The sequence below is a fragment of the Streptomyces sp. NPDC001617 genome, assembly GCF_053596855.1.
On the sequence record NZ_JBSFHA010000030.1, the window covers coordinates 57,672 to 104,103 of the forward strand.

41 protein-coding genes and 1 tRNA gene (1 of these 42 running past the window's edge) are annotated in these 46,432 nt (G+C 69.7%); 11 read left to right on the forward strand and 31 right to left on the reverse strand.

The genetic code is table 11. The features are described from left to right. A protein-coding gene (locus ACWC09_RS23235) for a replication-associated recombination protein A (RefSeq protein WP_450852482.1) crosses the window boundary here: on the reverse strand, nt 1-1,050 show its 5' portion. It extends 306 nt beyond the left edge of the window; the window shows 1,050 of its 1,356 coding nt (coding positions 1-1,050); the start codon lies at nt 1,048-1,050; its stop codon lies off the left edge, out of view. 43 nt (nt 1,051-1,093) lie between these two features. Beyond that, nucleotides 1,094-1,750 carry a vitamin K epoxide reductase family protein gene (locus ACWC09_RS23240; protein WP_450852483.1) on the reverse strand — a complete coding sequence of 219 codons (657 nt, stop codon included), beginning with the start codon at nt 1,748-1,750 and terminating at the stop codon, nt 1,094-1,096. Between the two features lie 146 nt (nt 1,751-1,896). Here ACWC09_RS23240 and ACWC09_RS23245 point away from each other — a divergent pair, with 146 nt between their 5' ends. From ACWC09_RS23245 to ACWC09_RS23260, 4 genes are read left to right on the forward strand one after another with little or no spacing between them, the layout of a single operon-like run. Then, nucleotides 1,897-2,763, forward strand: a complete 867-nt coding sequence (locus tag ACWC09_RS23245; RefSeq protein WP_450852484.1) for an ABC transporter ATP-binding protein — start codon at nt 1,897-1,899, stop codon at nt 2,761-2,763. Then, the gene (locus tag ACWC09_RS23250) at nt 2,760-3,605 is read left to right on the forward strand and encodes an ABC transporter permease (RefSeq protein WP_450852485.1); all 846 of its coding nucleotides are present in this window, start codon (nt 2,760-2,762) and stop codon (nt 3,603-3,605) included. Before ACWC09_RS23245 ends, ACWC09_RS23250 begins: the two co-directional genes overlap by 4 nt. Next, on the forward strand, nt 3,602-4,846 hold the full coding sequence (locus ACWC09_RS23255; protein WP_450852519.1) for a sensor histidine kinase: 1,245 nt from the start codon (nt 3,602-3,604) through the stop codon (nt 4,844-4,846). Before ACWC09_RS23250 ends, ACWC09_RS23255 begins: the two co-directional genes overlap by 4 nt. Next, nucleotides 4,843-5,469, forward strand: a complete 627-nt coding sequence (locus ACWC09_RS23260; RefSeq protein WP_450852486.1) for a response regulator — start codon at nt 4,843-4,845, stop codon at nt 5,467-5,469. The genes ACWC09_RS23255 and ACWC09_RS23260 overlap by 4 nt, the downstream gene beginning before the upstream one ends. Nucleotides 5,470-5,503: 34 nt before the next feature. On the opposite strand, the gene hisS is transcribed toward ACWC09_RS23260, so the two are convergent. Beyond that, on the reverse strand, nt 5,504-6,766 hold the full coding sequence (gene hisS, locus ACWC09_RS23265) for a histidine--tRNA ligase (protein ID WP_450852487.1): 1,263 nt from the start codon (nt 6,764-6,766) through the stop codon (nt 5,504-5,506). Nucleotides 6,767-6,777: 11 nt separating this feature from the next. Then, complete coding sequence (locus tag ACWC09_RS23270; protein WP_450852488.1) at nt 6,778-7,488, reverse strand: MBL fold metallo-hydrolase; 711 nt, start codon at nt 7,486-7,488, stop codon at nt 6,778-6,780. A 179-nt stretch (nt 7,489-7,667) separates the two neighbouring features. Here ACWC09_RS23270 and ACWC09_RS23275 point away from each other — a divergent pair, with 179 nt between their 5' ends. Beyond that, nucleotides 7,668-8,486: a peptidylprolyl isomerase gene (locus ACWC09_RS23275; protein ID WP_450852489.1), complete on the forward strand. Its 819-nt coding sequence runs from the start codon at nt 7,668-7,670 to the stop codon at nt 8,484-8,486. A 157-nt stretch (nt 8,487-8,643) separates the two neighbouring features. Further along, entirely contained in the window at nt 8,644-9,873 is a 1,230-nt protein-coding gene (locus tag ACWC09_RS23280; protein ID WP_450852490.1) for a DUF349 domain-containing protein, read from the forward strand. Nucleotides 9,874-9,938: 65 nt separating this feature from the next. Here the strand turns inward: ACWC09_RS23280 and ACWC09_RS23285 are convergent, their stop codons facing one another. From ACWC09_RS23285 to pgsA, 15 genes are all read right to left on the reverse strand, one after another. After that, nucleotides 9,939-12,509, reverse strand: a complete 2,571-nt coding sequence (locus ACWC09_RS23285) for a RelA/SpoT family protein (protein WP_450852491.1) — start codon at nt 12,507-12,509, stop codon at nt 9,939-9,941. A 389-nt stretch (nt 12,510-12,898) separates the two neighbouring features. Then, a complete protein-coding gene (locus ACWC09_RS23290) occupies nt 12,899-13,438 on the reverse strand; it encodes an adenine phosphoribosyltransferase (protein WP_450852492.1) in 540 nt (179 codons plus the stop codon). Beyond that, complete coding sequence (gene secF, locus ACWC09_RS23295; RefSeq protein WP_450852493.1) at nt 13,435-14,553, reverse strand: protein translocase subunit SecF; 1,119 nt, start codon at nt 14,551-14,553, stop codon at nt 13,435-13,437. Before secF ends, ACWC09_RS23290 begins: the two co-directional genes overlap by 4 nt. Nucleotide 14,554: 1 nt before the next feature. After that, nucleotides 14,555-16,324: a protein translocase subunit SecD gene (secD, locus tag ACWC09_RS23300; RefSeq protein ID WP_450852494.1), complete on the reverse strand. Its 1,770-nt coding sequence runs from the start codon at nt 16,322-16,324 to the stop codon at nt 14,555-14,557. 134 nt (nt 16,325-16,458) lie between these two features. After that, nucleotides 16,459-16,950, reverse strand: coding sequence for a preprotein translocase subunit YajC (gene yajC / locus ACWC09_RS23305; protein WP_450852520.1), 492 nt, complete (start codon nt 16,948-16,950; stop codon nt 16,459-16,461). Between the two features lie 186 nt (nt 16,951-17,136). Further along, nucleotides 17,137-18,207, reverse strand: coding sequence for a Holliday junction branch migration DNA helicase RuvB (gene ruvB / locus ACWC09_RS23310; RefSeq protein ID WP_450852495.1), 1,071 nt, complete (start codon nt 18,205-18,207; stop codon nt 17,137-17,139). A gap of 10 nt (nt 18,208-18,217) precedes the next feature. Next, nucleotides 18,218-18,823, reverse strand: coding sequence for a Holliday junction branch migration protein RuvA (gene ruvA, locus ACWC09_RS23315; RefSeq protein ID WP_450852496.1), 606 nt, complete (start codon nt 18,821-18,823; stop codon nt 18,218-18,220). After that, nucleotides 18,820-19,368, reverse strand: a complete 549-nt coding sequence (gene ruvC, locus ACWC09_RS23320; RefSeq protein ID WP_450852521.1) for a crossover junction endodeoxyribonuclease RuvC — start codon at nt 19,366-19,368, stop codon at nt 18,820-18,822. The genes ruvA and ruvC overlap by 4 nt, the downstream gene beginning before the upstream one ends. 133 nt (nt 19,369-19,501) lie before the next feature. Then, entirely contained in the window at nt 19,502-20,254 is a 753-nt protein-coding gene (locus ACWC09_RS23325; protein WP_450852497.1) for a YebC/PmpR family DNA-binding transcriptional regulator, read from the reverse strand. A 48-nt stretch (nt 20,255-20,302) separates the two neighbouring features. Further along, nucleotides 20,303-20,914, reverse strand: coding sequence for a pyridoxal 5'-phosphate synthase glutaminase subunit PdxT (pdxT, locus tag ACWC09_RS23330; protein WP_450852498.1), 612 nt, complete (start codon nt 20,912-20,914; stop codon nt 20,303-20,305). An 8-nt stretch (nt 20,915-20,922) separates the two neighbouring features. Beyond that, entirely contained in the window at nt 20,923-21,834 is a 912-nt protein-coding gene (gene pdxS, locus ACWC09_RS23335) for a pyridoxal 5'-phosphate synthase lyase subunit PdxS (protein WP_450852499.1), read from the reverse strand. Nucleotides 21,835-21,960: 126 nt separating this feature from the next. Then, nucleotides 21,961-22,503, reverse strand: a complete 543-nt coding sequence (locus tag ACWC09_RS23340; protein ID WP_450852500.1) for a hypothetical protein — start codon at nt 22,501-22,503, stop codon at nt 21,961-21,963. Between the two features lie 40 nt (nt 22,504-22,543). Continuing rightward, nucleotides 22,544-23,713 carry a glycosyltransferase family 4 protein gene (locus ACWC09_RS23345; protein WP_450852501.1) on the reverse strand — a complete coding sequence of 390 codons (1,170 nt, stop codon included), beginning with the start codon at nt 23,711-23,713 and terminating at the stop codon, nt 22,544-22,546. Further along, nucleotides 23,710-24,618, reverse strand: a complete 909-nt coding sequence (locus ACWC09_RS23350; protein ID WP_450852502.1) for a phosphatidylinositol mannoside acyltransferase — start codon at nt 24,616-24,618, stop codon at nt 23,710-23,712. Before ACWC09_RS23350 ends, ACWC09_RS23345 begins: the two co-directional genes overlap by 4 nt. Continuing rightward, a complete protein-coding gene (gene pgsA, locus ACWC09_RS23355) occupies nt 24,615-25,358 on the reverse strand; it encodes a phosphatidylinositol phosphate synthase (RefSeq protein ID WP_450852522.1) in 744 nt (247 codons plus the stop codon). Before pgsA ends, ACWC09_RS23350 begins: the two co-directional genes overlap by 4 nt. A 217-nt stretch (nt 25,359-25,575) precedes the next feature. Here pgsA and ACWC09_RS23360 point away from each other — a divergent pair, with 217 nt between their 5' ends. Continuing rightward, the gene (locus ACWC09_RS23360; RefSeq protein ID WP_450852503.1) at nt 25,576-27,774 is read left to right on the forward strand and encodes an elongation factor G-like protein EF-G2; all 2,199 of its coding nucleotides are present in this window, start codon (nt 25,576-25,578) and stop codon (nt 27,772-27,774) included. A gap of 241 nt (nt 27,775-28,015) precedes the next feature. Beyond that, nucleotides 28,016-29,707 carry a hypothetical protein gene (locus ACWC09_RS23365; RefSeq protein WP_450852504.1) on the forward strand — a complete coding sequence of 564 codons (1,692 nt, stop codon included), beginning with the start codon at nt 28,016-28,018 and terminating at the stop codon, nt 29,705-29,707. Nucleotides 29,708-29,751: 44 nt separating this feature from the next. Here ACWC09_RS23365 and ACWC09_RS23370 read toward each other — a convergent pair whose 3' ends face one another. Then, nucleotides 29,752-30,312 (reverse strand): HIT family protein, encoded by a 561-nt coding sequence (locus tag ACWC09_RS23370; RefSeq protein WP_450852505.1) that lies wholly within the window; start codon nt 30,310-30,312, stop codon nt 29,752-29,754. 67 nt (nt 30,313-30,379) lie between these two features. On the opposite strand from ACWC09_RS23370, the gene ACWC09_RS23375 reads away from it, so the two are divergent. Next, the gene (locus ACWC09_RS23375) at nt 30,380-31,039 is read left to right on the forward strand and encodes a potassium channel family protein (RefSeq protein ID WP_450852506.1); all 660 of its coding nucleotides are present in this window, start codon (nt 30,380-30,382) and stop codon (nt 31,037-31,039) included. A 28-nt stretch (nt 31,040-31,067) separates the two neighbouring features. Here ACWC09_RS23375 and thrS read toward each other — a convergent pair whose 3' ends face one another. From thrS to ACWC09_RS23390, 3 genes are all read right to left on the reverse strand, one after another. After that, a complete protein-coding gene (thrS, locus tag ACWC09_RS23380) occupies nt 31,068-33,044 on the reverse strand; it encodes a threonine--tRNA ligase (protein ID WP_450852507.1) in 1,977 nt (658 codons plus the stop codon). 120 nt (nt 33,045-33,164) lie between these two features. Further along, entirely contained in the window at nt 33,165-34,400 is a 1,236-nt protein-coding gene (locus ACWC09_RS23385) for a hypothetical protein (protein WP_450852508.1), read from the reverse strand. Beyond that, nucleotides 34,397-34,963 (reverse strand): DUF4365 domain-containing protein, encoded by a 567-nt coding sequence (locus tag ACWC09_RS23390; protein WP_356354048.1) that lies wholly within the window; start codon nt 34,961-34,963, stop codon nt 34,397-34,399. Before ACWC09_RS23390 ends, ACWC09_RS23385 begins: the two co-directional genes overlap by 4 nt. Nucleotides 34,964-35,132: 169 nt before the next feature. Between ACWC09_RS23390 and ACWC09_RS23395 the strand changes: the two genes are divergently transcribed. Further along, nucleotides 35,133-35,858 (forward strand): exonuclease domain-containing protein, encoded by a 726-nt coding sequence (locus ACWC09_RS23395; RefSeq protein WP_450852509.1) that lies wholly within the window; start codon nt 35,133-35,135, stop codon nt 35,856-35,858. Between the two features lie 26 nt (nt 35,859-35,884). Here the strand turns inward: ACWC09_RS23395 and ACWC09_RS23400 are convergent, their stop codons facing one another. The 3 genes from ACWC09_RS23400 to ACWC09_RS23410 all read right to left on the reverse strand — a co-directional run bounded on the left by ACWC09_RS23400 (nt 35,885) and on the right by ACWC09_RS23410 (nt 36,702). Beyond that, entirely contained in the window at nt 35,885-36,079 is a 195-nt protein-coding gene (locus ACWC09_RS23400) for a hypothetical protein (RefSeq protein WP_450852510.1), read from the reverse strand. Between the two features lie 104 nt (nt 36,080-36,183). Beyond that, nucleotides 36,184-36,255: transfer RNA gene (locus ACWC09_RS23405), tRNA-Val, on the reverse strand. Nucleotides 36,256-36,294: 39 nt separating this feature from the next. Continuing rightward, the gene (locus tag ACWC09_RS23410) at nt 36,295-36,702 is read right to left on the reverse strand and encodes an SRPBCC family protein (RefSeq protein ID WP_450852523.1); all 408 of its coding nucleotides are present in this window, start codon (nt 36,700-36,702) and stop codon (nt 36,295-36,297) included. Nucleotides 36,703-36,843: 141 nt separating this feature from the next. Here ACWC09_RS23410 and ACWC09_RS23415 point away from each other — a divergent pair, with 141 nt between their 5' ends. Continuing rightward, nucleotides 36,844-39,291 (forward strand): SCO7613 C-terminal domain-containing membrane protein, encoded by a 2,448-nt coding sequence (locus ACWC09_RS23415; RefSeq protein ID WP_450852511.1) that lies wholly within the window; start codon nt 36,844-36,846, stop codon nt 39,289-39,291. 79 nt (nt 39,292-39,370) lie between these two features. Here the strand turns inward: ACWC09_RS23415 and ACWC09_RS23420 are convergent, their stop codons facing one another. The 5 genes from ACWC09_RS23420 to ACWC09_RS23440 form a co-directional block, all read right to left on the reverse strand. Beyond that, on the reverse strand, nt 39,371-42,106 hold the full coding sequence (locus ACWC09_RS23420) for an exo-rhamnogalacturonan lyase family protein (RefSeq protein WP_450852512.1): 2,736 nt from the start codon (nt 42,104-42,106) through the stop codon (nt 39,371-39,373). Between the two features lie 130 nt (nt 42,107-42,236). Next, nucleotides 42,237-42,830, reverse strand: coding sequence for a hypothetical protein (locus tag ACWC09_RS23425; protein WP_450852513.1), 594 nt, complete (start codon nt 42,828-42,830; stop codon nt 42,237-42,239). A gap of 10 nt (nt 42,831-42,840) precedes the next feature. Further along, nucleotides 42,841-43,713 (reverse strand): carbohydrate ABC transporter permease, encoded by an 873-nt coding sequence (locus ACWC09_RS23430; protein ID WP_450852514.1) that lies wholly within the window; start codon nt 43,711-43,713, stop codon nt 42,841-42,843. Then, nucleotides 43,710-44,666: a carbohydrate ABC transporter permease gene (locus tag ACWC09_RS23435; protein ID WP_450852515.1), complete on the reverse strand. Its 957-nt coding sequence runs from the start codon at nt 44,664-44,666 to the stop codon at nt 43,710-43,712. Before ACWC09_RS23435 ends, ACWC09_RS23430 begins: the two co-directional genes overlap by 4 nt. Before the next feature lie 32 nt (nt 44,667-44,698). Next, entirely contained in the window at nt 44,699-45,988 is a 1,290-nt protein-coding gene (locus ACWC09_RS23440; RefSeq protein WP_450852516.1) for an ABC transporter substrate-binding protein, read from the reverse strand. Nucleotides 45,989-46,432: the final 444 nt, after the last annotated feature.

The window sequence follows — 46,432 nt, forward strand, 5'->3', positions numbered from 1 at the left end:
CGCGAGGGCGATGGTGGCGTGGCTGAGGGTGAGGGCGGCCTCGGGGAAGCCGATCATGGCGACGGCCTGGGCTGCGGCCACGGCGATCGGCAGCGCGTTCGGGTCGGCCAGGCCGATGTCCTCGCTCGCGGAGATCATCAGGCGGCGGGCGATGAAGCGGGGGTCCTCGCCGGCCTCGATCATGCGGGCCAGGTAGTGCAGGGCGGCGTCGACGTCCGAGCCCCTGATGGACTTGATCAGGGCACTGGCGACGTCGTAGTGCTGGTCGCCGTCGCGGTCGTACTTCACCGCCGCCCGGTCGACGACCTCCTCCAGGGTGGTGAGGGAGATCTCCGTCTCGCCCTTGTCGAGGGCGGCCCCGGCGGCTGCCTCCAGCGCGGTCAGCGCACGACGCGCGTCGCCGCCGGCGATGCGCAGGAAGTGGTCCTCGGTGTCCTCGGGGAGGGTGACGGCGTCCTTGAGGCCGCGCTCGTCGCTGAGGGCGCGTCGGAGCAGTCCGCGGACGTCGTCGTCGGTGAGGGGTTCGAGGGTGAGGAGGAGGGAACGGGACAGGAGCGGGGAGATCACCGAGAAGTACGGGTTCTCGGTGGTCGCCGCGATCAGAGTCACCCAGCGGTTCTCGACCGCGGGGAGCAGGGAGTCCTGCTGTGCCTTGCTGAAGCGGTGGATCTCGTCCAGGAAGAGGACGGTCTCCTTGCCGTATCCCCCGGTGGCGCGGCGGGCGCCGTCGATGACCGCGCGAACCTCCTTGACGCCCGCGGTGATGGCCGAGAGCTCGACGAAGCGCTTGTTGGTGGCCTTGGAGACGACATAGGCCAGCGTCGTCTTGCCGGTGCCGGGTGGGCCCCAGAGGATCACCGAGGACGGACCGGCGGGTCCGCCGGCGCCCTCGCCGACCAGTCGGCGCAGGGGCGAGCCGGGCTTCAGCAGGTGCTGCTGGCCCACCACCTCGTCGAGGGTGCGCGGGCGCATCCGGACCGCCAGGGGACTCCCCGCGGGGTCCTTCTCCTGGCGTTCTTCTGCGGCTGCGGTGAAAAGGTCGGGCTCCACGCTGAAACCCTAAATGACCGCACTGACAACGGGGCCGGCGGTGTCAGCTGGTCCAGAAGTCCCACCAGCGCGTGAGGATCAGCATGCCGATGATGCCGATGTGCAGGACCGGTACCACCCAGGTGAACTCGCCGAAGAAGCTCTTCAGCCAGCGCGGGGTCGGCAGGAAGTCGTTGCGGATGTTGAAGGACGTCACGTACCAGAACATCGTGATCGTCGCGACCCAGGCCAGCGAGCACCACAGGCACAGCGCGTTGATCCGGTACAGGGACTGGAACTGCAGCCAGGTGCAGAAGCCCACGCCGAAGAGCGTGCCGAAGTTGAAGGTCAGCCAGTACCAGCGCGGGAAACGGGCGCGGGCCAGCAGGCTCATGCCGACGCAGATGACGATGCCGTAGGCGACCAGGCCCAGCATCGGGTTCGGGAAGCCGAAGGCGGCGGCCTGCTTGGACTCCATGACGCTGCCGCAGGAGACGACCGGGTTGAGGCTGCAGCCGGGGGTGAAGGTCTTGCCCTCGACCTTGGCCTCGAGAAGCTTGAACTTGTCGATCGTGATGACCCACGCGGCGAGCAGACCGGCCGCACCGGTGATGATCAGCAACAGGGCGAAGGCACGACTGCCGCCCACCGTGCGCGTCTCGGCGGCCGCGCTGCTCGGCTCGGGCTCGGTGGAGACGTCTTTGACTGTCGTCTTGCTCATCACGCCGATTCCGTCTGCTGGAGAGTTGGACCTTCTTCGGGCATGGCCCATTCTGCCGCACCAGGGGCCCTGTCCACCGTTCGGTGGACATAAGGAAGTACGCATGGTCGTCCCCGAGCGTTCGGTTCCGGACGATGCTCGACGGCATGACAGCACACGCGAACGAACTCGCGGTGGACGTACGGGGGCTGCGCAAGCAGTACGGGGACGTGACCGCGGTGGACGGCATCGACCTGGGCATCCGGCGCGGTGAGGTGTTCGGCCTGCTCGGACCCAATGGCGCGGGCAAGAGCACCACGGTGGAGATCCTCCAGGGCAACCGCTCGCGGGACGCGGGCGAGGTGTCGGTGCTCGGGGCGGATCCGGCGCACGGCACACGTGCGTGGAGGTCACGTGTCGGAATCGTCTGGCAGGACGAATCGGCCCCCGCCGAGTTGACGGTCCGGGAGACCGTACGGCACTTCGCGCGCTACTACCCGAGGCCGCGCGACTCCGAGGAGGTCATCGGCCTGGTGGGCCTGGACGCGAAGGCCGGTAGCCGCATCAAGGCTCTGTCCGGCGGTCAGCGGCGCCGCCTCGACGTCGCCCTGGGGGTGATCGGCGGACCCGAGCTGCTGCTCCTGGACGAGCCGACGACCGGCTTCGACCCGGCGGCCAGGCGCCAGTTCTGGGATCTGATCCGGCTGCTCGCCGAGGAGGGCACGACGATCCTGCTGACCACGCACTATCTGGAGGAGGCGGAGGCGCTCGCCGACCGGCTCGCGGTCATCGCAAAGGGCCAGGTCGTCGCCGAGGGAGAGCCGTCCGCGCTGCGGGAGCGGTACGGCACGGAGGCCACCGTCGCGTGGACCGAGCCGGACGGTGGCACGCGCGCGGAGCGCACGGAAACGCCCACCCGGACGGTCGCCGAGCTCATGCACCGCTTCGACGGCGAGATCCCGGGACTGCTGGTGACCCGCCCCACCCTGGAGGACGTCTACCTCCGGCTGACCGGACAGGAGGACGCGCGATGACCACCACCGCCGTACGGACCGGGAGCGAGACGCGCGCGGATCGGCTCCCCGGCGCCTGGGGCCTTGGCCTCCAGCGGGGCGCGCTGGAGATCAAGCAGTTCTTCCGCCAGCGCGACCAGGTCGTCTTCACCTTCTCCTTCCCGGTCGTCTTTCTCTTCCTCTTCGCGTCGATCTTCCACGACGACGTCCGCGGCTCGGGCGTCACCGCCTCCCAGCTGTACGTCCCCGCGATGATGGCCTCGGGCATCATGTCGACCAGCTTCCAGTCGCTGGGCATCTCGATCGCCGTCGAACGGGACGAGAAGGTGCTGCGCCGGCTGCGCGGCACACCGATGCCGCCGGCCGCGTACTTCCTGGGCAAGATCTGGCTGGTTCTGTTCACCGGTGTCGTGGAGACGGCGATCCTCCTGTTCGTGGGCACCGCCTTCTACGGCGTCGATCTGCCGTCGGACGGCACCCGCTGGTTCGACTTCGCGTGGATCTTCGTGCTCGGGCTGACCGGGTGTTCGCTGCTCGGCATCGCGATCAGCTCGGTGCCCAAGTCGGCGAAGAGCGCGAGCTCCGTGGTCGTACTCCCCTTCCTGGTCCTGCAGTTCATCTCCGGGGTCTACATCTCCATCGACACCATTCCGGACTGGATGCTGAACATCGGTGCCCTGTTCCCGCTGAAGTGGCTGTGCCAGGGGCTGCGGGGCGTGTTCCTGCCGGACTCGGCGCGCGTGCTGGAGCAGGCGGGGAGCTGGGAGTTCGGGCGGACCGCGCTGGTGCTGGTGGCGTGGTGCGTCGGAGGATTGGTGCTGTGTCTGCTGACCTTCCGCTGGAAGAACCGGCGCGACGGATGACCGGCCCGGGCGCGGCCCGCGCGGAACACGCCTGGGACCGGACGATCCGGCTCTGGGACGTGTACTTCGCGGTCGCCTGGGCGGCCACCCTCGCCTTCGTGCTCGCCGCGCCCCACCCGGGACTCCTGGTCCGTGCGGTCGCGGCGGCCCTGCTCGTCCCGCTGGTGCCCTGGTACGTGCTGGTGGGCCGCCCGCTGCTCCAGGCGGACCCGCCGGAGCAGGGGCCGGCGGTGCGCTATCTCGCCGGGGCGATCGCCATGTTCCTGCCCTCGGCGGTCCTGGTGGGCGAGACGCGGCTGATGGCGTTCGCGCTGATCCCGCAGTGCTTCATGACCCTGCACATGCGGTGGTCGCTGGTGGCCGTCACCGTGATCAACCTGGTGCCGGTCGCGGGCTGGGCACTGCTGTGGCGGCCCAGCGGCGGAGACCTGTTCTCGAACGCCCTGTTCTCCGTGGTCACCCTCGTCTTCTCGCTGGCGGTCGGCGGGTGGATCATCCGGATCATCGAGCAGAGCCTGGAGCGGGCCGACCTGATCGCCGAGTTGGACGCCAGCCGCCACGAGGTCTCCCGTCTGTCCGCAGCCCATGGCGCCCTCACCGAACGCGAACGCATGGCCCGCGAGATCCACGACACGCTCGCGCAGGGCTTCACCAGCCTGCTGATGCTGATTCAGGCGGTGGAGGCGGAACTGGACGACGACCTCCCGCAGGCCCGCCGCCACCTCGCCCTGATGGACGAGACGGCCCGGCAGAACCTCGCCGAGGCCCGCGCGCTGGTCGCCGGTGCCAGGCCCGCCGACCTCGACGGCGCCTCTCTGCCGGACGCGTTGCGCCGCCTCGCCGCGCGGCACGAGGCGACGCTCGACGTGACCGGTCCGGTGCGCCCCCTCCCCGCCGGCCCCGAGGTCGTCGCCCTGCGCTCCTGCCAGGAGGCGCTGGCCAACGCCCGCAAGCACGCGGGGAGTTCAGCGACGGTCGGTATCGCGCTGACGTACGCCGAGGACACGCTCACCATGTCGGTGCGGGACGACGGCTGCGGATTCGACACCGGGGCACCCTGCGAGGGATACGGTCTGGCGGGGCTGCGTGCCAGGGCCGGGGAGGTGGGCGGGACGGCACGGGTGGAGAGCAGGCCGGGAGACGGTACGACGGTGACGGTCAGCCTGCCGGTGTCACCCGCGTCAGCCGCCTCACCCCTGTCACCCGTGTCGCCCCTATCGCCCGTGAGGAGCTCATCGTGATCCGTATCGTCCTCGCCGACGACCATCCCGTCGTACGCGAAGGTCTGCGGGCGATGCTCAGCGCGGAACCGGACCTCGAAGTGATCGCCGACGCGGCGAGCGGCCCGCAGGCGGAGGCGCTGGCTGCCGAACTCCGGCCCGACATCGTGCTGATGGACCTGCGGATGCCGGGCGGTGGGGGCGTCGACTCGATCGTGCGGATGAGCGAGGCGGGCCTGTCGTGCCGGGTGATCGTCCTGACGACGTACGAGACGGACCGGGACATCCTGCGGGCCGTCGAGGCCGGGGCGGCGGGCTACCTGCTCAAGGACATGCCCCGCGGTGAACTGGCCGAGGCGGTACGGTCGGCCGCCCGCGGCGAGACCGTACTGGCACCGTCGGTGGCGGCCCGACTGGTGGACCGACTACGGACGAAACCGGAGCGGCCCCGGCTGTCGGAGCGCGAGACGGCGGTACTGCGACTGGTGGCGGAAGGCTGCACGAACGCCGAGATCGGCCGTCGGCTGTTCATCGGCGAGTCCACGGTGAAGACCCATCTCCTGCGCGCCTTCGGCAAGCTGGGGGTCGACGACCGGACAGCGGCAGTCACCAGCGCCATGCGGTTCGGGCTGCTCGACCAGTGAGAAGGGCGCCGGGTCGCCAGCGCCCTTCCCTGTGCTAGCCGAGCCGTGCCTCCAGCTCCGCCACGATCTCGTTCACACCGATCGCCGACTGCTCGCCGGAATCCATGTCCTTGAGCTGTACGACACCCTCGGCGAGGTCGCGTTCGCCGGCGACGATCGTGTAGCGGGCGCCGCTGCGGTTGGCGTTCTTCATGGCACCTTTGAGGCCCTTGGCGCCGTAGGAGAAGTCCGCGGCGATGCCGACCTTGCGGAGCTCGGTGACCTTGGCGAAGAGGACGCGGCGCGCCTCCTCGCCGAGCGGGACCGCGAACACGCTGGTCGTGGAGGGGAGTTCGAGCTCGACGCCCTCCGCCTCCAGCGCCAGGACCGTGCGGTCGACGCCGAGGGCCCAGCCGACGGACGGGAGTGCCGGGCCGCCGATCATCTCCGACAGACCGTCGTAGCGGCCGCCGCCACCCACCGCGGACTGGGAGCCCAGGCCGTCGTGGACGAACTCGAAGGTCGTACGGGTGTAGTAGTCGAGGCCGCGGACCAGCTTCGGGTCGTCCTCGAACGAGACTCCCGCCGCCGTGATCAGCTCGCGGACCTCCTCGTGGTAGGTCTTGCAGGCGTCGCAGAGGTAGTCGCGGAGGAGGGGCGCATCGCCCAGCTGCTTCTGGACCGATTCCCGCTTGTCGTCCAGAACCCGCAGCGGGTTGATCTCGGAGCGGCGGAGGGTGTCCTCGTCCAGGTCCAGGCCGCGGAGGAAGTCCTGGAGCGCGGCGCGGTACACCGGGCGGCACTCCTTGTCGCCCAGGCTGTTGAGCAGGATGCGGAAGTCGCTCAGCCCCAGCGAGCGGTACGCCTGGTCGGCCAGGATGATCAGCTCGGCGTCAAGGGCCGGGTCCTCCGCCCCGATCGCCTCGGCACCGACCTGCGAGAAGTGCCGGTAACGGCCCTTCTGCGGGCGCTCGTAGCGGTAGTAGGAGCCGGAGTACCAGAGCTTGACCGGGAGGTTGCCCGACTTGTGCAGGTTGGCCTCAAGCGCCGCGCGGAGCACGGACGCCGTGCCCTCGGGGCGCAGGGCCAGCTTGTCGCCGCCCTTGGTCTCGAAGGCGTACATCTCCTTGGTCACGATGTCGGTGGACTCGCCGACACCGCGCGCGAAGAGCTCGACGTTCTCGAAACCGGGGGTCTCGACGTAGCCGTAGCCGGAGTTGCGCAACGGGGCGGCGATGGCCTCGCGGACCGCCAGGAACTTCGCGCTGTCCGGCGGGATCAGGTCGTACGTGCCCTTGGGGGCCTTGAAGGTGCTCACGGAAAGTCTCGTCACATTCCTCGTCGGGGAGCGTCGACGTCTGCTCCCGGGCCGGCGGCCACCTGCCGCAAGTACGGGTTGGTGGCGCGCTCCTGGCCGATGGTCGTCTGGGGGCCGTGGCCGGACAGCACCACGGTCGAGTCGTCGAGCGGCAGGCACACGCGGGCCAGCGAGTCGAGCATCTCGGCCATGTCACCGCCGGGCAGGTCGGTGCGTCCGATGGAGCCGGCGAAGAGCAGATCGCCCGAGAAGAACACCGAGGGGATGTCCGTCGTCTCGGGCATCTGGAACGTCACCGACCCCTTCGTATGGCCTGGCGCGTGTGCGACGGAGAACTCCAGACCCGCCAGCGCCAGCCTCGCGCCGTCGGTCAGCTCCTTGACGTCGTCGGGCTCCCCCACGGTCAGCTCGCCCATCAGCGGCATGCCGATGGAACGGCCGAGCGCCTTCTCCGGGTCCGCCATCATGTAGCGGTCCTCGGGGTGGATCCAGGCGGGCACGTCGTGCGCGCCGCACACCGGGACGACCGAGGCCACATGGTCGATGTGGCCATGGGTGAGGACGACGGCGACGGGCTTGAGCCGATGCTTCTTCAGCGCTTCCTCGACTCCTTGGGCGGCCTGATGGCCCGGGTCGATGATCACGCACTCCTCACCGGCGGCGGGGGCGACGAGATAACAGTTCGTCCCCCAGGCCCCGGCGGGGAACCCGGCAATGAGCACGATCGTCCTTCGTTGTGTCGATACGGGTGCGCCTTTCCGTGGGCGCGCCTGCCGTCAGAGCCTACCGGCGCTGCCGTTTCCTCAGCGAACCCATATACGGTACGGGGCACACGCAGGCGGTCGGCTCACAAGACGCACGCGTCCCAGTCGACGTACGAGACGCATGAGGAGAAAACCCGGTGGTCACCCAGGAACAGCGGAAGCGTCAGCTCGCGCGGGAGAAGTTCTTGCGGCAGCAGCAGCGGCGCACGGCCGCGCGGCGCAAGGCGCGCATGCGCAACTCCGTGATCGCGTCGGTGCTCGGTGTGGTCGTCATCGGCAGTGTGGCGCTGTACACGACCGGGGTCCTCAAGAACGACGACAAGGCCAACGCCAGCTCGGAGACGACGCCCAGCGCCGCGCCGACCAGCAAGGCTCCGGACCCGTGCGCGAAGGCGGCCAAGGGCTCCGTGGAGAAGCTCAGCTGGAAGAAGGAGCCGGCGGTCACCATCGACAAGTCGGCGAAGTACACGATGAAGCTCGCCACGACCTGCGGTGACATCGACATCGCGCTGAAGACGTCGGCGGCCCCGCACACCGTGAACTCGTTCGACTTCCTGGCGTCGAAGGGCTACTTCGACCACACGAAGTGCCACCGGCTCACCACCAACGGCATCTACGTGCTGCAGTGCGGCGACCCGACGGGCAGCGGCAGCGGCGGTCCCGGCTACACCATCCCGGACGAGAACCTGAAGGACAAAAGCCTGAAGGGCGGTGTCTACCCGGCGGGCACGGTGGCGATGGCGAACACCGGTCAGAAGCACACCGGCGGCAGCCAGTTCTTCCTCGTCTACCAGGACAGTCAGCTGCCGGCCAGCTACACACCGTTCGGTACCGTTTCCGCGTCGGGCATGAAGGTTCTGAAGAAGATCGCCGCCGCCGGAGAGAGCACGGGCCAGGGCGACGGGGCGCCGAACGCGACGGTCGTGATCAACAAGGCGACGGTCACCAAATCCTGATCGCTTCGGGACCGCATCCGGACCCCGAGGTGCGAAATTTCGGTCGCGCGGGATGCGGACAGGCAACCCGCCGGTCGCCTATGTTGGCCGTGACGAAACTGTGGACGATGCCCGGGGGCGGTGAGGCCCCTCGCAGGCATCATGTGGAGGAGGCGCTGTGAGCAGCGACCCGTGGGGCCGCGTCGACGAGACGGGGACCGTGTACGTGCGTACGGCCGACGGCGAGCAGGTCGTCGGTTCCTGGCAGGCCGGCACTCCTGAGGAGGCGCTGGCCTACTTCGAGCGCAAGTACGAAGGCCTGGTTGTGGAGATCGGCCTCCTCGAGAAGCGGGTGAAGACCACCGACCTGTCCGCGAAGGACGCCCAGACCGCCATCGACCACATCCGCGAGCAGGTCGACGCGCACCACGCGGTGGGCGATCTGGCGGCGCTGAAGCAGCGGCTGGACAAGCTCGTGGAGACCGTCGACGCGCGCCGTGAGGAGCGCAAGCAGCAGCGCGCCAAACAGTCCGACGAGGCGCGGCACGCCAAGGAGGAGCTGGTCACCGAAGCGGAGCAGCTGGCGCAGTCCGACCAGTGGCGGGCGGCCGGCGAGCGGCTGCGCGCGCTGGTGGACACCTGGAAGGGGCTGCCGCGGCTGGACCGCAAGTCGGACGACGAGCTGTGGCACCGCTTCTCGCACGCCCGGTCGGCGTTCTCCAAGCGCCGCAAGGCCCACTTCGCCTCGCTGGACGCCCAGCGCGAGGAGGCCCGCAAGACCAAGGAGCGGCTGGTCGCCGAGGCCGAGGCGCTCTCCGGGTCGACGGACTGGGGTCCCACGGCCGCCCGCTACCGCGAGCTGATGACGGAGTGGAAGGCCGCCGGGCGCGCCCAGCGCGAGCACGAGGACGACCTGTGGAACCGCTTCCGCGGCGCCCAGGACGTGTTCTTCGCGGCCCGCAGCTCGGTCTTCGCTGAGCGGGACGCGGAGCAGTCGGAGAACCTGAAGCTCAAGGAGGAGCTGGCCGAGGAGGCCGAGAAGATCCTCCCGGTGACGGACCTCAGGACCGCCCGTGCCGCCTTCCGCTCGGTCAACGAGCGCTGGGAGGCCATCGGGCACGTGCCGCGCGACGCCCGCCCGAAGGTCGAGGGCCGGATGCACGCCGTGGAGCGGGCCATCCAGGAGGCCGAGGAGGCCGAGTGGCGCCGGACCAACCCGGAGGCACGCGCGCGTGCCGCGGGTCTGACCGGCCAGCTCCAGGCCGCCGTGGACAAGCTCAGGTCCCAGATCGAGCAGGCGCGCGCGCAGGGCAACAGCGCCAAGGCCGACAAGCTCGAGCGTGAGCTGGAGGGCCGCCAGGCGCTCCTTGACCAGGCTCTGAAGGGTCTGCAGGAGTTCGGCGGCTGACAGCCCGGCTGACACACGAGGAGAGGGCCCCGCACATGCCGTGCGGGGCCCTCTCCTCGTCGTTTCTACGACCGCCTGGCCGAGGTCACCCGGTACACGTCGTAGACGCCCTCGACGCCCCTCACGGCCTTCAGGACGTGCCCGAGGTGCTTCGGGTCGCCCATCTCGAAGGTGAAGCGCGAGGTGGCCACCCGGTCGCGGGACGTCTGGACGGCCGCCGAGAGGATGTTGACGTGCTGGTCGGACAGGACGCGGGTGACGTCCGAGAGGAGCCGGGAGCGGTCCAGGGCCTCGACCTGGATGGCGACCAGGAAGACCGAGGACTGGGTGGGTGCCCACTCGACCTCGAGGATGCGCTCGGGCTCGCGGGACAGTGACTCCACGTTCACGCAGTCGCTGCGGTGAACCGATACTCCGCTACCGCGCGTGACGAAACCGATGATCGGGTCGCCGGGCACGGGCGTACAGCAGCGGGCCAGCTTGACCCACACGTCCTCGACGCCCTTGACGATGACGCCCGGGTCGGCGCTGGAGCGGCGCTTGCGGCTGCGGCCGCGGGTCGGCGGGACCGACTCGTCGATCTCCTCGGTGGCCGCCTCCTCGCCACCGAGCGCGGAGACGAGCTTCTGCACGACGTTCTGCGCGGAGACATGACCCTCGCCGATCGCCGCGTACAACGCGGAGATGTCCGGGTAGCGCATCTCGTGCGCGAGCGTGACGAGCGAGTCGCCGGTGAGGATGCGCTGGATCGGCAGGTTCTGCTTGCGCATCGCGCGGACGATGGCGTCCTTGCCCTGCTCGATCGCCTCGTCGCGGCGCTCCTTGGAGAACCAGGCCCGGATCTTGTTGCGGGCACGCGGCGACTTGACGAAGCCGAGCCAGTCACGGGAGGGGCCCGCGCCGGCCGCCTTGGAGGTGAAGACCTCCACCAGGTCGCCGTTGTCCAGGGTGGATTCGAGCGGTACGAGACGGCCGTTGACCCGCGCTCCGATGGTCCGGTGGCCGACCTCCGTGTGGACGGCGTACGCGAAGTCCACCGGGGTGGCACCCGCCGGGAGCGCTATGACGTCGCCCTTGGGGGTGAAGACGAAGACCTCGTTGCGGGACAGGTCGAAGCGGAGGGACTCCAGGAACTCGCCCGGGTCCTCGGTCTCCTTCTGCCAGTCGAGGAGCTGGCGCAGCCACGCCATGTCGTTGAGGTGGTCGTCCTTCTTGCCGGCCTTCGGCACGTCCGTGCGCACCTTCGAGGCTCCGGCGACGGCCTCCTGCTTGTACTTCCAGTGCGCGGCGATGCCGTACTCGGCGCGGCGGTGCATGTCGAAGGTGCGGATCTGCAGCTCGACGGGCTTGCCGTTGGGGCCGATGACCGTCGTGTGCAGCGACTGGTACATGTTGAACTTGGGCATCGCGATGTAGTCCTTGAACCGGCCGGGGACCGGGTTCCATCGCGCGTGCACGGTGCCGAGGGCGGCGTAGCAGTCTCGGACGGTGTCGACGAGGACGCGGATGCCGACCAGGTCGTAGATCTCCGCGAAGTCGCGACCGCGGACGATCATCTTCTGGTAGACGCTGTAGTAGTGCTTCGGGCGGCCGGTGACGGTCGCCTTGATGCGTGCCGCGCGCAGGTCCTGCTGGACCTCGTCGGTCACTATGGCGAGGTACTCGTCGCGCTTGGGGGCGCGCTCGGCGACGAGGCGGACGATCTCGTCGTACATCTTGGGGTAGAGGATCGCGAAGGCTAGGTCCTCCAGCTCCCACTTGATGGTGTTCATGCCCAGGCGGTGGGCGAGCGGCGCGTAGATCTCGAGGGTCTCGCGCGCCTTCTTCTCCTGCTTCTCACGCTTGAGATAGCGCATGGTGCGCATGTTGTGCAGGCGGTCGGCGAGCTTGATGACCAGGACGCGCGGGTCCTTGGCCATGGCGACGACCATCTTGCGCACGGTCTCGGCCTGCGCGGCCTCGCCGAACTTGACCTTGTCCAGCTTGGTGACGCCGTCGACCAGGAGAGCGACCGAGTCGCCGAAGTCGCGGCGGAGCTGGTCGAGGCCGTACTCGGTGTCCTCGACGGTGTCGTGCAGCAGGCCCGCCATCAGGGTGGCCGGATCCATGCCCAGCTCGGCGAGGATCGTGGTCACCGCGAGGGGATGCGTGATGTACGGGTCGCCGCTCTTGCGCTTCTGGCCGCGGTGCCAGCGCTCGGCGACCTGATAGGCGTTCTCGATCTTGCGGAGGGTGGCCGTCTCGATCTTCGGGTCGTTGCTGCGCACTATCCGCAGCAGTGGCTCCAGGACCGGGTTGTACGGGTTGGAGCGCTGTACACCGAGGCGGGCGAGGCGGGCGCGGACGCGGTTGGAGGAGCCGGAGCGGGCGGGCTGGCCGGTGTTCGGGCGGACCGCGGAGGATGGGGGTCCCCCCGCTCGAGCGGAGTCGGGAGTGGGGGAGGGCACGGGGCGCTCGGGCGGGGCCGGCTTGGGGCGCGTCTGCTCTGCGGCCTTCTCGACGGGCGCGGACTGGGCGTGCTCGACCGGCCCGGCGCTGTCGTTCGTCACGTGCGGTGTGCTCGGCGCGGGCTTGGCCGCGGCTGCCGAGGCGGACTCGGGCTTGGCGGCGGTCAGGTGCTGGGCCTCGTCTGGCAAGAGGACTCCTCGTGCGCGATCCGGGTCCCCCGGTCAGGCTCCGGAGACCCCATGGTAGCGATCCTGGGCCGCGAGATCGCCTTCAGGCCAATGTGAGGGACGTCTACCCGAGTAACGCGGGGGGCTGCCGCCGGCATTCCGGTTGGTCGCGCTGGGGTGTCCTGGGGTTGTTCTGTGGGCGTGGGCGAGGTTGCGCGGAGGGTCCGGGAGCTGAGCTTCGTTGGCGGGTGGGGCGTCGCCGGGGCTGGTCGCGCCCACGCCGCGGTAGCCGCACATCGATACAGCCCCGCGCCCCTTCAGGGTGTGGTGGCGAGGGGTGTGACATGTGCGACGGCCGTCCCCGTACTGCGGGGACGGCCGTCGCATCATGCGTGATCACGTCGTACAGGTCAGACCACGAGCAGTGCCTCCAGCGGGGCACCGCCCAGGGCCGGCTCCAGGCGGGAGCGGCCCGGCAGGAAGCCGAGTTCCATCAGGACCGCCAGGCCGGCGACCTCGGCACCTGCTCGGCGGATCAGCTGGATGGCGGCCTCGGCGGTGCCGCCGGTGGCGAGGACGTCGTCGATGATCAGTATGCGGTCCCCGGTGGACAGGTCCTCGGCGTGCACCTCGATCTCGGCCGAGCCGTACTCCAGGTCGTAGGCCTGTCCGAGGGTCGCTCCGGGGAGCTTGCCCGCCTTGCGCACGGGGATGAAGCCGAGGCCCGCGCGGACGGCGACCGGGGCGCCGAGGATGAAGCCGCGGGCCTCCAGGCCGACGACCTTGGTGGCGCCGGTGTTCTCGGCGATCTCGGCCAGCGCGTCCGTCAGCGCCGTGAACGCCGACGGGTCCGCCAGGAGCGGGGTGATGTCCTTGAACATCACGCCCGGCTCCGGGTAGTCCGCGACGTCGCGGATACGGCTGAGCAGCAGCTCCTTGATGTCGGTCATCGGCGCTTCCCGGAGGGACGGCCACGGCCGCGCCCACGGGACGCGGGCTGGTTGCGCGGCCCGACGACCGCGGGGGCGGCGTCCTCGTGCTCGTCGTCGTACGCCGCATCGGCCTCACGGACCTCCGCCTGCTCCTCCTCGCTGGCGGCCTGCGCCCGCTTGGCGAGCACCCGCTTCTTGAGGGCCTTGATCTGCGGCTCGCGCTCCTTGAGGTCGGCGACGAGCGGCGTGGCGATGAAGATCGAGGAGTACGCACCGGCCGCGAGGCCGACGAACAGCGACAGCGAGATGTCGTTGAGCATGCCGGCGCCGAGGAAGCCGCCACCGATGAACAGCAGGCCCGCGACCGGCAACAGCGCCACCACGGTCGTGTTGATGGACCGCATCAGTGTGCTGTTGATCGAACGGTTGGCGACATCGCTGTAGGTCCAGCGGGTCTGCTTGGTGAGGTCCTTCGTCTGCTCCTTGAGGCTGTCGAAGACGACGACCGTGTCGTAGAGCGAGTAACCGAGGATCGTGAGCAGACCGATCACCGTGCCCGGCGTGACCTCGAAGCCGACGAGGGCGTAGATGCCGGTGGTGATGGTGATGTCGTGGATGAGGGCGACGAGCGCGGCCACGGCCATGCGCCACTCGAAGGCGATCGCCAGGTAGATCACGACCAGGACCATGAAGATCGCCAGGCCCTCCCAGGCCTTGTTGGCGATCTGGTCACCCCAGCTGGGGCCCACGAGGTCGGCGGCGATGTTCTCGGGGTTGACCTTCAGGTCGTCGGCGAGCGTGTTCTTGATCGCGTCGGACTTGCCGGTGTCGATGCCGGCGATCTGGATGCGCAGGCTGCCGTCACCGAGCTTCTGGACGACCGCGTCGTGTCCGGAGGCCTCCCGCGCGTACGTCTCGGCCTGGGCGACCGAGGCGGTCATCTTCTTCGGCGTGGTGAAGACGGCGCCGCCCTGGAACTCGATGCCCATGTTCAGGCCGCGCACGGCCAGACCGAGGATCGCCGTAATGGTGATCAGGAGCGAGATGCCGTACCAGATCTTGCGCTTGCCGACGAAGTCGTAGCCGACCTCGCCGCGGTGCAGTCGGGCGCCGAGGCTGCCGAGTTTCGACATCTCACGCCTCCTTCGGGTCGACGGGGGCGGAACGACGGGTGCGGCGCAGCGGCGGCTTGGCTCCGAGTGCCTTCGGGTCCAGGCCGGACCACTTGTGGCCGTTCGCGAAGAACTTGCGGCGCGCGAGGATCGTCATCAGCGGCTTGGTGAACAGGAAGACGACGACCACGTCGAGCACGGTGGTCAGACCAAGCGTGAACGCGAAGCCCTGGACCTTGCCGACGGTGACGATGAACAGCACCGCGGCGGCGAGGAACGACACGAAGTCGGAGACCAGGATGGTGCGCCGGGCACGCGGCCAGGCCCGCTCGACGGCGGGACGCAGGGAACGGCCCTCGCGGATCTCGTCCCTGATGCGTTCGAAGAACACGATGAACGAGTCCGCGGTGATACCGATCGCGACGATCGCGCCGCAGACGGCCGGCAGGTTCAGCGCGAAGCCGATGGCCTCGCCGAGCAGCGACATGATCGCGTAGGTGAGGGCGCCGGAGACCAGCAGCGAGGGAATGGCGATGACCGACAGGCCGCGGTAAAAGAGCAGCAGGTAGATCACGACGAGTCCGAGGCCGATCGCGCCCGCGATCAGACCGGCGTGCAGCTGCTCGCCGCCGAGCGCGGCGGTGACCGTGGTGACGCTCGCCTCCTTGAAGGTGAGCGGCAGGGCGCCGTACTTCAGCATGTTGGCGAGGCTCTGCGCCTCCTGCTGGGTGAAGCTGCCCGAGATCTCCGCGCTGCCGCTGGTGAGCGCCTCGCTGACGCGCGGGTCGGAGACCACGTCGCCGTCGAGGACGATCGCGAACTGGTTCTGCGGCTGCGTCTTCTGCGCCAGCTGGCCGGTGATGTCGGCGAACTTCTTGGTGCCCTTGCCGGTGAACTCCATGGTGACGGTCCAGCCGGCGGCGGTCTGGGTGTTGAAGACGGCCTGTGCCTTGTTCACGTCCGTGCCGTCGACCGCGGCGGGGCCGAGGATGTACTTCTGCCACTGGCCCGAGGAGTTGCCGCAGGCCACGGTGGTGTCGGTGGCCTTGGCGGTCTTACCGGCGGTGGCGCGGTCCGACTTCTTGGTGCAGTCGAGAGCCGTGTACTCCGCCTCGAGCTTGCTGGCCTCGGCGCTGGCGGAGGCGCTCGCGGACGGGGAGGCGCTGGAGGAGGCGCTCGGGCTGGAGGAGGCGGTGGCGCTCGGCGTCGAGTCCGCCTTCAGGGCGTCGGTGACCGCGCGGCCCTGCGAGGTGGCGGTGGCCGAGGGCTTCGCCGAGGAGGACGGGGTCGACGTGCCGGTGGCCTTCTCCCCCGCCTTGTCGGTGGCCTTGCCCGATGGGCTGCTGGAGGCGCTCGGCGACGGGCTGGTCGTCGCGGCGGCGCCGGAGAGCTCGGTGGCGAGCACCGGGCGGAAGTACAGCTTGGCGGTGGTGCCGACCTGGTCCCGGGCCTCCTTGGAGTTCGTGCCCTTGGGGATGTTGACGATGATGTTCCGGTCGCCCTGGGTCTGGACCTCCGCCTCGGAGACACCGAGACCATTGACACGGCGGTTCATGATGGCGACCGCGGTGTCCATGTTGGTCTTGTTGATCGCGTTGGGCTGGCCGGGCTCGTTCACCGCTTCGAGCGTGATGCTCGTACCACCGGCCAGGTCGATGCCGAGGCGCGGGGTGGTGTTCCCGGAGGCGAACATTCCGCCGGTGAGCGCCACGATGGCGATCAGAATGAGGGCCAGCGAGCGCCCTGGCTTGCTCTGGGCGCTCGCGCTCCGGCCCTTTTTAGGTGCTGCCACCTTCTCGTACTCCCTCTCGGGCCGCTCCGCGCCGGGTCAGCGCGGTGTCGGCCATGACATGGTGTCGGGATCCCCGTGTGCGAGATGCGCGCGTCCCGGGGCACGCGAGGTCGGCCGCGTGCCCCGGGACGTCACTACTTCGCGTCGGAGTCGCCGTCGGTCTTCTTCGGCTCCTCGTCCGACTTCGCCTCTGCGGTGACGGTCTCGTCGGCCGACTCCTCGGGAGCGTCCTTCTTGCCGAGGTCGACTGACTTGTCGTCGGAGGCGGCGGCAGCTTCGTCGTCGGAGTCGTCGGTCTCGGTGAGGGAGGAGGCGTCGTCCGGGACGACGTCGGAGTCGGACTTCAGGTCGTGCTCGATGCCGTGCACGATGCGGTTGTACTCGTCGTCGCTGAGCACGGAACCGATGGCGTTCTTCGCGAAGAGGAGCTCGACGCCCGGGCCGGCGTCGAGGAGGACCGTGTCCTCGTTGACCTCCTTGACCGTCGCGTACATGCCCCCGATCGTGCGGACGCCGCTGCCGGGCTGCATCTCGTTGCGCATCTGCGCGGCCTGTGCCTGCTTGCGCTTGGCCGAGCGGGTCATGAGGAACATGGCCCCGATGAGCACGATGAACGGGAGGAGCATGGTGATATTCACGGGACGGAATTTCCTTCGCACGACCGCGATGGGGAGCGGCCTGATGGATGGGGGTATGTATACCGCCGACAACGGCGGCATCGGCGGAGTCTAAGCGAGTCCGCGCGCATGGAACAACGCTCAGCATGGCACCTGGGTTCCTGACCCGGCCAATGCCACCCCGTCACGATGCCATCACGTCCCGAACAGGTCCTGTTGTCCGTTTCCCGCAACTGCGGAGCGGGGCGGGGTGAGGCCGAGATGCGCCCATGCGGCGGGCGTGGCGACACGGCCTCGGGGGGTTCGGGCGAGCAGTCCCTCTCGTACGAGGAAGGGCTCGGCGACCTCCTCGACGGTCTCGCGCTCCTCCCCCACCGCCACGGCGAGGGTGGACAGGCCGACGGGTCCGCCTCCGAAAAGCTTGAGCAAAGCCTCCAGGACGCCGCGGTCGAGGCGGTCGAGGCCGCGGGCGTCGACCTCGTAGACCTTCAGCGCGGCCGCCGCGATCTCACGGGTGATGAACCCGTCGGCCTTCACCTGCGCATAGTCCCGGACCCGGCGCAGCAGGCGGTTGGCGATACGGGGCGTGCCGCGGGAGCGGCCGGCGATCTCGGCGGCGCCGTCGGCCTGGATCTCCACGTCGAGGAGGTTCGCGGAGCGGTGGATGACGCGCTCCAGCTCGGCGGGCTCGTAGAACTCCATGTGTGCGGTGAAGCCGAAGCGGTCGCGCAGCGGGGGCGGCAGCAGGCCCGCGCGCGTGGTGGCGCCGACCAGGGTGAACGGGGGCAGTTCGAGCGGGATCGCGGTGGCTCCCGGGCCCTTGCCGACGATGACGTCGACGCGGAAGTCCTCCATCGCCATGTACAGCATTTCCTCGGCGGGCCTCGACATGCGGTGGATCTCGTCGAGGAAGAGGACCTCGCCCTCCTGGAGGGAGGAGAGGATCGCGGCGAGGTCGCCGGCGTGCTGGATGGCGGGGCCGCTGGTGATGCGGATCGGGGCGCCCATCTCGGCGGCGATGATCATCGAGAGGGTGGTCTTGCCGAGGCCGGGGGCGCCGGAGAGCAGCACATGGTCGGCGGTGGCGCCACGCGCGCGTGCGGCGCGCAGGACCAGGTCGAGCTGTTCGCGGACCTTCTCCTGGCCGATGAACTCGTCCAGGTCCTTGGGGCGCAGCGCGGCCTCGACGGCCTGGTCCTCACGGTCGGCGGACGCACCGACGAGCCGCTCGGCGGCGGTGGCGTCGGTCGGGTCGTCCCAGTTCACTGACGTTCTCCTAGCGGGCGCGGTTCAGGGTCTGGAGGGCGGCCTTGAGCAGCGGACCCACCTGGGGCGTGCCCTCGGCGGCCTCGGCCTGCGGGGCGACGGCGGCGACCGCCTCGTCGGCCTCGCGGGTGGCATACCCGAGGCCGATCAGCGCGGCATGCAGCTGATCGCGCCACCCGCTCGTGACGGGGGCGCCGACCGCCGACGCACCGACCGGCGCACCCAGCCGGTCCTTGAACTCCAGCAACAGCTTCTGCGCGCCCTTCTTGCCGATGCCCGGAACGGCCATGAGCGCCTTCTCGTCATTGGCCGCCACCGCGCGGCGCAGGGCGTCCGGCGTATGGACGGCCAGCATGGCCTGGGCCAGGCGCGGGCCCACCCCGGTCGCGGTCTGCAGCAGCTCGAAGATCTGACGTTCGTCGTCGTCCACGAAGCCGTACAGCGTCAGCGAGTCCTCTCGTACGACAAGAGAGGTGGCCAGCTTGGCCGGCTGGCCGAGGCGGAGCGTGGACAGGGTGTTCGGCGTGCACTGAACGGCGATGCCGACGCCGCCCACCTCGATCACCGCGGCGTCGGGGGCGAGCGCGGCGACCGGTCCGCTCACGAAGGCGATCATGCGGTACGGCCTTTCGAAGTGACAGATGCTTTGGCTGCGTGCAGGGCCACGGCCTGCTGGAGTCGGTTCTGCGCGGGGGCGCGCCAGATGTGGCAGATGGCGAGCGCGAGGGCGTCGGCGGCGTCGGCGGGCTTCGGGGGCGCGTCGAGCCGGAGCAGGCGGGTGACCATGGCACCGACCTGGGCCTTGTCGGCGCGGCCGCTGCCGGTGACGGCGGCCTTGACCTCACTGGGGGTGTGCAGGGCGACGGGGATGCCGCGGCGGGCGGCGCAGAGCATGGCGACGGCGCTGGCCTGGGCGGTGCCCATCACGGTCCGTACATTGTGCTGGCTGAACACCCGCTCCACGGCGACGAGTTCGGGCCGGTGCTCGTCCAGCCAGGCGTCGATGCCCGCCTCGATCGCGACCAGTCGGTGCCCCAACTCGGCGTCCACGGGCGTCCGTACGACACCGACGCCGACCATGGTCAGCGGACGGCCCGCGACTCCCTCGACGACACCGACACCACATCGGGTCAGTCCGGGGTCCACCCCCAGTACGCGCACCACGCCCCCTCCTTCGATCGCCTGTTTGTGCAGGCTATCGGGTGCCACCGACAACGGCCGACATGGCGACGGGCCGACGGGGCGTGTCCCGTCGGCCCGTTGAGCCGCTTCGTCCGCTCAGCTCGCGGTGGCGTTACGCGTCGACCTTCTCCATGATCTCGTCACTGACGTCGAAGTTGGCGAAGACGTTCTGCACGTCGTCGCTGTCCTCCAGGGCGTCGATCAGCTTGAAGATCTTCTTGGCGCCCTCCTCGTCCAGCTCTACCTGGACGGACGGCACGAAGCTGGAGTCGGCGGAGTCGTAGTCGATCCCGGCGTCCTGGAGGGCGCTACGGACCGCGACCAGGTCGGTGGCCTCGCTGATGACCTCGAAGGTCTCGCCGAGGTCGTTGACCTCCTCGGCGCCCGCGTCCAGGACCGCGCCGAGGACGTCGTCCTCGGTCAACTCGCCCTTGGGGACGATGACGACGCCCTTGCGGCTGAACATGTACGACACGGAGCCCGGGTCGGCCATGTTGCCGCCGTTGCGGGTCATGGCGACGCGCACGTCGGAGGCGGCGCGGTTGCGGTTGTCGGTGAGGCACTCGATGAGCACCGCGACGCCGTTCGGGCCGTAGCCCTCGTACATGATCGTCTCGTAGTCGGCGCCACCGGCCTCGAGACCGCCGCCGCGCTTGATCGCGGAGTCGATGTTCTTGTTCGGCACCGACTGCTTCTTCGCCTTCTGCACGGCGTCGTAGAGCGTCGGATTTCCTTCGAGGTCGACACCGCCCATGCGCGCAGCGACCTCGATGTTCTTGATCAGCTTCGCGAAGAGCTTGCCGCGCTTGGCGTCGATCACGGCCTTCTTGTGCTTCGTCGTGGCCCATTTAGAGTGGCCGGACATCTGCCTGTCTCCTTCGCGTAACCCATCTATGAACGAACGCCAGAGATCCTACAAGGACTCCGCTGTCCGGTTCGCGCGCACCAGGTCGACGAACAGGGAGTGCACGCGGTGGTCGCCGGTCAGTTCCGGGTGGAACGACGTGGCGAGCGCGTTGCCCTGGCGGACCGCGACGATGTGGCCGTCGTGCTCGGCGAGCACCTCGGTCTCGGCGCCGACGGACTCGACCCAGGGGGCGCGGATGAACACGCCCTCTACAGGATCGCCCGCGATTCCCTTGACGTCGACCGCCGCCTCGAAGGACTCGTTCTGCCGCCCGAAGGCGTTGCGGCGCACGATCATGTCGATGCCGCCGATCGTCTCCTGGCCCGAGCGCGGGTCGAGGATCTTGTCGGCGAGCATGATGAGGCCCGCGCAGGTGCCGTAGACGGGCATGCCGCCCCGCACGCGCGCGCGTAGGGGCTCCATCACGCCGAAGAGGACGGCCAGTTTGGAGATGGTGGTGGACTCGCCGCCGGGGATGACGAGGCCGTCCACCTCGGCGAGTTCCTCGGGGCGCCTGACCGGCCTGGCCACGGCGTCGGCCGCGGCCAGGGCGACGAGATGCTCCCGTACGTCGCCCTGGAGGGCCAGGACGCCGATGACAGGGACTTCGTTCGACATGGGGTGGGTTACCAGCCGCGGTTGGCGTAGCGCTCGGCCTCGGGGAGGGTGTCGCAGTTGATGCCGACCATGGCCTCGCCGAGGTTGCGGGACGCGTCCGCGATGATCTTCGGGTCGTCGTAGAAGGTGGTGGCCTTCACGATGGCGGCGGCACGCTTGGCCGGGTCGCCGGACTTGAAGATGCCGGAGCCGACGAAGACGCCCTCGGCACCGAGCTGGCGCATCAGCGCGGCGTCGGCGGGGGTGGCGACGCCACCGGCGGAGAACAGCACGACCGGGAGCTTGCCGAGTTCGGCGACCTCCTTGACGAGCTCGTACGGGGCGCGCAGCTCCTTGGCGGCGGCGTACAGCTCGTTGTTGTCGTAGCCGCGCAGGCGGGCGATCTCGTTCTTGATCTGGCGCAGGTGGCGGACGGCCTCGACGACGTTGCCGGTGCCGGCCTCGCCCTTGGAGCGGATCATGGCCGCGCCCTCGGCGATACGGCGCAGGGCCTCGCCCAGGTTGGTGGCACCGCAGACGAAGGGGGTCGTGAAGGCCCACTTGTCGGAGTGGTTGACCTCGTCGGCCGGGGTGAGGACCTCGGACTCGTCGATGTAGTCGACGCCGAGGGACTGCAGCACCTGGGCCTCGACGAAGTGGCCGATGCGGGACTTGGCCATGACCGGGATGGAGACGGCCTCGATGATGCCCTCGATCATGTCGGGGTCGGACATCCGGGCCACGCCGCCGTCCTTGCGGATGTCGGCCGGGACCCGTTCCAGGGCCATGACGGCGACGGCGCCCGCGTCCTCGGCGATCTTCGCCTGCTCCGGCGTGACGACGTCCATGATCACGCCACCCTTGAGTTGCTCGGCCATACCGCGCTTCACGCGGGCGGTGCCGGTCTCGGGGGCCTGGTTTTCGGAGAGCGTGCTGGACACGGGCGACCTCACTGAAGTGAAAGAGGATTTCTGCAGTCACCGAGGAAACGTGAATGGACCAGTCCACGGCAAGGGCCAATGGAGAGACGGTGGCTCCTTTTCAGGGCCGCCGTGGGGAAACGCCTGCTAGGCGGCCCGGTCGGTCAGTGCCGTGGGGGGCTCGTCGTCCATCTCGAAGGCCATCGGGAAGGGCGCGTGGCCGGCCAGGCGGAACCAGCGGACCTTGCGGTGTTCGCGGAGTCGGCGGGCGGCGCCCACGGCGTCGTTGTGGAAGCGGCGGGCCATCGGGACGCGCCGTACGGCCTCGGTGAGCTCGTGGGCGGCCGCCTCGCCGCCGGGGGCCTCGCGCACCGCCTCCACCTGGGGCACCTCCGCGAAGACGGCTCGCAGCGCCTGGCTGAGCTCGCTCTCGGCGACCTCCCGCTGCTCCTCCTCGGCCTGCCGGGCGGCGTGTGCGGCCTCATACAGGACGATCGAGGCGGCGGGGTCCAGGACGCCCGAGGTGGCCAGTTCCTGCGCCACGGAGGCCCTGCGCAGCAGCTGTGCGTCGAGCGCGGCGCGGGCGGCGTCGATCCGGGCGTGCAGACGGTCCAGGCGCCCCGCGGTCCAGCTCAGGTAGAGGCCGACGGCGACGAGGACGGCGAGGATCCAGATCAGGGTTGCGGTCACGGGCGGTCACGTTACCGGGGCACGTCGGCGGGGAATGCGCTCAGTCCCGCGCAAGCCCGAGACGTGCCCGGAGCCCCGGCCCCCTCTCGTCCTCCGCCGCGGCCACCGCCGTCGTCCCGTCCGTCACCGTCTCGTAGACCGACAGGATGTCCGCGCCGACGGTCGACCAGTCGAAGCGCCGTACGTGCACGCTCCCCCGCTCCCGCAGCTCGGCCCGGCGCGCCGGGTCGCCCAGCAGGCGTACGGCCGCCTCGGCGAGCGCGTCGGGGTCCTCGTTGGCGAAGAGCTCGCCGGCCGCGCCCTGGTCCAGCACCTGCGCGAAGGCGTCCAGGTTCGAGGCGAGGACCGGTGCGCCCGCAGACATCGCCTCGACCAGGATGATGCCGAAGCTCTCGCCACCGGTGTTGGGGGCGACGTACAGATCGACGCTGCGCAGGAAACGGGCCTTGTCCTCGTCGCTCACCATGCCCAGGAACTCGACGCGGGAGCGGAGTTCGGTCGGCAGGGACTCGACCGCCTCCTCCTCGTCGCCGCGGCCCGCGACCAGAAGACGGGTCTGCGGGCGGGCGGCGAGGATCGTCGGCAGCGCCTTCATCAGGACCGGCAGGCCCTTGCGGGGCTCGTCGATGCGGCCGATGAAGCCGATCGTGCCGCCCTGCCACTCGGGCTTGGGCTCGGCCTTGGCGAAGAAGTCGACGTCGACGCCGTTCGGGATGACGACCGCGTCGCCGCCGAGGTGCTCCACCAGCGTGCGGCGCGCGTACTCGCTCACGGCGATCCGCGCGCTGATCTTCTCCAGGGCCGCCTGGAGGATCGAGTACGCGGCGATCATGGCCCGCGAGCGGGGGTTGGACGTGTGGAACGTGGCCACGATCGGGCCCGACGCCGCCCAGCAGGTCAACAGGCCCAGCGACGGCGACGTCGGCTCGTGGATGTGGATGACGTCGAACTCGCCGTCGTGCAGCCAGCGGCGGACCCGGGCGGCCGACAGGAAGCCGAAGTTGAGGCGGGCCACCGAGCCGTTGTACGGCACCGGGACCGCGCGGCCGGCCGAGACGACGTACGGCGGGAGGGGTGTGTCGTCGTCGGCGGGGGCCAGGACGGAGACCTCGTGGCCCAGGCCGATGAAGTACTCCGCGAGGTCGCGGATGTGGAACTGGACGCCGCCCGGCACGTCCCAGGAGTACGGGCAGACGATGCCGATCCTCACGAGGTCCCCTTACCGGGGTCGAGGTCCTTCAGCCACAAGCGCTGCAGCATGTGCCAGTCCTCCGGGTGGTCGGCGATCCCCGTGGCGAAGGCATCGGCCAGCGCCTGTGTCATGACAGACGTCTTTTCGGCTCGGGTACCTGTCTCGGGTACCTCGATCGGGGGGTGGACCTGTCCCCGCATGACGGGTGAGTCGTCGTACCAGAGCGTCACCGGGAGGAGCAGGGCTCCGGTCTGCTGGGCGAGGAGGGCGGGTCCGGCCGGCATGCGGGTGGCCTCGCCGAAGAACCGGACCTCCACCCCTGACGAGGACAGGTCGCGCTCGGCGACCAGGCAGACCAGGCCACCGTCGCGCAGGCGCCGGGCCAGCGTGCCGAAGGCGGTGCCGCCGCTGTGCGGGAGGACCTCCATGCCGAGCCCCTCGCGGTAGGCGACGAAGCGGTCGTAGAGGGTCTCCGGCTTCAGACGCTCGGCGACCGTGGTGAAGGGCGTCTCCAGCTTGGTGGTGACCCAGGCACCGGCGAGGTCCCAGTTGGCCATGTGCGGCAGCGCGAGGACGACGCCCTGGTCGGAGGCGATCCCGTCGGTCAGGTAGTGGATGTCCTTGGCCTCGAAGCCGCCCTTCACGCGCTCGGCGCTCCAGGCGGGGAGCCGGAACGACTCCATCCAGTAGCGCAGGTACGAGCGCATGCCCGCGCGCGAGAGCTCGGCGAGGCGCTCGGGGCTCGCGTCGGGCACCACGCGCGCGTAGTTGCTCTCCAGGCGCTGCACGCCCTTGCCTCGCTGCTTCCAGGCGAGGTCGGCGATGGTCCGGCCGAGGCGTACGGCGACCGGCTCCGGGAGCTTCTTGACCGTGCTCCAGCCCAGGCCGTACAACCCGTCGGTCAACTCATCCCGGAAGCTCACTTCGCCGCCTCCCTCCCATGAGAAGCATTCTCGCTCTCCTCGGCGGCCGCCGCGGCCTCGGCTTCGGCCGATTCCCGGCGGACGGTGACCACCCGCTGGATCAGCGTGACGAGGCTGCCCACGGCGACGATCCACAGAGCGACCGGCAGGAGGTACTGGATGCCGGGCACGCCGAACTTGTGCAGGCCCGCGAGACCGGCCGCGACCAGCGAGATCACCAGGCGCTCGGCGCGCTCGACGAGGCCGTTGACGGCGACCGGCAGACCGATCGACTCGCCGCGGGCCTTGGTGTACGACACCACCTGGCCGCTGGCCAGGCAGAAGATGGAGACCGCGCACAGGGCGATGTCGTCGCCGCCGGCGGCGTACCAGAGGGCGAAGCCGCCGAAGATCGCTCCGTCGGCGACCCGGTCGAGCGTGGAGTCCAGGAAGGCGCCCCAGCGGCTGGAGCGGCCCAGCTGGCGGGCCATGTTCCCGTCGACCAGGTCGGAGAACACGAACAGCGTGATCACGACCGTGCCCCAGAAGAACTCGCCCATGGGGTAGAAGACCAGCGCGCCCGCGACCACTCCGGCGGTGCCGAGGAGCGTGACCGTGTCGGGGCTGACGCCCCGGCGGATGAGAAACGCGGCGAACGGTGTGAGGACACGCGTGAAGAATGCACGCGCGTACTTGTTCAGCATGGCCTTCCCGAGGGTCGGTGTCGCCGTACGGCCCCTGCTGGCCCCCGGCTGGCCCATCGTAGCCACGCGCGCGTGTGTGCGACGGCCGGGCACCCGGACCCCTGTGTCACGGCCTGAAGGCATCCGGGTAACAGCGCGATCGCGTCCTCCGTATGGACGCACCGTGACGGGAGTGGAAAGCTCGAAGGACCGCGGGCGTCATCGGAGCCGCCACCGCACGCGGCCCGGCATGCCCGCGCCCACAGTGACCTCACCGTGCACGGGAGGCAGGACCATGGGCGACAAGGCGAACGCACACCCCGGAGCCGCCGGCAGGGCTACAGCGGCCGACCACCCCGCGTCCGTACGGAATGTGGTGCTGGTCGGCCACTCCGGATCGGGCAAGACGACATTGGTGGAAGCTCTCGCGCTGACAGCGGGGGCGGTGAACCGGGCGGGCCGCGTGGAGGACGGCGGCACCGTCTCGGACTACGACGAGATCGAGCACCGGCAGCAACGCTCGGTACAACTCTCCCTGGTGCCGGTGGAATGGGACGGCATCAAGGTCAATCTCCTCGACACCCCCGGATACGCCGACTTCGTCGGGGAACTGAGGGCCGGTCTGCGAGCGGCGGACGCGGCCCTTTTCGTTGTCTCCGCCTCGGACGGCGTGGACGGCTCGACGCGCATGGTGTGGGAGGAGTGCGCGGCCGTCGGCATGCCCCGGGCGATCGTGATCACGCACCTGGAGGCGGCCCGGGCGGACTTCGAGGAGATGACACGCACCTGCGCGGAGGCCTTCGGCGGGGACGACCCCGACGCCGTGCTGCCGCTCTATCTGCCGCTGCACGGCCCGCAGGGCCCCGACGGGCACGCGCCCGTGACGGGGCTCACCGGGCTGCTGTCGCAGAAGCTGTTCGACTACTCGTCCGGTGAGCGCAAGGAGGCCGAGCCGGACGAGGACCAGCTGCCGGAGATCGAGGAGGCCCGCAACCGGCTGATCGAGGGGATCATCTCGGAGAGCGAGGACGAGACCCTCATGGACCGCTATCTGGGCGGCGAGCAGATCGACTTCAAGACGCTCGTCGACGACCTGGAGCGGGCCGTCGCGCGCGGGGTCTTCCACCCCGTCCTGGCCGCCGCCCCCGCGGCCGAGGGCTCGAAGCAGGGGCTCGGCACGGTCGAGTTGCTGGAGCTGGTCACGGGCGGCTTCCCGACGCCGTTCGAGCACCCCACTCCGGGGGTCACGACCATCGACGGCAAGTCGCGCGAGATCAAACCCTGCGACACGGCCGGCCCGCTGGTCGCCGAGGTCGTGAAGACGGCCTCCGACCCGTACGTCGGCCGGGTCTCGCTCGTGCGCGTCTTCTCCGGCACGCTGCGCCCCGACGAGACGGTCCACGTCTCCGGCCACGGGCTGTCCGACCGCGGACACGAGGACCACGACGTCGATGAGCGCGTCGGCGCACTGTCCACCCCCTTCGGCAAGCAGCAGCGCACGGTCACGCACGCCATCGCGGGCGACCTGGTGTGCGTGGCCAAGCTCGGCCGCGCGGAGACCGGCGACACCCTCTCCGCCAAGGACGACCCGCTCCTGATGGAGCCCTGGGAGATGCCCGACCCACTGCTGCCGCTCGCCATCGAGGCCCACAGCAAGGCGGACGAGGACAAGCTCTCGCAGGGTCTGTCCCGGCTGGTCGCCGAGGACCCGACCATGCGGCTCGAACAGAACCAGGACACCCACCAGGTCGTCCTGTGGTGCCTGGGCGAGGCGCACGCGGACGTGGCGCTGGAGCGGCTGCGCAGCCGCTACGGCGTCCAGGTCGACGTCGTACCGCACAAGGTCTCCCTGCGGGAGACGTTCGCGGGCAAGGCGGCGGGGCGTGGCCGGCATGTGAAGCAGTCCGGTGGGCACGGGCAGTTCGCGATCTGCGAGATCGAGGTGGAGCCGCTGCCTGGTGGCTCGGGCATCGAGTTCGTGGACAAGGTCGTCGGGGGCGCGGTGCCGCGGCAGTTCATCCCGTCGGTCGAGAAGGGCGTAAGGGCCCAGGCGGCCAAGGGAGTTGCGGCCGGTTACCCGCTCATCGACGTCCGGGTGACGCTGCTCGACGGCAAGGCGCACTCCGTGGACTCCTCGGACGCCGCCTTCCAGACGGCGGGCGCGCTGGCGCTGCGGGAGGCCGCGGGCGATGTGCGGATCCATCTGCTGGAGCCGGTGGCCGAGGTGACCGTGCTGGTCGGCGACGACTACGTGGGCGCCGTGATGAGCGACCTGTCCGGGCGGCGGGGGCGGGTGCTGGGCACGGAACAGACCAGTGGGAACCGGACCTTGATCCGGGCCGAGGTGCCCGAGATCGAGATCGGACGGTACGCCGTGGACCTGCGCTCGCTCTCGCACGGCACCGCCCGCTTCAACCGTTCCTACGCACGGCATGAGCCGATGCCACCGCAGATCGCGGAAAGGATTCGTGAAGAGGCGCGCGACGCCTCGTAGTTGGCACCGGGCGCCGCACAAGTGGCGCCCGGTCGCACAAGGGATGGCTTTCTCGGAACGCTCCCCTCCGCGTCGGCGGGCGGCTTCGGCCGTCCGCCGACGAATGTCACTGCCTGGGGATACGCTGAAGGCCTGATCAAGTTGTCGCACGATCATCGCGATGACCTGATCAACAGGTGTGCGGAGCGCGGAAGTCGGGAAGAGCCGCAGTGGTGACGTCGGGCGGCGATCGGGGGCTGGAATGACCATTGGCATCGTGGAGCCACAGGTACCGATCACGGGCTCGGTCGAGCAGGCGACCTTCGCCCTGGCCTCTGCGGCCTACCGGGACGACGAGGTCGGCAAGATACTCGAGGCGAACAACGAGTGGCACGAGTCGACCGTCAAGCCACCCCGCAGGTGGGCGACGATCTTCCGGCCGAACCTCGGCGAGGCCTTCTCCCAGGCCGTGGTGACCCGCATGCTGGGCGTCGGCCGGAAGCCGGTCGTCCAGTCCTTCGGCATCGAACCGCAGACGGTCGTCGAGCACTGCATGGCCGCGAACAACCTGCGCCGGCAGCGGGACAAGAAGCTCACCGCCGTGATGCTGCTGTGCGGTGTGCTGTTCCTGCCCGGGACGCTGATCTGGCTGCTGGTCTTCCAGATACGGACCACCATCGCCCGGCGCGACGACAAGCGGGCCTCCGGCATGGCTACCGTGCTGCTCGTCGCTGTGGGCGCGCTGGCCGTGATCTTCCTGATCCGGATGCCGTTCACGGGGTTCTGGGCCTGGTACGCACGGCTGGCGATCGTCGCCCCCGTCGTCGGCTGGGTGATGGCCAAGCAGATCTGCGAGCGCTCGGCCACGGATCTGCGCGCCCGCTGGGACGGCCTGCTCGGCGGGAACAGCGTGGGCGCCCAGGTCCCCGAGTCGGTGCCCACCAGCCCCGGTGACACCCGTGCCGACCGGCTGCGCCAGGCCTTCGCCGAACTGAGCAACGAGCAGCGGTCCAACTCGGTCTTCTACGCCGGCCCCAAGGGCGTCCTCGGCATGGGCACCCGCTGGGGCCACTGGTATCTCGCCGAGGACCTGGTCCCGAACGCCGTGCAGCAGGAGTCGAGCAATCCGCTCAGTGTGGCCATGACCAAGCACGTGGTGCCGGACCCGGAAGTCGACAGGTTCCAGAGCTTCGACGTCGTCAGCGCGATCGAGCGGAACCTGACGAAGCTGCACACGGGCCCACTGACCACTGGGGGCTTCCCCAAGCCGAAGGTCTCGCACTGGATCGTCTCCCACATCGGTGCGGGCGCCAAGGAGATATCCCGCCCCGGCGGCACCACCGCGCACCAGATCAACCTGGAGGAGATCAAGAAGATCTGCAACACCAAGCAGTACGACTCGGGCGACCGGCACTACCTCGGCGTCCAGTGGACGCTCTGGGACGGCCAGTTGGTCATCACGATGATGGTCACGGTGACCGTGCTGCACAAGACGCTGCGCATCGAGCTCACCGGCCACGCCCTGGGACCGGTGCACTCCCTGTTCTCCAGCAAGCCGGCGGCCAAGGAGAAGGAGGTCGCCAAGCAGGTCAAGTTCTGGGAGACCCGCAAGGTGAAGCTCCCGCTCGTCGACAGCGACGAGGTGGTCCGCCTCACGGCCCGCGCGCCGCTCACCTGGTACCCGCCACTGCTGAACTGGCTGGGCGGCTCACTGGCGCTTCCCGAGCCGTTCGGGCTGCGGCACGCGTGGGCCGACCAGCCGTGGCGGCACCGGTTCATGACCGACGACGTGCTGCGCAGCGCGACGCCCGTGCTGCGGGTGGTCCACGAGGCGACCATCGAGTTCCTGAAGGGGCACAACGTCAACACCGAGAACTTCGACAACCGGTCGACGTTCCTCAGTGGGAATGTTCAGGATCCGATGCCGAAGAAGGATGACGTCTACGACGCGTGAGCGTCCCGGTCCTCAGACGCCGGACGGGCTGAAGTCGGCAGCCGTCACGCCGTCGGCCACGCCTCCGCCAGCATCTTTCTCGTGTCCGCCAGGAGCTGCGGCAGTACCCGCGTGTGGCCGACCACCGGCATGAAGTTCGTGTCGCCTCCCCAGCGGGGGACGATGTGCTGGTGGAGGTGGGCCGCGATGCCGGCGCCGGCCACCGTGCCCTGGTTCATGCCGATGTTGAAGCCGTGGGCGCCCGAGGCGGTGCGCAGGGCCGTCATGGCCTGCTTGGTCAGGGCGGCGAGCTCCACCGTCTCGGCGTCCGTGAGGTCGGTGTAGTCGGCGACGTGGCGGTAGGGGACGACCATGAGATGGCCGCCGTTGTAGGGGTAGAGGTTGAGGACGGCGTAGACCTGTTCGCCGCGGCGGACGATCAGGCCGTCCTCGTCGGACTTGGCCGGGATCGAGCAGAAGGGGCAGCCGTCGTCGGCACCGGGGCCGGTCGGCTTGTTCTCGCCCTGGATGTAGGCCATCCGGTGAGGCGTCCACAGGCGCTGGAACGCGTCCTGGGTCCCCACTCCCCACTGCTGCTCCGGCTCACTCGTCATGCAATGCAGCATATGGCGTCGCCCGTTCGCGGCGTGTCGCCGGGGTTCGCGGGAGAGCCCGCCGGGCCAAGCTGGCGCGGTGGACGATGACAGCCGCAAGGCCCACTGGGAGGACCGCACGGAGATTCCGCTCGCCGTGGCGTCGTTGGTCTACCTCGCCGCATACGCGATCCGCGTCCTGGCCCCCCGCCTGCCCGACTTCTGGCAGGACCTGTGCCTCGCGGTGCTGCTGGCCGCCTGGGCGCTGTTCGCCGTCGACTACGTGGTGCTTCGGAGGTTGAGCGGGCAGCGGTGGCCGCGCTTCGTGCGGACGCACTTCCTGGACACCATGGTGCTGATCCTGCCGCTGCTGCGCCCCCTGCGGATCGTCAAGGTGTACGAGGCCGTGCAGCGGCGGCACGGCAGACCGCGTCTCGCCCTGCACGCGCGCGTGATGGCGTACTCCGGGCTGGCCTCGGTACTGCTCGGTTTCGCCGGGTCGCTCGCCGTCTACCAGCAGGAACGCGGGGTACCGGGCGCGACGATGCGGACGTTCGGGGACGCCGTCTGGTGGGCCTGTGCGACCCTCACGACCGTCGGCTACGGCGATGTCACCCCGGTGACGCCGACGGGACGGCTGATCGCCGTAGGGATGATGGCCATCGGGCTCGCGCTGCTCGGCGCGGTGACCGGCACGTTCGCGTCGTGGCTGCTGCAGGTGTTCGCACGGGAGGACGACGCGAGGCCCCCGGGAAGCTGACTTCCCGGGGCCTCGGACGGACGGCGGATCAGACCTGCGCCCGCTCCTCCACGACCTTCACGATCTTCGCGATGGCCTCGTCGAACGGGATGCCGTTCTCCTGCGAGCCGTCGCGGTAGCGGAAGGACACCGAGTTGCCCGACATGTCCTCGTCGCCCGCGATGACCATGAAGGGCACTTTCTGCTTCTGGGCGTTGCGGATCTTCTTCTGCATACGGTCGGAGGAGGAGTCCACCTCGACCCGCAGCCCCTTCTTCTTCGCTGCGGCCGCGAACTTCTCCAGGTACTCGACGTGCGCGTCCCCGATCGGGATGCCGACCGCCTGCACCGGAGCCAGCCACGCCGGGAAGGCGCCCGCGTAGTGCTCCAGGAGGACGGCGAAGAAGCGCTCGATCGAGCCGAACAGGGCGCGGTGGATCATGACCGGGCGCTGCTTGGAGCCGTCGGGCCCGGTGTACTCCAGGTCGAAGCGCTCCGGCAGGTTGAAGTCGAGCTGGATCGTCGACATCTGCCAGGTGCGGCCGATGGCGTCCTTGGTCTGGACGGAGATCTTCGGGCCGTAGAAGGCGGCGCCGCCCGGGTCGGGAACCAGGGGCAGGCCCTGCTTCTCGGCGACCTGGCGGAGGGTTTCGGTCGCCTCCTCCCAGACCTCGTCGGAGCCGACGAACTTCTCCGGATCCTTGGTGGAGAGCTCCAGGTAGAAGTCGGTCAGGCCGTAGTCGCGCAGCAGGCCGAGGACGAAGGTGAGCGTCTTGTCGAGCTCCTCCGACATCTGCTCACGGGTGCAGTAGATGTGCGCGTCGTCCTGCGTGAAGCCACGGGCCCGGGTGAGGCCGTGCACGACGCCCGACTTCTCGTAGCGGTACACGGTCCCGAACTCGAAGAGGCGCAGCGGCAGTTCGCGGTAGGAGCGGCCGCGCGCGTCGAAGATCAGGTTGTGCATCGGGCAGTTCATGGGCTTGAGGTAGTAGTCCACGCCCTCGTCGAGCTGCATGGGCGGGTACATGCCGTCGGCGTACCAGTCCAGGTGCCCGGACGTCTCGAAGAGCTTCCCCTTCGTCGCGTGCGGGGTGTAGACGAACTCGTAGCCCTCCTCCTCGTGCCGGCGGCGCGAGTAGTCCTCCATCACGCGGCGGACGATGCCGCCCTTGGGGTGGAAGACGGCGAGGCCGGAGCCGATCTGCTCCGGGATGGAGAACAGGTCGAGCTCGCTGCCGAGCTTGCGGTGGTCGCGCTTCTCGGCCTCCGCGAGGAAGTCCAGGTACCCCTTCAGCTCGTCCTTGGACGGCCAGGCGGTGCCGTAGATGCGCTGGAGCATGGGGTTCTTCTCGCTGCCGCGCCAGTAGGCGGCCGCGTTGCGCATCAGCTTGAACGCCGGGATCAGCCGGGTGGAGGGCAGGTGGGGGCCGCGGCAGAGGTCCTTCCAGCACAGCTCGCCGGTCTTCGCGTCCAGGTTGTCGTAGATCGTCAGCTCACCCGCGCCGACCTCGACGTCCGCGCCGTCGTCGGAGGAGGCCGAGCCCTTGAGACCGATCAGTTCCAGCTTGTACGGCTCGTCGGACAGCTCCTCACGGGCCGCCTCGTCGGTCACCACACGGCGGCTGAAGCGCTGCCCGCGCCTCTGGATCTCCTGCATCTTCTTCTCGATGGCCTTGAGATCCTCGGGAGTGAACGGCTTCTCGACGTCGAAGTCGTAGTAGAAGCCGTCCTTGACCGGCGGGCCGATGCCCAGCTTGGCCTCGGGGAAGATCTCCTGCACGGCCTGCGCCATGACGTGCGCGGTGGAGTGGCGCAGGATGTTCAGGCCGTCCTCGGAGGAGATCTCGACGCCTTCGACCGAGTCGCCCTCGGAGAGGACGTACGCGAGGTCCTTGAGTTCACCGGCCACCCGGGCGGCGATGATCGAGCGCTCGCCGGCGAAGAGCTCGGCGGCCGTAGTGCCCGTCGTCACCACGCGTTCTTCCCGCTCGGAATCGCGTTGGATGATCACACGGACGTCTGACACCGGTCTCTCCTGACTGAAGGTGGGTGCGGCGCCATACCAGGAGCGCGCGCAATAGGGGATCGTACCGACCCCGACCCACCGACCGCGAAACGGTCACGCACAGTCCCCCGTGGTCTCCGGTCAGTCGCAGTCCTCCCCGCTGCACGCCTCCTCGAAGAAATCGAGGTTCTCGTGGAGGGACTTCATCAGCCGGTCCCGCTCCGCCTCGTCCACCTGCATCGGTACGACCCCGCCCGCGCCGGTCAGCCGCCTGAAGCCGCCCCGGCTCTCCAGCCGCCCGTGCACCCGCACCGGCACTCCCACGAGGTGGGCATGGCCGGCGATCCGGTAGTCCTCCTCGTCGAGGGTGATCCGGACGTGCGGTATCTCGGCCCCGGCGATCACCCGCAGCCGTACGCTGCCCTCGCCGCGCGGCCCCGACCTGCGCATCCGCACCACCGTGCCGGTGATCCGCACGGCCACCGACGGCTCGTCGCGCAGGAAGCGGGCGCCCGCCTCGCGCAGCACGGGCAGGTCGCCCGGCGAGAACTCGACCGGTTCGACACCCGCCACGCAGTCCTCGGGGACGCCGGCGGCGGGCGCCCACTCCACGCCGATCCGCGCCCCCTCCGTACCCCGCACGAGCGCGATCAGCGATTCGGTGAGCTCGCGGCTGACGCCTGCCTCGACGGCCCCGTCGAAGGCGTCCATGCCGCCGGTGGCCCGCTGGTAGTCGATGGCCTCGCGGGCGGCATACAGGGCCTGGTGGAGGCGTACGGCGAGCGGACGGACGGTGCCGACGGGCACGAAGGCGGTGAGTCGGCCGTCGCCGGCCGCGGGGCCGACGAGGACGCTCTCCAGCAGCGCGGCGGCGGCACGGCGGTGCCGGGCGCCGTAATAGCCGGCACGCGCGCGGGTGGCCAGCGCGCCGGCGAGCAGCATCTGCCGGGCGGCGGAGCGCAGTTGCTCCTCGACCGTCCAGGGCGCGGAGTCGGCGGGCCCGATCGGTGCGTCCCGCCACCAGCGGATCTCGTCGCTGGGCACGGCGAGGCCGACCAGTACCTCGCGGGCGGAGGGCGTGCCGCTGCGGGTCAGCGCGACGATCGCCTCACCGAGCAGGTCGTCGCTGTCGGGAAAGGCCCGGCTCTCGGGGACGAGCAGGCTCGTGCCGGCGCCTCCGGGGCCGGGCGGGGTCCAGCGGCCGTAGCGTCCCGCCGCTCCTCCGCGGCGCTGCCAGCCGTGCCGGTGCAGCAGGGCGCTGAGGACGGCGGGGTCGACCTGGTCGGGCTCGGGGGGCCGGTGCCAGGCCGCAGCCGCGATGTCGTCGGGGTGCGGCCTCACCGGCCGCAGTGGCTCCTCCAGCGGGCGGTGCGTCATGGTCTGCCTCCCGTCCCGACCCGCGTCATGATCTCGCAGAGCGCTCGGTCGTCGAAGATGCGTGAGGTCGGTATCCGCACGGTGGTCCGGGTCCGGCCGGTGATCGGCTGTCCGGCGAGGTTGACCCAGTAGCAGCAGTGGCGCAGGTCGAGGCGGTCGTGGCTGGCGCGCAGCCAGTCGTCCTGGGATCTGGGGACGAGCATCACGACCAGGATCTTGTGCACCGAGACCGGGGTGCGCGCGAGCTTGCGCAGATGGTCGTTGTCGAGCGTGAAGGAGAAGAACCGGCCCGGTGGGTTCGGCGCGACCTGGTACGTGCACTTCAGCTGCACCTTGATGGTGACCTCGTCGTCGACGGTGTGCCCGGGCGAGCCGTGACTGACGTGCCAGTCGATGCCGTTGTCCGGAAACGGCTGCGACAGCGAGCAGCCGGCCGCCGCGGCGACGGCGTGCAGATAGCCCACCTGCAGTGTCTCCATGCAGGCGGTGGTGGCGAGTGTGCCGCGAAGGGGGCCCGTACGTTCGGGCAGCAGCCCGCCCCGCTCGGGCTGCGCTATCGCCATGACCAAACAGCCTTCCAAGCCAAGTGTTTCCCCGCTGCGGGCCGCTGAACTGCAAAGACCCGTACTCCTGTTGTGTCCTTCCGGCGTACGGCGCAAACAGCCCGGGTATCACCAAACAGGCAGAAGACGGGACGTCAGCTGCCGTGGGTGAACGAGGAGTTGTATAGGCATGACGACCTGGTACGAGGGGCCCCTGGCCGCCTTCGACACGGAGACCACGGGTGTCGACGTCGAGACCGACCGGATCGTGTCGGCCGCCGTCGTCGTCCAGGACGCGCCGGGCACCCGGCCCCGGATGAGCCGTTGGCTGGTCAACCCGGGTGTGCCGGTGCCGGAGGCGGCGACGGCGGTGCACGGGCTGACGGACGAACACCTGCAGCGCAACGGCCGCTGGCCGGCGCCGGTGATGTTCGAGATAGCCGAGGAACTGGCCGAACAGGCCAGGATGAACCGCCCGTTGGTGGTGATGAACGCGCCGTTCGATCTGACGCTGCTGGACCGGGAGTTGCGCCGCCATCGCGCCTCCTCCCTGGACCGCTGGTTCGAGGGCTCGGCACTGCGCGTCCTCGACCCCCGGGTCCTGGACAAACACCTGGACCGCTACCGCAAGGGCCGGCGCACCCTGACCGACCTGTGCGCGCACTACGGCGTCACGCTGGACGGCGCCCACGACGCGGGCGCGGACGCACTGGCCGCGCTGGATGTCGTACGGGCGCTCGGGCGCCGTTTCGCCACGCGGCTGGAGCGCCTCTCCCCGGCCGAGCTGCACGCCCTGCAGACCAGTTGGCACGCGGCTCAGGCGCGCGGTCTGCAGGCATGGTTCACGAAGAGCGGCACGCCCGAGATCGTGAACCCGGAGTGGCCGCTGCGACCGGATCTGCCCGCGGCGGCGTAAGTCAAGGATGCCGCCCTGGGCCGGCGTCAGGTCCTCCGGGGGCACGGACGACGGGGGGAGCGATCGGACCACCCGGTCGAGGTCCACGCGCCGGGTCCTGCCGTGCGTTCCGTCGCCCCCTCCTCGACGAACCGGTCACGTACGACGAGACGCAGCGCCACGACGGCGGCGACCAGGGTGAGAGGGATCGCGAAGAGGGCGACCCGCCCCGGGCTCTGCATGGTCGCTCCTGACCGCAGGACCGTGCACCCGCCCTCGGAGCCTTCGAAGTCGCCCCCTTGACAAAAAGAGCCGGTCCGCGTGGTGCGGACCGGCTCTTTCCCGGTGGGCGATACTGGGTTCGAACCAGTGACCTCTTCGGTGTGAACGAAGCGCTCTCCCACTGAGCTAATCGCCCGGGAACGCACTGAACCATACAGGCCTTCACGGGTTTCCTTCAAACCGCTTCCAGGTACCCGACCAGCCCGCGCCGCCCCGCGCGCATCATCAGCCGGTGGTTGGCCCGGAACACCGGCCGCCCCAGCGCCGCGAACCGCCTGAGCAGCTGCTTGTGCACCTCGACGACCTGGTCGTAGCGGGCGAGGGTGCCGCCGCCGTCCGCCGTGATCGTCCAGCGCGCCCAGCCCTCGAGGTCGCCGGTCATGGCGATCTCCAGAACCCCGGCCGCGGGGGCGCGGCGCGTCTCACGGACGGTGAACCGCAGGTCGTACGGCAGCACGGACCGGACCCGGACGACGCCGCTGGTGTCGTCGAGCCGGATCACCTCGCGCACCTGGGGCCACCAGCGGGGGTAGTCCTCGGCCCGCTCCAGCGCCTCGTACACGGTGGCGGGCGGAGCGGGCAGGGTCCAGCGACTGCGGAAGCGTTAGTGCGTCCAGTCCATGGGGGAAGTCTGCCCGTACGCAGGGCGTTCTTCGCGGATCTGAGTAGGTTCTGAGTATCCGCACTCATGCCGTACGACGTGACGCGGGCCACACTCCGATCCATGACGCATGTTCCGTCCCCGGCCGAGGAGTTGCGGCTCCTCGACGCCGAGCTGGTTCGACTGGAGGCCCGCCGGCTCCAGTTGCTCAACCGTCGCGCCTGGCTGGTCGCGGCCCTGCAGGCCGTGCCGCAGGCACCCGCCCGGCCGATGGCGGCCACCATCACGCCACCCCGCCGCGAGACGGACGCACCCCGCGTGCAGAACGCGCTGCTGCTCCTCGGCGGTGTGCTGCTGACCATCGCGGCGATGGTGTTCACGCTGGTCAGCTGGGGGCACCTGGGCATCGTCGGACGCAGCGCGGTGCTGGGAGCGGTCACGCTGGCCGTCCTCGCGACGCCGGTGGCACTGCTGCGGCGTGGGCTGCGCTCGACGGCCGAGTCGGTGGCCGGGCTGGGACTCGCACTGACGGCACTCGACGCATACGCGCTGCACGAGGCCGCGTTCGCGGGGGCGGACGGCACGGCGTACGCGGCGACGGTGACGGCGGCCCTGGCGGGCCTCTGGGCCGGATACGCCCTGCTGCCGCACACATCCACACTCCGCCTGCCTCTCCCGGCCGCCTTGTTCGCCGCACAACTCCCGTTGTTCCTCTGGGCGTTGGCGGCCTCGTCCGGTCCGTACGGCATCACGGCCGCGCTTCTGACGACGGCCGGGTTCGACACAGTTGTGGCGCTCCAACTCATCCCGGCGATCCGGGTGCCCGCCAGGTCCGTACGCGTCATGGCCGCCCTCGGCGCGTACGGCATGGGCGGCTTGGGCGCACTGACGGCCGGCTGGCTCTCCTGGAACGCAGCCGGCCCGAGCGCCGCCGCCCGTGCGGCGGCGCTCCTCATCCTCGCGGCGGGACTGGCTCTGGTCGCGGCTCGGCGGTCGACCAAGGCGCGCGGCGACGCCGAGCACGGGAGTGAAACCGGCGCTTCCGGCAGCCCCTTCCCCGATGGGCAGGGACCGGCAGTGGCTCACGCCTTCGCCGGCGCCCTTGTCCTGGCCGTGGCAGCCGGCGGCGTCCTCCGCGCCACGCTGCCCGACGGTTGGACGGTGCCCTCGTATCTGGCGTGCGGTGTCGTGCTGTTGGCCGTTGTGCGGGGTCAGCGGCTGCCCGACGATGTCCGGCACGGATTCGTCCTGGCCTCCGGCACCGTGCAGGCGGTCGCCGTCGTCTGCGCGCTGCCGCTGCTCTCCGTAGCCCTGCTGGGCCCACTGGGCTGGGCGCAGCACGCCTGGTCCGGCGTCCCCGCGGACGCGCGTGCCGCGGTGACCGTGCACACGCCATGGCCGCCGTACCCGACCCAGCTCTTCCTGGCCCCCGTGGTCGTAGCCGCCGTACTGGCCCTCGTGGTACGTGACACGACCTGGCGCCCCAGGGCCCTGGCCGGCGCGACGGCCCTCACCTGGGCCACCGTCATGACGGCACCGGCGGTCTTCCAGCTCCCCTACCTCGTGGCACTGTCGCTACCCGGCATCATCACCGTCGCCGCCCTCGCGGCAGCCGCCCACCGCCCCGCCCGCCCCTTCATCGTCCTCGCCCTCGTCACCGCCCTCCCCCTGGCCCTGCTCTCCCTCGCCTCCCAACCGGCCACCCTCACAGTCCTGTCCGCCCTCACGGTCCTGTTCGCGACTGCTTCCCTGCGCCCGAACCTGACGCCGATCACGGCTCCCACCACTCTCCTCTCCGCCACCGCACTGGCCTGCGCGACGGGCGCGGCGGCGGACTGGCAGCCACAGCACACGGCCCTGCTCGTCCTTGCCGTCCCCGCAGCCGCGGCCCTGCTGGCCGCCCGCCTCGCAGAACCCCGCACCACGGTGCACGTCGAGGTGACCGGCGCCGTCACCGCGCTCCTCGCCATCGGCCTCGCCTCCACCGACCCGCCCATGCTGGCCCTGGTCCTGTCCCTGTGCGGAGTGATCGCCGCCGGCACGGCCGTACGCCCCGACCGCCGGCCCGTCGGCTACGCGGCGACCGCCCTCTTCGTCCTGGCCGGCTGGGTACGCCTGGCGTCCTGGGACATCGGCACCGTGGAGGCGTACACCCTGCCGGTGACCGTGCCCGCCCTTGTCGTCGGCGCCCTCCGTCGCGGCCGCGATCCGCAGGCCTCGTCATGGACGGCGTACGCCCCCGGCCTCGCCGCCACCCTCCTGCCCAGCCTCACGGCAGCCTGGAACGACCCGCACTGGACACGGCCCTTCCTCCTCGGCACGGCAGCCCTCCTGCTCACCCTCCTGGGCGCCCGCCACCGCCTCCAGGCCCCCCTCGTCCTCGGCGGCACGACCCTCACCCTGGACGCTCTGCACGAACTCGCCCCGTACTTGCTCCAGTTGACGGGCGCACTCCCCCGCTGGGTCCCTCCCGCCCTGGCCGGCCTACTGCTGCTCGCACTCGGAGCGACATACGAGCGCCGGATCAGAGATGTCCGCCGAGTACGGGACCTCTTGGGAAACATGCACTAGAAGCGCCCCTTCAGGGGAGCGGGGAACTGCGCGAAACCGCCCACCGGCCCGCAGTCCCCCACAACCTGCCCCCACGGCGCTACGGCATCTTGTCCCCGAGCAACGCCAGATTCTCAATGGCGGCGAGCCCGTACAACGCCGTGTCATTGGTGGACACCCAACTCGCCTCACTCCCCGCCACCAGCGCCATGGGCCCACTCACCGTCTCCGTCTTCCACGGCGAAGACTCCATGTACCCGTCCGAGCCGTAGAACTTCGTCCAAGCCCGCTTGGCCAACCCCGCGTCCCCGGTCTGCACCGCCGCATACGCGTCGAGCCGCGAATGCCCCTGGAAAAGCAGAAGTGTTCCGAAGTCGGACCCGTAACGGGCCTTCTGCTCGGCCTTCGTGGCGTTGAAGTACCGGCAGTAGTCGAAGTACGCGTCGTTGAACTTCGGCATGTCGACGAGGTAGATCAGCTCGGCGCACAGCTCGTTGAGACCGAACACGGCCGACAGATGCGAGACACCCACCACCGGCGTCGTCGCGACCGCGAACTTCCCGGTGTCGAGGTCGTACAGTCCGCTGCCCTGGACGAACCCGTTGGGCTGGGCGGCGATGCCCTCCATCGTCGACAGCACCCGCGCCTTGGCCTTCTCCCACTTGGGCCCCTTGCGCTCCCACTCGGTCAGCCAGGCCGACACCAGCCCGCTCCAGTCCGTACCGAACCCGATCGACAGGGCATGCCGGTCGGGCTTGTACGGATCGGTCCGTACCTTCCGCAGCGGATCCAGGACCAGGAACGTCTCGTCGGAGTCGACGTTGGCGTGCATGAGGTCGCCGACCCGCTCGTCGGCGGTGAGGAAGTAGTAGAAGCGCCGGTAGGTGGTGTTGGCGATGCGCTGCTGCTTGGCGCTGTCGGCGAAGTGCTGCACACCGTGCCGCGTGCCGAGACCGGCCCACTCGCCGAGGTGGTACACATCGACCTCACCCGTGTGCCGGGTCATCGCCTCCGCGAACCGGAAGATGTCCGACCGGCCGGAGCGCAGATACGCGTACCAGAGCCAGAGGTCCGGCGACAGCTCGGAGTTGTCCCACGCGTAGCCGCCGATGTCGTACCGCCACACATGCCGCACGGTGTCGTACGTGTGCATGATGTCGCCGTAGTCCCAGAACCCGTACCAACGGCGTTGCTCCACCTGGTCCTTGTAGTAGGTGAAGAGGAAGTCGAGGTGGTCCTCGATCTTCGCCTTGGCCGGGGTGGACCGATCCGGCTCGGAGTACAGCCCCGGCCCGAACACCTTCGCCTTGATGAGCTGCTTGGACGGGGCGACGAGCTGCGGCAACACCCGTACGGCCTCGACCTGTTGGGCCAGCGTCTCCGGTGACGGCGTCGACTCGTTGGCCCAGAAGAGCAGTTCGGAGGTGCGGGCGATGCCGTACGGGGTGCCGAACTCGGGCTCGTAGTCCTCGTAGGTGATGTTGAGGCCTTCGAGCTGCTCGGCGTAGGTGTCCTGGCCCATGCCGTCGTGGTAGAAGCGCAGGTCCATGGGTTGTGCCTCGGGCGACCAGAGCCAGAGGGTGACCTCGGCCTCGTCGGTCTGGGCGTCACGGATGTCGAGCTGGGCCGGGTACTTCTCCCAGAAGTCCCGCAGCCCGAACGAGAATCCACCGCTCGCGCCACCGACGTACCCGAAGCCGGAGGCCCGCTTGCCACCGCCGGCGCCGATCCAGCCGTACCCCTTCCTGGTCCGCTTCCGCAGCGTGAACCCGTCGGCGGAGAGCTGCGAGAGCGTGTAGTCACCCCACTCCGGTATGTACTGCAGCCGGGTCGTCACCCGCTGGTCCCAGGTGGACGGGTCGGGCAGCTTCTGTCCCGCGTACTGCGCCGCCTGTACGGCCGCCCCCGGGTCACGGCGCAGCCCGGTGATGCCTTTGACGGCCTCGCGCAGCAGCCCCGTCCCCTCACCACCGATACGAATGTGCCGGTCGTACGACTCGTCGCGCATCGGCACACTGAAGCGCACCCCCAGCCCGCGGATGAAGTCGCCGCTCGCCTTGCCGGGCTCCTGTGTGCCGTCGTACGTGATGGTGTGCACCATGCGGAAGGAGTCGGCACCGGCGTAGAAGTACAGCCGGATCGAGAACGGCAGCCAACTCCGGTTGCCCCTGCGGTGCTTGCCGTCGATACGGATGACGGCCCGGACCGGCCCGTCCTGTTCGACCGTCACCTCCCCGATCGCCCCGTCGAAGCGCTCGGTCTTGACCGCACCCTGGTCCTCGTCCTCGATCTCGGGCTGGCGGATGAGCACGAGCCGCCCGTTCCTCGCGATCTCGGTCGAGCCGCGCTTCACCGACTTGACGAGCGTCGACCCGTCCTTGCCGATCTTCACGGTGATGACACCGGTGGAGACGTCCACCGTCCCGCCACTCTTGTCGACGGTGACCTTCTTGTCGGGTCCGGTCGCCTCACCGGCGGTCAGCGTCAGTTTTCCGGAGCCCGAACTCACCGCGTGGGCCGTCCACTTGAGGGACCCGTCCGGCCAGTAGGCGAGCGGCCAGGACTGCACGGGGACGGCCTTGCCGTCGGCGTCCGCGAGCGCGAAGGTCTGGTCGGCCTCGTACGCGCCCTTAGGCCAGGGCACACCGACGGTCGAGCCGGGCGCGGCGCCGAGGCCGCCGTCCTCCAGCCAGTCCAGGGTCACCGGGTCCGCATCGGCGGCCTCGGCTCTGGGCGCGGCCGACGCGTCCCTGGCTCCTAGCGCCCAGCTGAACTGCGCGGCGGCTCCGGCGACGGCGGCCGCCTTGAGGAGGGACCTGCGGGGGATGGGAGACATTCAGCCTTTCCTTTCCGTGCGGGAAGCGAGGGTTCCTTGCAGCTGGTCAGGGGCATGACAGGGCGCTCAGTGGTATGTCACATACCACTGCTCCGGCACCCAGGCTGACCTGGCACGACAGCACCAGAAGTCAACGGCGCCGATACCGCGCCTCCACGGCGACGGCGGCCGCCGCGACGGCCCCCAGGACGGGGACCGCCAGCGGCGCGATGAAGCAGGCGGACAGGGCGACCAGGGCCAGCCCGCCGATGAGCAGGAAGGATCCGGCAGGGTCGAGGACCGTACGGCGGCCCGCCTCGGCGAGCAGCCGCCGCCACCTCTCCCCCGGTGCCCAGACGGCCGCCGCCCGCATCCCGGCGACGGCGGCGCCGATCAGCGCGAACAGCCCGACGGCCCCGACGAGCGGCCCCCCGGGAATCCCGGCGCGCACGGCCTGGATGTCCACCCAGATCACCGCCGCCGCGCCCCACCCACCGAGCCCGACGACCCACCCACCGCGCACGGCCGTACGGAAGTCGCCGACGAACTCCCGCCAGCCACCGCCCTGATGGCCCGTACGCCGCCGCAGATGCCGCGCGCCGGCGGCGAAGGCCGCGGGGTAGGTCACGACGCCGAGCGAGGCGACGGCGATCCACACCCCGGTCAGCAGACACTCGGCGAAGACGGCGAACCGCTCCGCGAGGACGGATTCCTTACGTGGTTTGACCACACGCGCCTGGGCCATGGTGACCGCCTCAGCCCTTCAGTCCGGAGGTCGCCATGCCGTCGATCAGGTAGCGCTGGAAGGCGAGGAAGAACAACAGCACCGGCAGCAGCGCCACCAGCGACATCGCGATGAGTCCGCCGTAGTTGGCGGCGACGCCGTCGGAGTCGCGGAACATCATCATGCCGAGGGAGACGGTGTACTTGCCGGGCTCGTTGAGGTAGATCAGCGGGCCCATGAAGTCGTTCCAGGCGTTGATGAAGGTGAAGATGGCGCTGGTGATGAGCGCGGGCCGGCACAGGGGCAGCACGATCGACCAGTAGATGCGCAGGTGTCCGCAGCCGTCGATGCGGGCTGCCTCGTCGAGTTCCCTCGGCAGATTGCGCATGAACTGCACCATGAGGAAGACGAAGAACGCCTCCGTGGCCAGGTACTTGCCGAGCAGCAGCGGCACGTAGGTGTTGATGAGCTCCAGCTTCTGAAACATCACGTACTGCGGGATGAGCAGCACGTGGTACGGCAGCAGGAGCGTGCCGATCATGAGTGAGAAGAGCAGGTTCCGGCCCGTGAACCGGATCTTGGCGAAGGCGTAGGCCGTCAGGGAGCAGGAGATGAGGATGCCGACGACGGCGCCGCCCGCGTAGAACAGGGAGTTCTGGAAGAAGGTCCAGATGGAGATGTCGGCGATACCGTCGGCCAGGCCCTTGAAGTTCTGCAGGATCGGGTGGGCCGGGAACAGCTGAAGACTGTTGATGATGTCCTTGCTGGGCTTGAACGAGGCGCCGATGACCCACAGCACGGGGTAGAGGATGACGGCGAGGATCAGCAGGGCGCCGATGTGCCAGACGAGTGAGCCGGTGCGCTTCCGGCCGAGGGACAGGGGTTTCGTGGTGGTCGCGCTCATCGGGCGTCCTCCTCGTAGTGCACCCACTTCTTCTGCGACCAGAAGAGGACCGCGGTCACCAGGGCCACGGCGAGCAGCAGCATCCAGGCCATCGCGGAGGCGAAGCCCATCTGGGCGTTCTTGAAGCCCTGTTGGTACAGGTAGCAGGTGTAGACGAGCGTGGAGTCGGCCGGGCCGCAGTACGTGTTGGAGACGACGTAGGCCGAGCCGAAGATCTGGAAGGAGTGGATGGTCTCCAGCAGGATGTTGAAGAAGAGGACCGGGGAGATCATCGGGAGCGTGATGCTCCAGAACTTGCGGAAAGCCCCGGCGCCGTCCAGCTCGGCCGCCTCGTACAGCTCTCTCGGCACCTGCTTCAGCCCGGCCAGGAAGATCACCATGGGTGCGCCGAACTGCCAGACGGTGAGTGCGACCAGGCAGTAGAGGATCCAGTCGGGGTTGCCGACCCAGCCGCCGGCGTGGATGCCCACGGCGGACAGAGCGCGGTCCACGATGGCGTTGTCGGAGAAGATCGACCGCCAGACGAAGGCCACGGAGACGCTCGCGCCGATGAGCGAGGGGGCGTAGAACGCGGCCCGGTAGAAGGCCTGGCCGCGGCGGCTCTGGGCGAGCAGCAGGGCGACGCCGAGCGCGAGCAGCAGTTTCAGCGGGGTGCCGATGATGACGTACTTGGCCGTCACCTCGACCGACTTCTGCCACCGCGGGTCGTCGAACATCTCGGTGAAGTTGTCGAGCCCGACCCACTTCGGCGTGTTGAAGAGGTTGTAGTCGGTGAAGGCGAAGTAGAGCGAGGCGACCATGGGACCCGCGGTCAGGAGCAGGAAGCCCGCGATCCACGGGGACATGAAGAGGTAGCCGGCGAGGTTCTCCCGGCGGCCCCGCCGCTTGACGGCGGCGGGGGCGACGGAGCGGGCCTTCCGGGTGGCGGGCGGTGAGTCCTTGACGAGCGTCACGGTGCTTCCCAATCGGTTCCGGTGAGGTCCGGTCAGGCCTGGAAGGCGGCCTGCGACTCGTCGAAGAACTGCTTCACCGCGTCGGAGACCTTGACCTTGCCGAGGCCGAGGTCGCCGCCGATGCGCAGGAAGGAGGCCTCGATGGTGTCGGCACCGGAGGGGTGCGGGGTGATCGTGCCGAGGACGCCCGCCTTGGCGGTGTCGGCCTCGTACTGGGCGATCTCCTTGTTCACCGGGTCCGTCGGCTTGAAGGCGTCGTACTGCTCCGTGGAGGCGAGGATGCCCCGGTCGTAGCCCATGATCTTGCCGACCTCGGGGTCGTGGACCATGAAGTTGATGAACTGGGCGACTTCCTTGGGGTGCTGGGTGCGCGAGGAGGCGCTCAGCATCAGGGAGGCGAGGTACTGGCCGGTGTGCTTGCCGTCCATGGTGGGGATCGGCGCGAGACCGTACTCGCTGCTGCCCTCGGCCGAGTAGCGGACGGTGAAGTTGTCCCAGGTGAATTCCGAGGCCCCGTGGCCCGCGGAGAGCGAGGACTTGGGCCGGTCCTGCGCGACGATCTTCGGGTCGGTGATGATGCCGGCCTTCGTGCGGTTGTAGCCGTCCTGCCACCACTCCGTCAGATCGGCCTTGTCGAAACCGAGTCCGTCCTTGGTGTAGAACGCCTTTCCGTTCTGCCGCAGGTACAGGTCGTACAGGTACATGATGCTGAAGTAGCCCGTGTCCCCCGGCACCTTGGTCCTGTCGTGGATGGTCTTGAGGGCCTTGAAGTAGTCGTCCCAGGTCCAGCCGGTCTCCGGCTCGACGCCGGCCTTCTGGAAGACCTTCTTGTCGATGACCAGCGCCATGGTGTTGGAGCCGACGGGGACGCCGAGCTGCTTGCCGTCGACCTCGCCGACCTTGGTGACACCGGCACGGAAGTCGTCGAGGTGCAGGTTTCCGGCGTCGATCTGCGACTTGAGATCGAGCAGAACGCTTCTCTTGTCGTACTTCCTAAGGAATGTGACGGCGTTTTGGAAAACGTCCGGGGGATTTCCACCCGAGGCCTGCGTCTGGAACTTCTCCCAGAAAGACACGTAGTCCTGGAAGTCCGTCTTCACCTTGATCTTCGGATACTTCTTCTCGAAGAGCTTGATGGTCTGGTTGATCTTCTTGGCCCGCTCGTCGGCCCCCCACCACGAGTAACGGATCGTCACCGTTCCGTCGGCGGACGTCCCGCTGTCGCCCCCGCACCCCGTTGTCGCGGCCAGCCCCAGCGTGGCCGCCCCGGCCCCCGCCGCCTTGAGGATCGTACGCCTCTCAACATTCCTGCTGGTTCCCACAGTCGGGCCCTCCCCGGCGTCGTTGCCGCCTGCATGAATCGTTTCAAGTAAGCGCTTGCTGGCACAAGTTACGGAGGGCCTCGGGGTGCGTCAATGATTCGGACAGGAATTTCTTGGGGGGCTCCTGAGCGGATCGGTGACGCGGCAGGGGCGGGACGGCGCCGCGGGCGGGGCGACGTCGCAGGTGAGACGCGTGCGGTCGACTCGTCGAACGGCGGGTGGCCTGTTGGGCGAGATCGGGTTACGGCCGAAAGTCGCCCGGCAGATGGGGAGTTGACGGACCGTCCGGCGGGATCCGACGACGGACGGTGAGGCGGCACCGGCCCTGCGGCAGTCCCCGCGCACGACAACGGCCCACCCGCACTGGTGCAGGTGGGCCGTTGATTCCGGGTGGGCGATACTGGGTTCGAACCAGTGACCTCTTCGGTGTGAACGAANCGCTCT

Bases quoted from the DNA above. Each gene is read 5' to 3' on its own strand.
- ACWC09_RS23240 (WP_450852483.1), bottom strand. From the start codon at position 1,750: ATGAGCAAGACGACAGTCAAAGACGTCTCCACCGAGCCCGAGCCGAGC.
- ACWC09_RS23245 (WP_450852484.1), top strand. From the start codon at position 1,897: ATGACAGCACACGCGAACGAACTCGCGGTGGACGTACGGGGGCTGCGC.
- ACWC09_RS23250 (WP_450852485.1), top strand. From the start codon at position 2,760: ATGACCACCACCGCCGTACGGACCGGGAGCGAGACGCGCGCGGATCGG.
- ACWC09_RS23255 (WP_450852519.1), top strand. From the start codon at position 3,602: ATGACCGGCCCGGGCGCGGCCCGCGCGGAACACGCCTGGGACCGGACG.
- ACWC09_RS23290 (WP_450852492.1), bottom strand. From the start codon at position 13,438: ATGACCGACATCAAGGAGCTGCTGCTCAGCCGTATCCGCGACGTCGCG.
- secF (WP_450852493.1), bottom strand. From the start codon at position 14,553: ATGTCGAAACTCGGCAGCCTCGGCGCCCGACTGCACCGCGGCGAGGTC.
- yajC (WP_450852520.1), bottom strand. From the start codon at position 16,950: ATGCTCCTCCCGTTCATCGTGCTCATCGGGGCCATGTTCCTCATGACC.
- ruvA (WP_450852496.1), bottom strand. From the start codon at position 18,823: ATGATCGCCTTCGTGAGCGGACCGGTCGCCGCGCTCGCCCCCGACGCC.
- ACWC09_RS23325 (WP_450852497.1), bottom strand. From the start codon at position 20,254: ATGTCCGGCCACTCTAAATGGGCCACGACGAAGCACAAGAAGGCCGTG.
- pdxT (WP_450852498.1), bottom strand. From the start codon at position 20,914: ATGTCGAACGAAGTCCCTGTCATCGGCGTCCTGGCCCTCCAGGGCGAC.
- pgsA (WP_450852522.1), bottom strand. From the start codon at position 25,358: ATGGGCCAGCCGGGGGCCAGCAGGGGCCGTACGGCGACACCGACCCTC.
- ACWC09_RS23360 (WP_450852503.1), top strand. From the start codon at position 25,576: ATGGGCGACAAGGCGAACGCACACCCCGGAGCCGCCGGCAGGGCTACA.
- ACWC09_RS23365 (WP_450852504.1), top strand. From the start codon at position 28,016: ATGACCATTGGCATCGTGGAGCCACAGGTACCGATCACGGGCTCGGTC.
- ACWC09_RS23370 (WP_450852505.1), bottom strand. From the start codon at position 30,312: ATGCTGCATTGCATGACGAGTGAGCCGGAGCAGCAGTGGGGAGTGGGG.
- ACWC09_RS23385 (WP_450852508.1), bottom strand. From the start codon at position 34,400: ATGACGCACCGCCCGCTGGAGGAGCCACTGCGGCCGGTGAGGCCGCAC.
- ACWC09_RS23390 (WP_356354048.1), bottom strand. From the start codon at position 34,963: ATGGCGATAGCGCAGCCCGAGCGGGGCGGGCTGCTGCCCGAACGTACG.
- ACWC09_RS23395 (WP_450852509.1), top strand. From the start codon at position 35,133: ATGACGACCTGGTACGAGGGGCCCCTGGCCGCCTTCGACACGGAGACC.
- ACWC09_RS23400 (WP_450852510.1), bottom strand. From the start codon at position 36,079: ATGCAGAGCCCGGGGCGGGTCGCCCTCTTCGCGATCCCTCTCACCCTG.
- ACWC09_RS23415 (WP_450852511.1), top strand. From the start codon at position 36,844: ATGACGCATGTTCCGTCCCCGGCCGAGGAGTTGCGGCTCCTCGACGCC.
- ACWC09_RS23420 (WP_450852512.1), bottom strand. From the start codon at position 42,106: ATGTCTCCCATCCCCCGCAGGTCCCTCCTCAAGGCGGCCGCCGTCGCC.
- ACWC09_RS23425 (WP_450852513.1), bottom strand. From the start codon at position 42,830: ATGGCCCAGGCGCGTGTGGTCAAACCACGTAAGGAATCCGTCCTCGCG.
- ACWC09_RS23430 (WP_450852514.1), bottom strand. From the start codon at position 43,713: ATGAGCGCGACCACCACGAAACCCCTGTCCCTCGGCCGGAAGCGCACC.